The 57671-nt window shown below is 29.9% G+C and carries 49 protein-coding genes, 1 riboswitch and 1 other annotated feature (2 of these 51 running past the window's edge); of the genes, 42 read left to right on the top strand and 7 right to left on the bottom strand.

Going from position 1 to position 57671, the window contains the following annotated elements:
- The 7 genes from WJW32_RS08110 to WJW32_RS08080 form a co-directional block, all read left to right on the top strand.
- Positions 1-200, top strand: partial view of a restriction endonuclease gene (locus tag WJW32_RS08110; protein ID WP_340257170.1) — the final stretch only. 2959 nt of this gene lie to the left of the window's left edge; only the last 200 of its 3159 coding nucleotides appear in the window; its start codon lies beyond the left edge, outside the window; it ends in the stop codon at positions 198-200.
- Between the two features lie 15 nt (positions 201-215).
- On the top strand, positions 216-434 hold the full coding sequence (locus WJW32_RS08105) for a YdbC family protein (RefSeq protein WP_340257168.1): 219 nt from the start codon (positions 216-218) through the stop codon (positions 432-434).
- Positions 435-1026: 592 nt separating this feature from the next.
- Complete coding sequence (locus WJW32_RS08100) at positions 1027-5247, top strand: hypothetical protein (protein ID WP_340257166.1); 4221 nt, start codon at positions 1027-1029, stop codon at positions 5245-5247.
- Positions 5248-5710: 463 nt separating this feature from the next.
- On the top strand, positions 5711-6100 hold the full coding sequence (locus WJW32_RS08095) for a hypothetical protein (RefSeq protein WP_340257164.1): 390 nt from the start codon (positions 5711-5713) through the stop codon (positions 6098-6100).
- A 167-nt stretch (positions 6101-6267) separates the two neighbouring features.
- Entirely contained in the window at positions 6268-6726 is a 459-nt protein-coding gene (locus WJW32_RS08090) for a YbaK/EbsC family protein (protein ID WP_340257162.1), read from the top strand.
- A gap of 151 nt (positions 6727-6877) precedes the next feature.
- Complete coding sequence (locus tag WJW32_RS08085) at positions 6878-7960, top strand: RNA ligase RtcB family protein (RefSeq protein ID WP_340257160.1); 1083 nt, start codon at positions 6878-6880, stop codon at positions 7958-7960.
- Positions 7961-8176: 216 nt separating this feature from the next.
- A complete protein-coding gene (locus WJW32_RS08080) occupies positions 8177-9346 on the top strand; it encodes a MalY/PatB family protein (RefSeq protein WP_340257158.1) in 1170 nt (389 codons plus the stop codon).
- Between the two features lie 75 nt (positions 9347-9421).
- Here WJW32_RS08080 and WJW32_RS08075 read toward each other — a convergent pair whose 3' ends face one another.
- Positions 9422-9760 carry a DUF805 domain-containing protein gene (locus WJW32_RS08075; protein WP_340257156.1) on the bottom strand — a complete coding sequence of 113 codons (339 nt, stop codon included), beginning with the start codon at positions 9758-9760 and terminating at the stop codon, positions 9422-9424.
- The gene (locus WJW32_RS08070) at positions 9754-10536 is read right to left on the bottom strand and encodes a M48 family metallopeptidase (RefSeq protein WP_340257154.1); all 783 of its coding nucleotides are present in this window, start codon (positions 10534-10536) and stop codon (positions 9754-9756) included. Before WJW32_RS08070 ends, WJW32_RS08075 begins: the two co-directional genes overlap by 7 nt.
- Positions 10537-10691: 155 nt before the next feature.
- Here WJW32_RS08070 and WJW32_RS08065 point away from each other — a divergent pair, with 155 nt between their 5' ends.
- The 27 genes from WJW32_RS08065 to WJW32_RS07935 all read left to right on the top strand — a co-directional run bounded on the left by WJW32_RS08065 (position 10692) and on the right by WJW32_RS07935 (position 42734).
- Positions 10692-11180, top strand: coding sequence for a prolyl-tRNA synthetase associated domain-containing protein (locus tag WJW32_RS08065; protein WP_340257152.1), 489 nt, complete (start codon positions 10692-10694; stop codon positions 11178-11180).
- A gap of 493 nt (positions 11181-11673) precedes the next feature.
- Positions 11674-12702, top strand: coding sequence for a DUF6731 family protein (locus WJW32_RS08060; RefSeq protein WP_340257150.1), 1029 nt, complete (start codon positions 11674-11676; stop codon positions 12700-12702).
- Positions 12703-12720: 18 nt separating this feature from the next.
- Positions 12721-13293: a hypothetical protein gene (locus tag WJW32_RS08055; RefSeq protein ID WP_340257149.1), complete on the top strand. Its 573-nt coding sequence runs from the start codon at positions 12721-12723 to the stop codon at positions 13291-13293.
- Between the two features lie 590 nt (positions 13294-13883).
- Positions 13884-15164 carry a dihydroorotase gene (locus WJW32_RS08050; protein WP_340257147.1) on the top strand — a complete coding sequence of 427 codons (1281 nt, stop codon included), beginning with the start codon at positions 13884-13886 and terminating at the stop codon, positions 15162-15164.
- A complete protein-coding gene (gene pyrF / locus WJW32_RS08045) occupies positions 15165-16091 on the top strand; it encodes an orotidine-5'-phosphate decarboxylase (protein ID WP_340257145.1) in 927 nt (308 codons plus the stop codon).
- A gap of 16 nt (positions 16092-16107) precedes the next feature.
- Entirely contained in the window at positions 16108-17175 is a 1068-nt protein-coding gene (carA, locus tag WJW32_RS08040; RefSeq protein WP_340257143.1) for a glutamine-hydrolyzing carbamoyl-phosphate synthase small subunit, read from the top strand.
- A 79-nt stretch (positions 17176-17254) separates the two neighbouring features.
- On the top strand, positions 17255-20464 hold the full coding sequence (gene carB / locus WJW32_RS08035) for a carbamoyl-phosphate synthase large subunit (RefSeq protein ID WP_340257141.1): 3210 nt from the start codon (positions 17255-17257) through the stop codon (positions 20462-20464).
- A gap of 10 nt (positions 20465-20474) precedes the next feature.
- Positions 20475-21251: a dihydroorotate dehydrogenase electron transfer subunit gene (locus WJW32_RS08030; RefSeq protein ID WP_340257139.1), complete on the top strand. Its 777-nt coding sequence runs from the start codon at positions 20475-20477 to the stop codon at positions 21249-21251.
- Positions 21244-22152 carry a dihydroorotate dehydrogenase gene (locus WJW32_RS08025; RefSeq protein ID WP_340257137.1) on the top strand — a complete coding sequence of 303 codons (909 nt, stop codon included), beginning with the start codon at positions 21244-21246 and terminating at the stop codon, positions 22150-22152. Before WJW32_RS08030 ends, WJW32_RS08025 begins: the two co-directional genes overlap by 8 nt.
- Positions 22153-22170: 18 nt before the next feature.
- Complete coding sequence (gene pyrE, locus WJW32_RS08020) at positions 22171-22848, top strand: orotate phosphoribosyltransferase (RefSeq protein ID WP_340257135.1); 678 nt, start codon at positions 22171-22173, stop codon at positions 22846-22848.
- A gap of 78 nt (positions 22849-22926) precedes the next feature.
- Positions 22927-23141 (top strand) — a binding site (T-box leader).
- A gap of 225 nt (positions 23142-23366) precedes the next feature.
- Positions 23367-24590 carry an argininosuccinate synthase gene (locus WJW32_RS08015; protein WP_340257344.1) on the top strand — a complete coding sequence of 408 codons (1224 nt, stop codon included), beginning with the start codon at positions 23367-23369 and terminating at the stop codon, positions 24588-24590.
- Complete coding sequence (argH, locus tag WJW32_RS08010) at positions 24591-25910, top strand: argininosuccinate lyase (protein WP_340257133.1); 1320 nt, start codon at positions 24591-24593, stop codon at positions 25908-25910.
- A 267-nt stretch (positions 25911-26177) separates the two neighbouring features.
- Positions 26178-27500: an alanine/glycine:cation symporter family protein gene (locus tag WJW32_RS08005; protein WP_445330224.1), complete on the top strand. Its 1323-nt coding sequence runs from the start codon at positions 26178-26180 to the stop codon at positions 27498-27500.
- Positions 27501-27716: 216 nt separating this feature from the next.
- Positions 27717-29129, top strand: coding sequence for an RCC1-like domain-containing protein (locus WJW32_RS08000; protein ID WP_340257129.1), 1413 nt, complete (start codon positions 27717-27719; stop codon positions 29127-29129).
- Between the two features lie 226 nt (positions 29130-29355).
- Positions 29356-31392 carry a methyl-accepting chemotaxis protein gene (locus WJW32_RS07995; protein ID WP_340257127.1) on the top strand — a complete coding sequence of 679 codons (2037 nt, stop codon included), beginning with the start codon at positions 29356-29358 and terminating at the stop codon, positions 31390-31392.
- Between the two features lie 187 nt (positions 31393-31579).
- On the top strand, positions 31580-32407 hold the full coding sequence (locus WJW32_RS07990) for an Mrp/NBP35 family ATP-binding protein (protein WP_340257125.1): 828 nt from the start codon (positions 31580-31582) through the stop codon (positions 32405-32407).
- Positions 32408-32419: 12 nt separating this feature from the next.
- Positions 32420-32785 (top strand): NifB/NifX family molybdenum-iron cluster-binding protein, encoded by a 366-nt coding sequence (locus WJW32_RS07985; protein WP_340257123.1) that lies wholly within the window; start codon positions 32420-32422, stop codon positions 32783-32785.
- Between the two features lie 12 nt (positions 32786-32797).
- A complete protein-coding gene (locus WJW32_RS07980; RefSeq protein WP_340257121.1) occupies positions 32798-33628 on the top strand; it encodes a P-loop NTPase in 831 nt (276 codons plus the stop codon).
- The gene (locus tag WJW32_RS07975; protein ID WP_340257119.1) at positions 33619-34470 is read left to right on the top strand and encodes an ATP-binding protein; all 852 of its coding nucleotides are present in this window, start codon (positions 33619-33621) and stop codon (positions 34468-34470) included. Before WJW32_RS07980 ends, WJW32_RS07975 begins: the two co-directional genes overlap by 10 nt.
- Before the next feature lies 1 nt (position 34471).
- Positions 34472-34828, top strand: a complete 357-nt coding sequence (locus tag WJW32_RS07970) for a NifB/NifX family molybdenum-iron cluster-binding protein (protein WP_340257117.1) — start codon at positions 34472-34474, stop codon at positions 34826-34828.
- A gap of 86 nt (positions 34829-34914) precedes the next feature.
- Entirely contained in the window at positions 34915-35352 is a 438-nt protein-coding gene (locus WJW32_RS07965; protein ID WP_340257115.1) for a DUF134 domain-containing protein, read from the top strand.
- A gap of 67 nt (positions 35353-35419) precedes the next feature.
- A riboswitch (TPP riboswitch) is annotated at positions 35420-35523 on the top strand.
- A 109-nt stretch (positions 35524-35632) separates the two neighbouring features.
- A complete protein-coding gene (thiD, locus tag WJW32_RS07960) occupies positions 35633-36454 on the top strand; it encodes a bifunctional hydroxymethylpyrimidine kinase/phosphomethylpyrimidine kinase (protein ID WP_340257113.1) in 822 nt (273 codons plus the stop codon).
- Positions 36454-37236, top strand: coding sequence for a hydroxyethylthiazole kinase (gene thiM, locus WJW32_RS07955; RefSeq protein ID WP_340257111.1), 783 nt, complete (start codon positions 36454-36456; stop codon positions 37234-37236). Before thiD ends, thiM begins: the two co-directional genes overlap by 1 nt.
- A gap of 37 nt (positions 37237-37273) precedes the next feature.
- Positions 37274-37927, top strand: a complete 654-nt coding sequence (gene thiE, locus WJW32_RS07950; RefSeq protein WP_340257109.1) for a thiamine phosphate synthase — start codon at positions 37274-37276, stop codon at positions 37925-37927.
- Positions 37928-38110: 183 nt separating this feature from the next.
- On the top strand, positions 38111-38914 hold the full coding sequence (locus WJW32_RS07945) for a hypothetical protein (protein WP_340257107.1): 804 nt from the start codon (positions 38111-38113) through the stop codon (positions 38912-38914).
- Positions 38915-39318: 404 nt separating this feature from the next.
- On the top strand, positions 39319-40722 hold the full coding sequence (gene nhaC / locus WJW32_RS07940; protein WP_340257106.1) for a Na+/H+ antiporter NhaC: 1404 nt from the start codon (positions 39319-39321) through the stop codon (positions 40720-40722).
- A gap of 389 nt (positions 40723-41111) precedes the next feature.
- A complete protein-coding gene (locus WJW32_RS07935) occupies positions 41112-42734 on the top strand; it encodes a Na/Pi cotransporter family protein (RefSeq protein ID WP_340257104.1) in 1623 nt (540 codons plus the stop codon).
- 128 nt (positions 42735-42862) lie between these two features.
- Here the strand turns inward: WJW32_RS07935 and WJW32_RS07930 are convergent, their stop codons facing one another.
- Both WJW32_RS07930 and WJW32_RS07925 read right to left on the bottom strand, forming a co-directional pair.
- Positions 42863-43063 (bottom strand): cold-shock protein, encoded by a 201-nt coding sequence (locus WJW32_RS07930; RefSeq protein WP_099188797.1) that lies wholly within the window; start codon positions 43061-43063, stop codon positions 42863-42865.
- Between the two features lie 107 nt (positions 43064-43170).
- Positions 43171-43605 carry a DUF3783 domain-containing protein gene (locus WJW32_RS07925; protein ID WP_340257101.1) on the bottom strand — a complete coding sequence of 145 codons (435 nt, stop codon included), beginning with the start codon at positions 43603-43605 and terminating at the stop codon, positions 43171-43173.
- A 131-nt stretch (positions 43606-43736) separates the two neighbouring features.
- On the opposite strand from WJW32_RS07925, the gene WJW32_RS07920 reads away from it, so the two are divergent.
- The gene (locus WJW32_RS07920) at positions 43737-47000 is read left to right on the top strand and encodes a S8 family serine peptidase (RefSeq protein WP_340257099.1); all 3264 of its coding nucleotides are present in this window, start codon (positions 43737-43739) and stop codon (positions 46998-47000) included.
- A gap of 50 nt (positions 47001-47050) precedes the next feature.
- Here the strand turns inward: WJW32_RS07920 and WJW32_RS07915 are convergent, their stop codons facing one another.
- Positions 47051-48301 (bottom strand): peptidoglycan-binding domain-containing protein, encoded by a 1251-nt coding sequence (locus WJW32_RS07915; RefSeq protein WP_340257097.1) that lies wholly within the window; start codon positions 48299-48301, stop codon positions 47051-47053.
- Positions 48302-48303: 2 nt separating this feature from the next.
- Positions 48304-49602, bottom strand: coding sequence for a LysM peptidoglycan-binding domain-containing protein (locus WJW32_RS07910; RefSeq protein WP_340257096.1), 1299 nt, complete (start codon positions 49600-49602; stop codon positions 48304-48306).
- A 103-nt stretch (positions 49603-49705) separates the two neighbouring features.
- On the opposite strand from WJW32_RS07910, the gene WJW32_RS07905 reads away from it, so the two are divergent.
- Both WJW32_RS07905 and WJW32_RS07900 read left to right on the top strand, forming a co-directional pair.
- Entirely contained in the window at positions 49706-50419 is a 714-nt protein-coding gene (locus WJW32_RS07905) for a PrsW family intramembrane metalloprotease (RefSeq protein WP_340257094.1), read from the top strand.
- Positions 50420-50599: 180 nt separating this feature from the next.
- Positions 50600-52279, top strand: coding sequence for a putative bifunctional diguanylate cyclase/phosphodiesterase (locus WJW32_RS07900; protein WP_340257092.1), 1680 nt, complete (start codon positions 50600-50602; stop codon positions 52277-52279).
- Between the two features lie 12 nt (positions 52280-52291).
- Here the strand turns inward: WJW32_RS07900 and WJW32_RS07895 are convergent, their stop codons facing one another.
- A complete protein-coding gene (locus tag WJW32_RS07895) occupies positions 52292-52579 on the bottom strand; it encodes a hypothetical protein (protein ID WP_340257090.1) in 288 nt (95 codons plus the stop codon).
- 325 nt (positions 52580-52904) lie between these two features.
- Here WJW32_RS07895 and WJW32_RS07890 point away from each other — a divergent pair, with 325 nt between their 5' ends.
- From WJW32_RS07890 to WJW32_RS07870, 5 genes are all read left to right on the top strand, one after another.
- On the top strand, positions 52905-54887 hold the full coding sequence (locus WJW32_RS07890; protein ID WP_340257088.1) for a 5'-nucleotidase C-terminal domain-containing protein: 1983 nt from the start codon (positions 52905-52907) through the stop codon (positions 54885-54887).
- Positions 54888-55083: 196 nt separating this feature from the next.
- Positions 55084-55902 (top strand): hypothetical protein, encoded by an 819-nt coding sequence (locus WJW32_RS07885; protein WP_340257086.1) that lies wholly within the window; start codon positions 55084-55086, stop codon positions 55900-55902.
- Entirely contained in the window at positions 55895-56428 is a 534-nt protein-coding gene (gene lepB / locus WJW32_RS07880; protein ID WP_340257084.1) for a signal peptidase I, read from the top strand. The genes WJW32_RS07885 and lepB overlap by 8 nt, the downstream gene beginning before the upstream one ends.
- 29 nt (positions 56429-56457) lie before the next feature.
- Positions 56458-57201, top strand: a complete 744-nt coding sequence (locus WJW32_RS07875) for a sugar phosphate isomerase/epimerase family protein (RefSeq protein ID WP_340257082.1) — start codon at positions 56458-56460, stop codon at positions 57199-57201.
- Between the two features lie 74 nt (positions 57202-57275).
- On the top strand, positions 57276-57671 hold the beginning of the coding sequence (locus WJW32_RS07870; RefSeq protein WP_340257080.1) for a nucleoside kinase. The gene runs 1263 nt beyond the window's last position; only the first 396 of its 1659 coding nucleotides appear in the window; the start codon lies at positions 57276-57278; its stop codon lies beyond the right edge, outside the window.

Here is a 57671-nt window from a genome sequence, read left to right as displayed (position 1 = left end):
AGGCTGAATTATATTTTATTGTGGAAACAAAAATGGATAAAGAATGGGAAGATTTATCCGATGTTGAGCAGTTTAAAATTCATTGTGGAAGGGCACATTTTGAGACAATTGCTAAGAATTCAAAAGAAGATGTGAAATTTAATTGGGCGAATTCCTATGATGATTTTAAAGAAAAATTCGGATTAGAAACTCAATTTTAGATAGGGGTGTAGTCAATGGCGATTAAATATGAAATAAAAGAAACAATAGGGCAACTATCAGAATCCTCAAAAGGATGGATCAAGGAATTAAATCTAATCAGCTGGAACGATAGAGACCCCAAATATGATTTAAGAGATTGGGCTCCTGAACATGAAAAGATGGGAAAAGGGCTTACATTATCAACTGAAGAATTAAAGAAGCTAAGAGATATATTGAATAAAATGGAACTGTAAAACCAGAGCCGAAGCATCGAGCAATCGACTTCGGCTCTTTTTCTAAGAAGTACAATACAATTTTTACCTTTTATGAGGTAGGAAGGGGTATATCATGGCTACTAAAAAAACACAGTATTACATGTGGCAATATAATCAACATGACTTATATGAAAAAGATGAAAAGCTTATGTTGGATATTTGAATAGATGATGCAGAAACAACTAGCTAAACTCTAATGTATTATATCCTCAATGAAAAATTCAGACAAAAGGAATAGGATTATTTAGAGGAATTTGAAACGGATGAAGAGGGGAACATCCAAAAGGTTAAAAACAATAGACTAGCTATTATAACCATTGAAACAGGAAGAAATCGCAATGATAAGGATAATAAAATACTAAAGAAATTATTAGAAAAAGGATTTTACTTAAATACAGAACCAGAAGTATATATGGTGTTTTTAGATAATGTTCTTTCAGGTTCTCAAAATAAAGAAAATATAAATTTGAGATAGTTTATATTAAACTTCACATTAGGCTAATACTGGGAAGTTAAAATGAGAGTAAAAAGAAGAGATTGACTTTAGAATACTAAGTAGGGTGGTGGCAAAATGCTAGTAAAAGTAGCTGAGTTTATTGGCGGAAAGTTGCTTGATAAAGTTTTTAATACTACATTGGATGATGCAATAGATAAATTCACAAAAGAAAAAATTAAAAACGAATATGAAAAAGTTAAAAAAGGTATTTACAATACTCTTATTTCTGAAAATAAAGAAGAAGCATATTTTGAAAGCCTTCAAAGATTATTAGATGAATCTGGAATTATCAATGTGCTTTTTAATTTTAGCTATTTAATGACGAATTTATCAATGGAGGATAGAAGAAACTATATTGGAGAATATATAGAAGAATTTTATAGAGGAAAAGGTATAGAAAAAATTGATTTAAGTATTATAAAAGGAAAAATAAAGCAACAGTTTGAGTATTGTTTTAATGTACTGAATAAGCCGAGTGATGAATCAAGAAAGCTTATTAATCAAATGGTTGTTCAGATTGCTAATACAAATGAGTATCAAACGGAACTAGTGAGAACTTTGAAATGCGATATTAAGAATTTACATACAGAGGTACTTAATATTCAAAAATTATTTCCAGTCAGTGATGTAGACTTAGCTTATTTGAAATCCATGGTTAAGGCGTCCATTGATAATTTACAGGTACGATTTAATAGAGAATTCAATGTTGATGTTGAATTGTCAAGCTGGTTGAGCAAGTTTTTCATTGTTGAAGATGAGAAAAGAAATTTGTATTCATTCTTAAAAGAAGTACAAGATGCTATATCAAGAGTTAATGTTAATGGAAAAATAGAAATGATAAAAAAATGGAATTCTTTGATAGAAGATTTATTGGAAAATAGAGAATTTGATTCTTTTTTATTGGGAAAAGATATGCTAGAGTATATAGACCAAGTTGAGGACGAAAATAAGAACAAATATAGCGAGTCAGAGAAAGATTACTATAGAAGTAAGGAGTATTATTACTGGCGGCATTTATGTATGAAAAATGGCAACTTAGATGATTATAGAAAGGCTTTTTGTTCAGATACTTTAGTAATTACTGGTGAAGCAGGTATTGGTAAATCGCATTCAATAGCATATTTCGTTTATAATCATTTCTATTTAGAAAATAAAATTTGTATATTAGTATTGGGACAGCACTTAAATGAAAATCTAGATCCAGTTTTAATGTTGGAAAAATATTTACATATTCCATATACAATACAGCGTTTCCTAGAAGAATTAAATAAAGTTGGAGAAGAAAATGATTGTATTATTCCATTTATTATTGAGGGCATAAATGAAGGCTATCATTCAGAAATATGGAAAGAGTATTTTGAAGGCTTGATAGGAATTTTTGAGAACTATAATCGAATAAAGCTAGTCATTAGTATTAGGAAAACATATATTAGAAAGTGTTTACCAGAAAATTTCAAAGAACGAGATAAAACACTAGTTATAGAACATAGAGGATTTGCCGAGGATTCAACTCAAGCAGTTGCAGAGTTTTTTGATTACTATGGTATAGATAAACCTACTTTCCCTATCCTGTATTCAGATTTTTATAATCCGCTTTTTCTACATACTCTTTGTAAAACAGTAAAGGGTTCCGGAAATATAAGAATTGAAGAATATAGTTCATTTACTGATATTTTTAAGGGATATCTTGCAGTTATAGAAAAAAGCGTTTCGGAGCGCTGTAAGTATCAAATGGGGTTAAAACTTGTAAAAAAGAGTGTTGATAAAATTATTGAATATAGTCTTGAAAATAATGTTCGATACGGGATTACAATTGATAAGTTTTATGAAATAGTTAGTGAAGTAGTTCAGAAATTTGGTGTGTCATTAACAGAATTTGTTCAGGCTATGATAGAAAATGGTGTATTCTATACGGAATTATACGGTTATGACGAAGAGGAAGAATATATACAGTTTGCTTACGAGAGATACCATAATATTTTAGCGGCTCATTATTTGATTTCAAATATTAGTACAAAAGAAGAACTGAATGATTCTATCTCAAATGGTGAATTGTCTAAATACTTTGTGAATAGGCATAGTGGAATTGTAGAAGAACTATTTGTTCTAGTTCCTGAAAAATACGAACTAGAATTGTTAGAAATGCTTGACGAAGAGAACGTAGAAAATGTGTTGCATCCATTTCTTAATAGCTTGGTGTGGAGAAAAAAGACGGCTATTTATTTGGAAACAACTATTAGTATGATTAATAAGTATATAGTTGTGCGACCATGGTATTTAAAAAAATTAGTAGAAAAGCTACTAATCATTGCGCCAATAGAAGGACATCCATTAAATGCTTTATTTTTGCATAAATATCTCAGTAAGCATACAATAGAAGTAAGAGATAGCTTTTGGATTGAAAGTTTATATGATGATACAATTTATGGAAATGGCACACTTAATATATTGGTAAAATTATGTAGAATTCAATTAGAAGGTTATACAACAGATACCAAAGAACTCATTGCTCTTCTTTTAGGTTGGTCTTTGGCGAGTACAAATAATAATTATCGTGAGAATGCCATTCGGTCTTTGGTGGCACTAATGCAAGATGACCTAGAAGTTGCAACAGAAACTGTAAAGAGATTTGAACAAGTGGATGATGGATATATTAAAGAAGGTCTATATTGTAGCGTGTACGGTGCTGTATTATGTTCGCAAAAATTGACAGGTGCTAAGGAACTTGCAGAAGAAGTATTTGTTGATATTTTTGAACGAGATGTGGTTTATCCACATATTATTGTTAGGGCACACGCAAAAGGAATTATTGATTATTTAAAACGATTGAATGTTGAATTTAAATTTGATATAGGAAAGACAGTGCCACCATACAATAGTAAATGGTATGAAGAAATCCCATCACAGGAAGAAATAGATAAATATTTAGTAGATTATAAAGATAAAAATGTAAAACCGTATATGTATTCTGTTAACACAATAATTAGTTCTATGGCTACAAATACAGGGGAAAAATCTTTGATGTATGGTGATTTTGGTAGATATGTTTTTGAAGGCTGGGTTGATCCATGGGAGTATCATTTTATCGCTCAAGACTTAAGTAATATTGTTACAAAGCAGATTTTTGAAACATTTAGATATAGTTCTAATTTGCATGGTAAATTTGATGAAAAAGTCAAGTCATATGACCGACAGAAGCATAACAATGAAAGAATTGGAAAAAAATATCAACGAATATCAAGTTTTGAAATGTTAGCAAGACTTGCTGACAATTTCTTACCTGGAGAAGTAAAGAGAGAATATAGCGATGTCTATCAGGAATGGAATAGTAAAAGCTTAGAAGTAATATTCGATTTTGATGAATCTTCGGACGATTTAATAGATTTGTTGAATGAAGAATATGAAGAAGTAGAGGATGATGTTAAGGAAACGTTTGTTCCGTATGTATACAAAGGACCATGGCAATTTAATTATAGAGGCATAGATCCTACCGTATTAGCACAACAGCATTCAAAAGAAAAAAATCTATGGCAAGATGCATTTAGAATTCCAGATGTATCAAATGAAATTTGGGCGAGCAAAGAATCTGAAGAACCTAATATGGATAAAATAGTATTTGTTGAATATAGTGATGAGTCTTTTGTAGCTTTAGAAATGTATAATAGATGGAATAGTGACTGCTCAAGATACGATGAAGAACCTAAAGAGTACTTTGCTAAAGCGGTAGCAATTCTGGCTCCAAACAATATTCTAATATCAGCTGAAGAAAAATCAAAACTTAAAAAATATGCAGAGGGAAGAAATAATTATGAGATATATACCGTATTTGCAAGAGAATATTTTTGGTCAGAGGCATACAAAGATTTTGAAGCACAGATTGAAAGAGATTATGACGAAGAAGATGAAGATGGATATATCGAAACAGGAATTGACTATCATTGTCCAATTTCATATTCAGAAGAAATAGAAAATGTGGTTTCATCTTATGCTATGCCAAGTAAATATCTTGTTGAGAATCTTGATCTTAGACAATTGGATGATGGCAAATGGTATGATAAATCAGGTAAACTAGTTTGCTTAGATATACAATTTGATGGGTATCAAGGAGCATTAATTATAAGAAAGGATAGCCTATTGGAGTTGATTAATAATCATAAATTAACTGTTGCATGGGGAATTTATACTGAAAAGAAAGGGAATTCTCACTTTTACGCAACTAGAAAAATAGCTAAGTGGGATGGAAATGAAATTAGTGTAGAAGAATATGACACTGAACAATGGACATCTAAATTTTAGAAGATAGAAAAATTGAGTATAAAATGCTTTAATAATAATTACATAGATTTTATTTATTAGTATAATCTGAACTTCTGATTATTCATATTTTATGAAGCAAAAAAAGGCAATCTAATTAAAATTAGGTTGTCTTTTTTATGTGGGTATTGGGTCGGTCGGTTTACCTATGGCAACTTTGTATGATTTAAACCACTTATTATCTTTAAATAAAGTGAGTGTACGGTTATTAGTATTTACAATAATTTTATAATTTGAAACTCTATTGAAATACATATTATCACCTCGAATTTATTTTATTCAATTAATTAACAGGTATCGTATAATATAGTATATAAATATTTTGAGAAACTGTTTAAATAATACTAAAATTGAGACAAGATTTTATTGCATATTGGATATATTATATATATACTTGAAAAGCATATAAAATAAATGGAAATAAATAATTAGATGGAGGAAAATAATGATTACAGCTTATATAGTAGGAATTACAACATATTATGAAGGTGAAGATATTGAAATTAAGATTAATATATTTAAAGATGAGGAATCTTTACTTAAACAATCATATTTTAAACAATATAGAAAACCTGCGGTTGTAGAGCACGTAGCTCTATTAGATACTCTAAAGAGATTAGAGCCATATAAAGGGGAGGAAATAACAATTGTTATTAATAATCCATCTTTATATGAGCAAATTAGAGGAACTTCAACATTAAAAAATGAAGAAGCATTAAAAATGACAAAAGAAGTTAATAAAAAATTAAAAGAATTTGAAAATTCTATTACGATTAAAGATGTTAGTAATGATAAAGATGGATTAAAACAATGGAAAGAGATATTAGAAGGTTAAGAATAATGGTTGAATTTTAATTCGAATTTGATACAAGAAGACACTCATTGAAAAATGAGTGTTTTTTGAATTTGTTGTAAAATTATAAAAAAATTGTATGCTTATATTGTTATATATTATATAATGTGTTTTAATAAATTATTTTTAATATATAGGAGTTGAATGAAATGTCTTTAGAAAGTGTTAAAAAATTTTTAAAAGAAAATGATTTGAATTTTGATATATTTGAAATGAAAGAAAGTACTGCAACGGTAGAATTAGCAGCTAAAGCACATGGAGTATCACCTGAACTTATTGCAAAAACTATAGCTGTTAAGTTAAAGGATAGAAATATTCTTATAGTTGCTAAAGGTGATGCAAAGATAGATAATAGAAAATATAAGGATGAATTTAATACAAAGTGTAAGATGCTAAAGTATGATGAAGTTTTAGATATAACAGGACATCCAGTTGGTGGAGTATGTCCGTTTGGACTAAAAAATCCTTTAGAGATATATCTAGATATTTCTATTAAGGATTTTGATTATGTATATCCTGCTGCAGGATCAGTTAATTCATCTATAAAGATTAAGCCAAGTGAATTAGAGGAAATAACTAATGGGGTATGGGTTGATGTGTGTAAGTAAAAATTATCAAAATATGATAAAATGATGTATAAATATTTTGAAAGGATGTGATAGATATGATGTTATTAAAATATGAGGTGAGAGAATATATATAGGTTATAGTATTATTCTCTTGCTATAGGATACGATAATATGGAGGAGAGAATTAATAATGATAAAGATAGTAAAAAGTGAAAAATCATGGATAGAAAGTAATGCTGTGGATCAGCTTAAAAAAATAGCAACACTTAAAGGAATAATCAAAGCAGTAGGACTTCCAGACTTGCATATTGGAAAGACTCCTGTTGGAGCAAGTTATATGACTAAGGATATTATATATCCTCATATAATAGGAAATGATATAGGCTGTGGAATAGGTCTATTTTCTACTGGACTTAAGAAAACTAAGTTTAAAATAGATAAGTCTATGAAAAAATTAGAGAAATTAAGTAGCATTGAAAATATAGATGATTTTATTGGAGATACTGATTTTCCTTTTAAAGAAAAATTAGGAACAATAGGCTCGGGGAATCATTTTGCTGAGTTTGAAGAAGTTGATAAGGTATACGATGAAAAAGCCTTAAATGAAATAGGAGTAAATAAGAATGAAATATACTTATTAGTCCATAGTGGTTCAAGAAGATATGGGGAGTATATATTGAACAAATATATTAAGGAATATTCTTGTCAAAATGGAATAGAATTAGGTAGTGATGAGTTTAATGAATACATGAATGAACATAACAAAGCCGTTGAATTTGCAAAGTTAAATAGAGAAATAATAGCTCATAAAGTTTCGAGTTGTGTAAATGCAAAAGAGAATAAAAAGCTTTTAGACAGTATTCATAATAGTATAACTCAAAAAAAGGTAGATGATGGGGTATACTATATTCACAGAAAAGGAGCATCACCGTCTGATATAGGTTATATAGTAGTAGCTGGATCCAGAGGAAGCAATTCTTATATAGTAAAACCAATGGATAATCTTTTTGATTATTGTTTTTCGATATCTCATGGAGCAGGAAGAAAGTGGAGTAGGTTTGGATGCAAGGAAAAGCTTGAAAAAGTTTATTCTAAAAAATATGTCAGACAAAATAATATGAAATGTAATTTAATATACAGTGATAAAAGTGTAATATATGAAGAAGCACCTGAGGCTTATAAGAATATAGAGAGAGTAATACAAGATATGCTAGATGAAAATATGATTGAAGTTGTAGCTACTTTAAAGCCATTGATAACTTATAAAAGGTAATTTATAAAAAATAATTAGATATAACTCATTGGCGTTACCTATTTGGGCGTGACAATGATTTTTAAAAGCAAGGTATATTACCTTGCTTTTTTTACATCTAATTAATAAAGAAAAAGGTATAACTGTAATATCAAAGGAGTATGATTTATAATATTAATAGGAAAGATAATTTGTTTACTATAAAAAGTTTTTTGTATTGAATAAGGGGGATATTCGATGAAGTATGAGTTTGATAAGGTAATAGATAGAAAAGAACATAACTCTGCTAAATGGAGTGAGATGGATAAAAAATTTGGAACAAATAATCTTATTCCTATGTGGATAGCAGATATGGATTTTAAAACAGCTCCTGAAATTATAGAAGCTATGATGGAAAAGCTTGAACACGGTGTATTTGGTTATGTTAATAGAACAGACGAATATTACGAAATAGCTTGTAATTGGTTAAAGAAAAGACATGATTGGGAAGTTTCTACTGAAAATATAACTTATAGTCCAGGGGTTGTGCCAGCACTTAGTATTATAATACAGGAGTTTACAAAACCAGGAGATAAGATAATTATTCAATCACCTGTATATTATCCTTTTTACAATGTTGTAGAAGAAAACAATAGAGAGGTAGTTTTAAATCCTTTAAAGGAAACTGAAAGAGGATATTATGAAATGGATTATGAGGATTTAATATCTAAAATAGATAATGGTGTTAAATTTTTAATTCTTTGTAATCCACACAACCCAGTAGGAAGGGTTTGGAAAAAAGAAGAACTTGAGAAACTAGGAAAGATATGTTTTGAAAGAGGGGTTAAGGTTATATCTGATGAGATACATTCTGATTTGATATTTAAAAAAAGTAAGCATATACCTTTTGCAAGCTTGGGAAAAGAATTTGAGGAAAATACTATAACTTGCTTTGCACCTACTAAGACTTTTAATATAGCAGGACTTTACTCTTCTTTTATAGTATTTCCGAGCTCTAATGATAAGAATACATTTGAAGACGCTTTAGGCAGAATTGATTTAAAGAGAAACAATCCTTTTAGTCTAGTGGCGACTATGGCAGCTTATGAAAAAGGAGAGCCATGGCTTGAGGAATTGTTAGTTTATTTAGAAGAAAATATAGACTATATGATTGAATATATAAAAGAAAACATTCCTAAGATAAAAGTTAGAAAACCTGAAGGAACTTATCTTGCATGGCTTGATTTTAGAGATTATGGTTTTTCTAAAGACGAGTTAGGAAGAAAAATGATAGAGGAAGCAAAAATTGCTTTCGATGATGGACTTTGGTTTGGAGACGAGGGAGAAGGATTCCAAAGAATAAATGTAGCTTGTCCAAGAGTTATGATAGAAGAGGTTCTTAAAAGATTAGAAAGTGTATTTAAATAATTAAGTTTTTATCTTTAATCGAAAAAAGGAGATCATTGAAATATTTCAATGATCTCCTTTTTTTAATTTGTATTATTAAGCAACATCTAAAAGTGGATTTTCTCCGTATTCATTTGCTTCAAGGTCACCTTTTTTAAATAGTAAAACTAATCCTAAATATATATTGTATAATGGGATTAATGTTAACCAAAAATGAGTTCCGGGTCTTCCTAAATCGTGTAGTCTCTTAACTGTGCAAGCCACAGAAAATATAGTATAAGCTATAGCACATACAGTCAGAAGTATCCACATAAAAACATTATCAATATAAAAAGTTAGTCCTTCTATTATAGAAAATATAATACCAGTAAAAAATGGATATAAAAAATACTTAGCTCTGTTAAATCTTCCCTCAAATGAAAAATATTTTAGCATATTGATTCCTCCTCTTTTTGATTTATATTATTATGATTTTGGACAGCTCCTAGATCTATTGCATTTTTAACTCGTTTTGTTAGATTTGGATGAGTTGAATTTACTTCATGAAACCATGTGAAAAAACCTGATTCATAAACTATTTGATTGCAGTATTCATCAATGTTTATTTTTCTATAAAGTTTCTTACCGCAAGCCAATGCTAACAGACCATCTATTGCTCCAGTTGGAACCAATTTAGTTGCAAATGAATCACATGTGTATTCACATGCTCTAGAATATGCAGTATGCAAAAATGGTATAAAGGCTGAACCTAATATTAATGCATTTTTTGTCATGTGATTTCTTTTAATATGAGTTAATTCATGACATACTATAAATTTAACAGCATTCTCACCTTTTTCGTATGCCATTTCTAGTACATCTGAATAAATTACTACAAAATTTTTTCCTAAGAACTTGGTAGCAAAAGCATTCAGCATACCTCCAGATTGAACAATATAAACATCTGGTACTTTTTTTAGATCTAAAGTATTTGAAAAATCTTTAATATATTCATATACTTTTGGAAGCTGTTTATTAGATACTTTAATAGCATTTCCTTTTAGATTACCGATAAGTAGACCGTGTAAAAACAATGAAATTATAATTACGATTGATAAATATAGTAATCCAAATCCCAAGCTACTAATAATGAATATAGTACCAAATATTAAGCTTGCTATTAAAGCAATTATAAAATAAATATTTTCTTTTTTATTTACATATTCATTCATAATATTCCTCCTTTTGTTAAAATATAAAATTATCTGTAATATTATAACAGATAATAATAAAAAAACCAAATTAAATACAATTTTATTTATAATAATAGAAAATTANATGTATAATTACTTTATAATATTATAAAGATTATAGCTAGGAGAAGATTATGTTAAAAAATAAAAAAGTAGTATACGATATTTTAGATAAATTAAATATTGAGTATGAAAAATATACTCATATTCCTGTGTATACGATAGAGGAAGCTAACAATTTAAATTTAAATATAAAAGGTGCTAATTGTAAGAACTTGTTTGTTAGGGATAGAAAAGGAAGACAACATTATCTTATAATTATAGAAGAAAATAAGAAGGTAGATTTAAAAAAATTATCATGGAATATAAATAGTACAAATTTAAGCTTTGCATCTGAGGAAAGGCTTTTTAAATATTTAAAGTTAAAGCCTGGTTCGGTTAGTGCGTTTGGACTTATAAATGATGAGGACAAGCATGTTAAGGTATTGATAGATACGGATTTAAAGGGAGATTATATAAGTTTTCATCCCAATGTAAATACTGCAACTGTTACTATTTCTTATGGGGATTTTGAGAAGTTTTTAGAGTTTGTAGGGAATGATGTGGATTATATTGAGGTATAGTTTATTTCATTACAAAAAGTCGGATGGTTAAGCGAAAAATAGATAGCATTGAAATACCGCTACTTAGTCAATATTTTAATAAAACTAAAGATTACCCCTAGTAAATATTCTAAAACTTTTAAACTCCCTATGGTCAGACAAAAAAGTTTTTTAACGTATATTTACTAGGGGTAATCTAAGTTTCATAGTAAAATATTAACAAAAAAGTAGCTAACATTTAAATGCTATCCATTTTTTAGTTTGTATTATTAAGCGAAACTGGATTTATTAGATGACAAAACTTATAGAATACTAAATAAATTCTAAATTAATATGTAAAAGTGGGTATAAAAAATATTTTAACATGTTAATTCTTCTGAGTTTTGATATATACTATTGCTATTTTGTAAAGGTCTTAAATCTATTCTATTTTCTCTTGTTTTTGTATTATATATTCAAAAATTCCATTATATGATAAAATTATATATATAAATACATATTAGGGGAGGTAGTTATGGCTAAAACTGTAACTTTTTATAATGTAGGAATCTATTTAAATGATGAATTAACAGATATTTCTTTTTTAGAATTAATTGATAGTATAAATAATCATAACAAAGACAGATTAAAGATAGTTAGAAAAATAGATAATAAAATAGCAGGTGTGTTTGAATTAATAGCAGGTGGAGAAACAAGTAAAAGAATAATTCCTTTTGGTAAATTTAGAACAACTTTCAAACCATATATTGGAGAAATTACAAAAACAGACTTAGATCAAATCAATAAAAGTATTATAGAACTAGTAACTGTTTTGTATGATGACTCTTATAAAGTAGCCTGTGTTGATTTTAATTCACACGGTTTAAAAATTAGAGATATAGAGAAATATCTAAATACTTTTCTTCCAAGTAAAAAAAGTGAGAAGTGGGAAGTTAAATTTGAACCTATTATTGTGTGTAAAGATATTGATAAAGTGGCACAGTCAAGACAAATAAAAAATATTAGTATAAAATTAAATTTAAGAGATTCAAGTAAGAATTTTATCAATGAAAGCATAGATATAAATACAAATATTTTTAAAGCACTTGCTACAACTGCTGAAACTGAATTCGATGCTAATGTTTTAAAGTTAGAATTTGGAGTAGGAAATAAACAAAAGGCTACTATGCAATTAGATGCTGTTAAATATCTATTAGACTTACTAAACTTTAATACGGACTATGTTGCAAGTACAGAAATTACTTATAGAGATAATACGATGGATAAAATTGATAATATAAATTTAAAAAATAATAATATAGAATTAAAAGATACAATATTAAATAATATTAAAATAGAAAATCCATCTCCTAAAGCTATAAGTAGTGATATGGATAAAAAAATTGAGAAACATAAAGTTTCAATAATAAGAGCATATAGAAATTATATTAGTAATGCTAGAAATAAAAATCTACCAGAAGTTGTAATAGAACCTAATGAAAAACATAAAATACTAATACAGAAATACAGTGTTTTAAAAGGAGATGGTGAAAAAGTAGTATAAAAGAAAGGAGAATAATGTGTGAATAAAAAAAAAATTCCTAAATTTATACCCAAAATAGAACTAGTTTTTGTATTTTTAATTGTTTCTGTATTTATATTGTCAAAAGTATCACCTTCTTTTATGAATTTACTCAATATAACAGAAGTAAAATTAGCTAATTATTTTAGCAGTGATAGAATATCAATGATTTCAAATTCTGCTTTTATATTAATAGGAGTTTATGCAACTATTACTGCTGTTTTTGGATCAGGCAAATCGATGGCAACATCAAAATTATCAAAAAAAGATTTAAACGGAGATTTTATAACATGTATATCTTTTTCAATGATATCATCTTTAATATTAGGTTTTTATATAATATTTCTTGATGATAAATACATATACTTGTTATTTTGTTTGATTATTTGGACAATTTCGAGCTTAATACGTTTTTTGATAATTATATTGTTAATGTATAGTTATAATGTAAAAACTTTTAAAAAAATAGATAGACAAGAAAAAGAAAATTATGAAAATATGATGGATGTATTAACTGAAATTAGTATAGAATTGAAAAGAATAAAAAACATTATTAAAGATGAGGAAAAGTAGAGAATAAATATATACAAACTATTTATAATAAAAAATTAAAATTGTTATGCAAATGGAGTAGATGAAAATTATCTACTTCTAGTTTTGTGTGAATATTAAACATTATAGTTGAATATTGAATAATTAACAGTTATATAGACTGGAATCAGTATGTTTCAAATGTAAATATATTAGATTAATAGAAATAATGAGATTTTGTTTTATTTAAGCTATAACTCGTTGACGTTTGAGGTATGCGGTAGAATAAAGAAAATTTTTTTATTTGACACCTAAACAATATATGTGGTATCATTGTTAAAACAAAATAATACAAAAAAATCGACATACGCATGTCGACCTTTAAGTTGGTACGAGAGACCAGGAAGGGAGGAATTGTGATGGGAGCCATCAGTGCGTTTTTTTATTATACAAAAAAACATGAAAATAATAAGTGTGTAAATTTAAATGAATTGTTGAATGCATTATGCTCAATGATAGTTTTTACATTTCCTAAAATATATAAGCAACAAACAGCTATACCAACGCTCAAATTTTGACTTTTGGTAGGCTTGTTTGTTGCTTTTTTAATATCTAAAAAAGGAGTGAATTAAATGAAATTATTGATTAAAAATGCAAGACTGATAAATCCTAAGACAAACATTGATAAGATTACAGATATTCTTATTGAAGATAGTATAGTGAAAAAAATAAATGAGAATATAGATGAAAATGTTGATAGAAAAATAGATGCAAGCGGATACATAGTATCTCCTGGGTTTGTAGATGTACATGTTCACCTTAGAGAACCTGGATTTGAATACAAGGAAGATATAAAAACAGGTGCTTTAAGTGCTGCAAGAGGTGGATTTACTACTATATGTGCTATGCCAAATACTAATCCAGTTATAGATAGTGAAGAGGTAGTTAATTATATAAATAAGAAAGCTAAGGATGCAGTAGTAAATGTTGAGGTTATAGGAAGTATAACTAAGGGACAAAATGGAGAAGAGTTAAGTGATATAGAGAATATGAAAAAAGCTGGAATAATTGCTATAAGTGAAGATGGAAAGACTGTCAAAGATCCAGTGATTTTAACGAAAGCTATGAAGCTGTCTAAAAAGTACGATTTACCTGTTTTATCGCACTGTGAAGATGAAGATCTGGCTAAAGGTGGGGTTATGAACGAAGGTCCAAAATCTAAAACTTTAAACCTTAAAGGAATATCAAGTGAATCTGAAGAGATTATAGTTCAAAGAGATATAGAAATTGCAAAAGAAGTAGGAGCTAAAATTCATATATGTCATATAAGTACTAAGGGAAGTGTTGAATTAGTAAAAAAAGCCAAAAAAGATAATGTAGATGTAACTTGTGAGGTTTGTCCTCATCATTTCTCACTTACAGATGAAAGCGTTGAAAAGGATAATGCAAATATGAAGATGAGTCCACCTTTAAGATCAAAAGAAGATGTTGAGGAAATAAAGAAAGGTTTAAAGGATGGAACTATAGACATTATAGCAACAGACCATGCACCTCATCATGAAAGTGAAAAAAATTGTGGATTTGAAAAAGCTGCAAATGGAATAGTAGGGCTTGAAACTGCACTACCTCTTGGAATAACTAATTTAGTAAAAGAAGATGTTATAAGTATAAATGAACTTATAAAGAAGATGAGCTTAAATCCTGCAAAACTTATAAATATAGATAGAGGAAGTATAGAAGAAGGGAAAGTCGCTGATATAACTATATTTGATGAAAATGAGACTTACAAAATAGATTCTAGTAAATTTAAATCAAAGTCAAAAAATAGTCCGTTTGACAAAATGAAAGTTTTCGGAAAAATAAAGTATACGATAGTAAACGGAAAAGTTGTATATGAGGGGGATGAAGATTAGATGATAGATAAGTTAATAGAGAGAATAAAAGAGCTGAATAATCCAACTGTTGTAGGACTTGATCCTAGAGAAGAAATTATACCAGAATTTATAAAAAAAGAGTCTTATAGAAAGTATGGAAGGACATTAAAGGGACTTGCAAATGCTTATTTCAAATTCAACTGCATGATAATAGATGAAATATATGATTTAGTTCCAGCTGTAAAACCTCAAATATCTATGTATGAGGAACTAGGACCTGATGGAATAGACTGTTTTATAAAAACTATAAGATATGCAAAAGAAAAAAATCTTATAGTAGTAAGTGATATAAAAAGAGGAGATATAGCATCAACTGCAAAGAGTTACTCAAGAGGACATATAGGAAGAGTTAGTGTTGCTGGAAATGAGCATAAAGTATTTGATGCAGACTTTGTAACTATAAATGGATACATGGGATATGATGCGATAAGTCCTTATATTGAAAACTGTAAAGAATTAGATAAAGGAATGTTTGTTTTAGTAAAAACATCAAATCCTAACAGTGGTGATATACAAGATTTAAAAACTGAAGATGGAAGATATGTATATGAACATATGGGAGAGCTTGTATCAAAATGGGGAGAAGAACTGATAGGCAAGTATGGATTTAGCAAAATAGGAGCAGTAGTAGGAGCAACTTATAAAGAACAGGGAAAAATACTTAGAGAGCAAAATCCGAATACATTTTTTTTGGTCCCTGGATATGGAGCTCAAGGAGCAACAGCTGAGGATTTAAAGGGATGCTTTAACGAAGATGGGCTTGGAGCATTGATAAATTCATCAAGAGGTATAATAGCAGCTTATAAAAAAGATGAGTATAAAGATATATATAGCGAAGAAGAGTTTCACAAGGCTGCAAGAGAAGCAGTAATTAGAATGAGACAAGATCTTTTAAGAGTACTTTAATCGGGAGGGAAAGAATATGAAAGGTTATTTAATACTAGAAAACAATGTTGTGCTTGAAGGAAAGTTATTTGGATATACACAAGAAACTGTAGGAGAGGTAGTATTTAATACTGGAATGACTGGATACCAAGAGGTTCTAACTGATCCATCATATTACGGACAAATAGTAACAATGACGTATCCTTTAATTGGAAACTACGGAATAAATATAGATGACTATGAGTCAAAATCACCAAAGGTTAGAGGCTTTGTTGTTAGAGAAAAATGTGATATGCCATCGAATTTTAGATGTGAATTCAATCTTGATGATTATCTTAAGCAAAATAAGATTGTTGCAATAGAAGGAATAGATACAAGATATCTTACTAAAATGATTAGAAATCAAGGAACTTTAAGAGGTATTATAACTAATAGAAAATTAAACGAAGAGCAGTTACAAAATACTATAAATTCATTTTCAAATGTAGATGCAGTTGAGAAGGTAACTACTAAAGAAGTAGTTGATCATTGTGAAGGAGAGGGTCTTAATATAGCAGCTATAGACTTTGGAATAAAGGCTAATATAATAAGATCTTTCAAAAAAAGAGGTTGTAATATAACAGTATATCCAGCTTTTGTAGGAGCTAAAGAAATACTTGAAAAGAACTATGATGGAGTATTTTTATCTAACGGACCTGGGGATCCGAAGGATTTGGTAAGTGTCATTGAGGAAATAAAGAAGATGATAGGAAAAATTCCTATAACGGGAATATGCTTAGGACATCAACTTTTAGCACTAGCACTTGGAGGAGATACTCAAAAGCTTAAATTTGGACATAGGGGATGTAACCATCCGGTTAAGGATTTACAAACAGGAAAGGTAATAATTACATCTCAAAATCATGGATATGTAGTTGAAGAAGAAACTCTACCTGAGAATGTAAAAATAACTCATGTAAATATGAATGATGACACTGTTGAGGGAATGAGAGTTGATGATATGAATATATACAGCATACAGTTTCACCCTGAAGCTTGTCCGGGACCATATGATGCAGCACCTATATTTGATGAATTTGTAGAAGTTTATAAAAGAGCACTTTAGACTTATTTGTGAAAAATATTTAAATAAAGAGCGTATTCGATTAAAGATATTTTAATTAGTTATTATGGGAGGTAGAATTATGCCAAGAAGAGATGATATTAAGAAAGTATTAGTTATAGGATCGGGACCAATAGTAATAGGTCAAGCAGCGGAGTTTGATTATTCAGGAACACAGGCTTGTCAAACATTAAGAGAAGAGGGCATAGAGACAGTACTTATAAATTCTAACCCTGCAACTATAATGACGGATAAAGAAATAGCAGATAAAGTTTATATAGAGCCGTTAACTTTAGAATTTGTAGAAAAAGTTATAATAAAGGAAAAACCAGATAGTTTAATAGCAGGTATGGGAGGTCAAACAGGACTTAACTTAGCTGTTGAACTTCATGATAGTGGAATTTTAAAAAAGCATAATATAAAGGTTATAGGAACTTCTATAAAATCTATCAAAGATGGAGAAGACAGAGAATCTTTCAAAAAAATAATGGAAGATATAAACCAGCCCTTAGTTCAAAGTGAAATAGTAACTACTATGGAGGACGGAATAAAGTTTGCATCACAAATTGGATATCCAGTAGTTGTAAGACCTGCATATACATTAGGTGGTGCAGGTGGTGGAATAGCTGAGGATAAAGACGAATTAGAGGAAATTCTAGCAAGTGGACTTCAGTTAAGCCGTGTAGGACAGGTACTATTAGAGAAAAGTATAAAAGGTTGGAAAGAGATAGAGTATGAGGTAATGAGAGACAGTAATGGAAACTGTATAACAGTTTGTAATATGGAAAATATAGATCCTGTTGGAGTTCATACAGGAGATTCAATAGTTGTAGCACCATCTCAAACTCTTACAGATGTTGAGTATCAGATGCTTAGAAAGGCATCTATAGATATAATAAATGCTATAGGAATAGAGGGTGGATGTAACGTTCAGTTGGCTATTAATCCAGAAAGCTTTGATTATATAGTAATAGAGATAAATCCAAGAGTTAGCCGTTCGTCAGCATTAGCTTCAAAGGCTACAGGTTATCCTATAGCAAAGGTTGCAACTAAAATAGCAATAGGATATACACTTGATGAAATAGAAAATGCTGTAACTAAAAAGACTAAGGCGTGCTTTGAGCCAACACTTGATTATTGTGTAGTAAAAATTCCTAAATGGCCATTTGATAAATTTAGAAGAGCTAAGAGAACTCTTGGAACAAAGATGATGGCAACAGGAGAGGTTATGGCAATTGGAAACAATTTTGAATCGGCATTTTTAAAGGCTATAAGATCTCTTGAAATAGGTCAGTATAGCTTAGAACATAAGGCATCTTCAAATAGAAGTATTGAAGAATTAAAGAGACGAGTTCAAATACCTGATGATGAGAGAATATTTGATTTAGCTGAAATGATAAGAAGAAATTATAAGTTAGATATGATATGTAAGATAACTGGAATGGACAAATTCTTTGTAAACAAGATAAATAATATAGTGGATGAGGAAGAAAAGCTAAAGAAATCTAACCTAGAGGATATAACTAAGGATTGGATGAGAAAACTTAAAATGAAAGGTTTTTCGGATAAGGCAATAGCAGACTTTACAAACTCATCACCTAAGGATGTATGCAATCTTAGAAAATTATATAAAATAGAAGCTGTGTATAAGATGGTTGATACTTGTGCAGGTGAGTTTGATGCGGTGTCTCCATATTATTACTCAACTTATGATGAGCATGATGAGGTTGAAGTATCGGATAAGAAAAAAGTTATAGTTATAGGATCAGGACCTATAAGAATAGGACAGGGAATAGAGTTTGACTACTGTTCAGTTCATTCAATACTAGCTCTTAAAAAGCAAAATATAGAAACTATAATAGTTAATAATAATCCAGAGACTGTTAGTACGGACTTTGATACGGCAGATAAATTATATTTTGAGCCTCTTACAGAAGAAGATGTACTAAATATTATACAAAAAGAAAAACCTTATGGAGTAATACTACAATTCGGAGGTCAGACAGCTATAAAGCTTGCTAAGTTCCTAGATGATATGAATGTAAATATACTTGGAACTAAGCCTGAGCAAATAGACGAGGCAGAGGATAGAGAAAAATTCGATGAAATAATGGAAAAACTTCAAATAAATAGACCAAAGGGAAAGGCTGTATGGTCTGTAGATGAGGGAATAGAAGAGGCTTCAAATCTAGGATATCCACTGCTAGTTAGACCATCTTATGTACTAGGTGGACAAGGTATGGAGATAACTCACAATGAGAAAGAATTAAAGGGATATCTTGAAAATTCATTTGAGAGAGATCCTAAAAATCCAGTATTAATAGATATGTATTTGACTGGAAAAGAGATAGAAGTAGATGCAATATGTGATGGAAATGATATATTAATACCTGGAATAATGGAACATCTTGAAAGAGCTGGGGTTCACTCTGGTGATTCTATATCAATATATCCAAGTCAAAATATAAGTGATGATATTAAAAAACAAATAGCTGTAAAGACAAGAGAAATAGCAAAAGAGCTTAAGATAGTTGGAATGATAAACATACAGTATATAGAGTTCAAAGGGGAACTATATATCATAGAGGTAAATCCAAGATCATCAAGAACGGTACCGTATATTAGTAAGGTTGCAGGAGTTCCTATGATAGAACTTGCTACTAGAGCTATGCTTGGAGAAAAAATTCAAGATATGGGATTTGGAACAGGAATCTATAAGGAATCTAAAAAAATATCTGTAAAGGTTCCAGTATTCTCAACTCAAAAACTTCCAGAGGTTGAGGTAAGTCTTGGCCCTGAGATGAGATCAACTGGAGAAGTATTAGGAATAGGTGAAACCTTCGTAGAAGCTTTATACAAGGGACTTATAGCTGCTGGAATTAATATACCAAATCAAAAATCTACAATACTTGCAACTATAAAACCGAGCGATAAAAAAGAGTTTGTAGATATAGCTAAGCGTTTTGATAAAAAAGGGTGTAAATTTATAGCAACTAGCAAGACTGCTGATGAGCTTGAGAAAAATTCAATAGATGTTGAAAGAGCTAAGAAGATAGGAGAAGGAGAACCTAATATCTTAGATGTTATTAGAAGTGGAAACGTGGATATGTTGATAAATACTCCAACTAAAGCAAATGATTCAACTCGTGATGGATTTAGAATGAGAAGAGCCGCTATAGAGACTACGGTTCCAGTGTTTACATCACTTGATACTGTAAAGGGAATACTAGATATAATGGAATCTGATATAAAAGCAGAGAATATGGGTGTGTATAATATGGGAATAGAGTAGGAGGTATTGTATGTGCGTAACTAAGAAAAAGGTAATAGCTAAGATAATAAAAAATGAAATAATAGTGGATAATGTGTATAAGATGGTAGTTAAATCAGAAGATTTAATATATGATTTTAAGCCTGGTCAGTTTGTAAATTTATATAGTAAGGATAAATCTATGTTACTTCCAAGACCTATAAGTGTATGCGAAGTAGATGAAAAAAATAAAGAAATAACATTGATATTTATGGTAGTAGGAAAAGGTACTGAAGAGTTCTCAAAACTTAAAGAAAATGATGAAATTTACTTGATGGGATTTTTGGGAAATGGATTTGAATTAGACTGTGAAGGTGAGAATATAGTAGTTGGTGGGGGAGTAGGTACTCCTCCTCTCTTGGAACTTGTTAAAAGGTTAAAGGGAAACAATAAGATTTTCTTAGGTTTTAGAAAAGATATTTATTTAATAGATGAGTTTAAAAAGTACGGAGAAGTGTATATTGCTACTGAGGATGGAGAGCATGGAGAAAAGGGAAATGTTATAGATTTAATGAATAAATATATTAAAAAAGCCGATAGAATATATTCTTGTGGGCCAAAGGGAATGTTAAAGGCAGTTAAAGATTATGCAGCTAAGAATAATGTAGAGGCATATCTATCTCTTGAAGAAAGAATGGGATGCGGATTCGGAGCTTGTGTTGGATGTGCAGTTAAAATAAAAGAAGACAATGATAAGGGATATAAGAATAAAAAGGTTTGTGTAGATGGACCTGTATTTAAAGCTTGTGAGGTGATGTTTGATGAGTAATCTTGGATTTAATATAGCTGGTGTAGAATTTAAAAATCCAGTTATGACGGCATCTGGAACTTTCGGTTCTGTTGGAAAAGAGTTTGAATCATTCATAGATTTAAGTTCACTTGGAGCGATTGTTGTAAAGGGAATTAGCTTAGATCCTTGGGATGGAAATAATTCACCTCGTATAGCTGAGACTTATGGAGGAATGTTAAACAGTGTAGGTCTTCAAAATGATGGAGTAGATAATTTTATAAAAAATGATATGCAGTTTCTTAAAAATCAAAATACCAATATTATAGTAAATATTGCAGGAAAAACTGTAGATGAATACAAAGAAGTAGCAAGAAGATTAAATGATACAGATATTGATATGATAGAGCTTAATATAAGCTGTCCTAATGTAAAAGAGGGCGGGGTAGCTTTTGGAACGAATGCTTTAATGGCAGAGAGCATAACTAAAGAGGTAAAAAGTGTAACTAATAAGCCTTTAATAGTGAAATTATCTCCTAATGTAACTGATATAACTGAGATTGCAAGAGCTGTTGAGTGCGGTGGAGCTGATTGTGTATCTATGATAAATACCTTAATAGGTATGAAAATAGATATACATAAAAGAAAGCCAGTTTTATTCAATAAAATAGGTGGACTATCAGGTCCTGCTATAAAACCTGTCGCAATTAGAATGATTCATCAAGTATCTAAAACTATTGAGATACCTATAATTGGAATGGGTGGAATAATGACTGGTGAGGATGCTATAGAGTTTATAATGGCAGGAGCTACAGGAGTTGCTGTAGGTACTGCAAATCTTATAAATCCAACAGCTACAATGGATGTTTTAGATGGAATTAAAAAGTATATGAGCGATTATAATATAAGTGATTTATCTAGTATAAGAGGAATAATAGACTAAGAGAAGGTGGTAGATATTATGAAAAAGTATAAACAAGAATTTATAGAGTTTATGGTTGAGTGTAATGTTTTGACTTTTGGAGATTTTGTTACTAAAAGTGGAAGAAAGACGCCTTTTTTCGTGAATACTGGAAATTATCAAACTGGAGAACAGCTTAGTAAATTAGGTGACTTTTATGCAAAAGCTATAAAAGAAAACTTTGATGAGGATATAGATGTACTGTTTGGACCAGCTTATAAAGGAATACCTCTTTGTGTTACAACTTCAATATCTTTAAGTTCAAAATACGATATGAACGTTAGATATTGTTCTAATAGAAAAGAGATAAAAGATCATGGAGATAAAGGAATTCTTCTTGGAACAAAGTTAAAAGACAAGGATAAAATTCTTATAATAGAAGACGTTACAACTGCTGGAACAAGTATAAGAGAGACTATGCCTATACTTAAAAATGATAAGGATGTAGATGTTGTAGGTCTTATTATATCTGTTAACAGAATGGAAAGAGGAACAGGTGAAAAATCAGCACTTGATGATATAAAGGATACTTATGATATGAAGACTTGTGCAATAGTTGACATGAATGAAGTTGTAGAATATCTGCATAATAAAGAAATTAATGGGCAAGTTATTATAGACGATGATATGAAATCTAGAATTGAAGATTATTATAAGATTTATGGAACTGAAAAATAAGTTTTGATATAAAATTTAATTTTTATATTGACATACTAGATTAAAGATAATATAATCTAATTCAACAAAAGAAAACATATAAATCCTGAGAAGTGGAAAGTAGGTATAATGATTGTTTCAGCGAGCTGAAGTAGGTGTGAGTTCAGCAACATAGTTATATTGAACAAGAGCCATGGAGGAGATCTTCTGAAATAGTAGTATGAAGATACGGACCTATCGTTAAAGGATAATGAGTGGATATGAAACTATATCAACAAGAGTGGTAGCACGGGAATTTTACTCTCGTCTCTTAATTAAGAGACGAGAGTTTTTTGATTTAGAGTGTTATTGTTGTTATATTTGTAGTATCAACAAGAGTGGTAACACGGGAACTATATCTCGTCTCTTATTTTTAAGAGACGGGATTTTTTAATATAAAGAAATAAAAAAGCGCGCGCGAATTAAAACATGTCTAGCTAGATACCAAATTAGAATAATATATTAAAAATTTTGAGGAGGAATCTATTATGAAAGAAAATATGAAGGAAAAAGTTGTTTTAGCATACTCAGGAGGTTTAGATACTTCTATAATAATACCTTGGCTTAAGGAAAACTATAATGCAGAGATAATAGCAGTTTGTGTTGATGTAGGTCAAGATGAGGATATGAGCGAAGTTGAGGTAAAGGCTATAAAGTCAGGAGCAGCAAAAGCATATATTGAGGATTGTAAAGAAGAATTTGTGTCAGAGTATATATATAAGGGAATAAAGGCTGGAGCTATATATGAAAATAAATATCTTTTAGGAACAAGCTTTGCAAGACCTCTTATGGCTAAGAAGTTGGTTGAGGTTGCTCATAAAGAGGGGGCTAAGTATATCTGCCATGGTTGTACAGGAAAAGGAAATGATCAAGTAAGATTTGAGGTTGGAATTGCTGCGATTGATCCTAGTATTAAGATAATAGCGCCATGGAGAATATGGGATATAAAATCAAGAGAAGATGCTATAGATTATGCAAAGTCAAAAGGTGTTGAAGTTGCAGCAACAAAAGAAAAGATATACTCAAGAGATCAAAATATATTCCACATAAGTCATGAGGGTGGAGAGCTTGAAAATCCAGAGAATGAGCATAACCCACATAATATATACATGATGACAACACCACTTGACAAAGTTAAAGATGAAGCAAGTTATGTTGAAATATACTTTGAAGAGGGAATACCTAAGAAGATAAATGATGAAGAAATGTCTCCTGTTGAAATAATAACTTATTTAAACAAGATAGGTGGAGAAAATGGAATAGGAGTTATAGATTTACTAGAGAACAGATTAGTAGGTATGAAATCAAGAGGTGTATATGAAACACCAGGTGGAACAATACTATTTAATGCACACAAAGAACTTGAATATTTAACACTTGATAGAGATACACTACAATATAAGCAAATTATAGCTCATAAATATTCACAGCTTGTATATGATGGATTATGGTTCTCAACATTAAAAGAAAGCTTAGATGCATTCGTTGATTCAACACAAAAGACTGTTACTGGAAGTGTAAAATTAAAGCTTTATAAAGGAAATATTATGATAGCTGGTATGAAATCACCTTTTGCACTATATGATGAATCAATTTCATCATTTGGAGATAGTGATATGTATGACCATAAGGATGCAGAAGGATTTATAAACTTATTCAGCTTACCTTTTAAAATAAAGTCGAATATGAAAAAGAACATTAAAAGTGAGGTTGGTGGAATCTAAATGAAACTTTGGGGTGGACGTTTTAAAACTGAAGAAAGTAAACTTATGGAGGATTTCAACTCTTCATTAAAATTCGATAAGGTAATGTATTTCGAAGATATAAGTGGAAGTATAGCACACGTTAAGATGCTTCTTAAATCTGAAATATTAACACAAGATGAAGCTGATACTTTGATTGAAGGATTGAATGAAATATTAGAAGAAATAGAAAGTGGAACACTTAAAATAGAAGGCGACTATGAAGATATACACAGCTTTGTAGAGATAAACCTTGTGAAAAAAGTAGGAGATGTAGGTAAAAAGCTTCATACAGGTAGAAGTAGAAATGATCAAGTTGCTGTAGATATGAGAATGTATACAAAGAAAAAAGCTTTAGAAATAGTAGAGAGTATACAACATCTTCAAGATGTTATAAAAGATAAAGCTGATAAAAATAATTATATAATGCCGGGATATACTCATCTTCAAAGAGCTCAAATAGTAACATTTAAATATCACTTGATGGCTTATTATAATATGTTTAAAAGAGATAAAAAGAGAATGCTAAACTCTTTGAGCTTAATGAATGAAAGTCCACTTGGATGTGGTGCTCTTGCAGGTACTACTTATGATATAGATAGAAAATATACATCTGATTTGCTTGAGTTTGATAAGCCTGTTGATAATTTCTTAGATGGTGTAAGTGATAGAGATTATATAATAGAGATTATATCTAATATGAGTATAGCTATGATGCACCTTAGTAGACTTAGTGAAGAAATAATAATATTTAGTTCTAAGGAATTTGAATTTATTAAGATAAGTGATGCGTATTCAACTGGAAGTAGTATAATGCCTCAAAAGAAAAATCCAGATGCAGCAGAGCTTATAAGAGGAAAAACTGGAAGAGTATATGGAAGCTTAATGTCTATACTTACAACTATGAAGGGATTACCACTTGCATACAATAAAGATATGCAGGAAGATAAGGAAGTATTCTTTGATTCAATAAAGACTACTCTTAGCTGTTTAAATGTTATGGCTAATATGATACATACACTTACAGTCAATAAAGAAAATATGATGAAGGCTGTAAAACATGGATTTTTAAATGCAACGGAGGTTGCAGATTATCTAGTAAATCACGGTATGGCTTTTAGAGATTCTCATAAGGTAGTTGGAGAGATAGTTCTATATTGTGAAGATAAATCAATAGCTATAGAGGATATGAGTATTGATGAATTCAAGACGTTTAGTGATTTATTTGATGATACAATATATGAATTTATAGATTATGAGAATATACTTAAAAAAGGAATAAAAAAGGAAATTGCAAAATAAATATATAAATTTAGCCAAAAAACGAAGCTTATTGATAAGCTTCGTTTTTTAATACTTATGAAATTAACATAGGCAGAATACGTTGATAAAAAAATATCTTTTGGAATTTTCTAAATTTTTTGAAAATAAGCTTGCGTTCTATAAATTTTTCTAATATACTTATGTATAACTAAAGTGCACGTAGTTCTAATTTTAAAAGGAGGGATTTATGTGGAAGCCTTAAATAATTTTTTTACTCAACTAAGTGGTATTGTTTGGGGACCAATTATGCTTATCTTATTAGTGGGTACAGGTATTTTATTAACGTTTAGACTTGGATTTATTCAAATTACTCATCTTCCTTATGCTTTAAAACTAGCTTTTTCAAAACCTAAAGAGGAGGAAAATAAACCTAAAGAAGAAGGGGATATATCTCATTTTCAAGCTCTTATGACAGCTCTTGCTGCAACTATAGGTACTGGTAATATAGCGGGAGTTGCTACAGCTGTTTCAGCAGGTGGTCCTGGAGCTGTATTTTGGATGTGGGTTACAGCATTCTTTGGAATGGCTACAAAGTATGCAGAAGGTATGCTTGCTGTTAAGTACAGAATTATTGATGAAAATGGAGAAATGGCTGGAGGTCCTATGTACTATATTGAAAAAGGACTAAACGCTAAATGGTTAGGAGTTCTATTTGCATTCTTCGGTGGTGTTGCAGCTTTCGGTATAGGAAATATGGTACAAGCAAATTCTGTTGCTGAATCTATAAATGTTACTTTTGGAGTAAACCCAGTTATAACTGGTGTTGTTTTATCACTATTAACTGCTGTAGTTATACTTGGTGGAGTTAAGAGTATAGGTAAAGTTACTGGTCTTATAGTTCCTGTGATGGCAATATTTTATATAGCTGGTGCTGCATTAATATTAATTATAAATGTATCTGAAGTTCCTCATGCATTCTCTCTTATATTTAAATACGCATTTACTCCTGCAGCTGCAACTGGCGGATTTATGGGATCTGCTGTAAAATTAGCTATTCAAAAAGGTGTATCTCGTGGAGTATTTTCAAATGAATCAGGTCTTGGTTCTGCACCAATAGCTGCTGCTGCTGCTAAAAGTGATGTACCTGGACGTCAAGCACTAGTATCAATGACAGGTACATTTATAGATACTATAGTGGTTTGTACTATGACTGGACTTGTATTAATTTCAACAGGAGCTTGGACTAGTGGAGAAACTGGTGTTGCATTAACTACAAGAGCATTTAGTACTGGTCTTCCAGGAAATGCAGGAGGACTTATAGTTTCGATAGGAATTATATTCTTTGCTTACTCTACAATACTAGGTTGGAGTTATTATGGAGAAAAATGTATGCAGTACTTATTTGGTTCAAAAATTGTTAAACCTTATAGAATTGCTTGGATTATATTCGTTTTAGTTGGATCTGCTATTAAATTAGATCTTGTTTGGGCGATTTCAGATGTATTTAATGCACTTATGGCATTCCCTAACTTAATAGGACTTATAGGATTAAGTGGTGTGCTTGCAGCTGAAACGAAAGAATTTAATAAATTATTAGAAAAAGAAAAGAAACAAAGGCTACAATCATAGAAATAAAAAAATATAAAAAGCATTGAGGGAATATTTTAAATCCTTCAATGCTTTTTTCATTTGCACTAAATAAAGACCATGATGCAGAGTATATTTATAAATTTACTGCATATGTTTTTTTAGTTATGCAAAGTATTAATATTATTCTTCTTAACTATCTAAAGGGTTAGTGAATATACTAAAATAACAACAAAATAACTATTATCAGATTTATTCATGGAATTGGTTAATCTCAATACTTTAAATAATTTTGAGGTGGTGTTATATATGAGTAATCAGATTTGGGGTTGGCGCAATAACTACAATGGTGAATTACATGATAGCACTTTTAGAACTAATACGAATATACCAAAGGATTCTAGTGGCTTTTTAACTAATGTTATAGCTATCTCTGCTGGGAATCGTCATAGTTTAGCCCTTAAGGCTGATGGTACAGTTTGGGCTTGGGGCAGCAACTCTAATGGTCAATTGGGTGAAGATACTTTTGGAATTAATAAAAATATACCAATACAGGTTAGAGATTCTACTGATCCTACTGGTTTTCTGACAAATGTAATAGCTATTTGTGCTAGCTGGAGACATAGTTTAGCTCTTAAGATTGATGGAACAGTTTGGGCATGGGGAAATAACTACGATGGTCAATTAGGTGATGGCACTTCTGGAATTAATAAGAATACACCAGTACAGGTTAAGGATACTACTGATCCTACTGGTTTTCTTAGTAATGTAATAGCTATTTCTGCTGGTTGGTTTCATAGCTTAGCCATTAAGGCTGATGGTACAGTTTGGACTTGGGGTAATAATTCGAAAGGTCAATTAGGTGATGGTACTTCTGGAATTAACAAGAAAATACCAGTACAGGTCAAGGATAGTAATAATCCTACTGGTTTTTTTAATAATGCAATAGCTATTTTTGCTAGTTGGAGTCATAGTTTAGCCCTTAAGGCTGATGGTACAGTTTGGGCTTGGGGTAATAATTATGATGGACAATTGGGTGATGGTACTTCTGGAATTAATAAGAATATACCAGTACAGGTTAAGGATTCTACTGGTTTTATCAGTAATATTAGAGCTATTTCTGCTGGTTGGTTCCATAGTTTAGCTCTGAAAACTGATGGAAGAGTTTGGGCTTGGGGTGGAAACTCTAGTGGGCAATTGGGTGATGGTATTTTTGGAACTAATAAGAAAATACCAGTACAGGTTAAGGATACTACTAATTGTACTGGTTTTCTAAATAATGTAATATCTATTTCTGCAGGTTGGAGTCATAGTATAGCCCTTAAGACTGATGGTACGGTTTGGGCCTGGAGTAGGAATATTGAGGGACAATTGGGTGATGGTACTTCTGGAACTAACAAGAATATACCAGTACAGGTTAAGCATTCTACTAATTCTTTAGATTTTCTAACTAATGTAATAGCTATTTCTGCTGGTTGGAGTCATAGTTTGGCTCTTAAGACTGATGGAACCGTCTGGGCTTGGGGGAATAACTGCAATGGACAATTGGGTGATGGTACTTCTGGAACTAATAAAAATATTGCAGTACAGGTTAAAGATATTACTGATTCTTTTAACTTTATTACTAATGTTATGGATATTTCTGCTGGTGATCGTTATTTTAGACATTGATATTCTAACAACGCCAAGTGTTATCTTGGCGTTGTTAGAATTGTTATTTTATTAAGTTTAAATATAGTATTAATTTTAAAAAATTATATATTTACAATATATATGACTAAAATATTGAAAGTTACAGAATTCTGCAAAATATCAGACATTTTGCATTGAAAAATATTTTCTTTTTAAATATAATGAGAATTATACATTAAATAATTATAAAGAGGGAGGTATATAAATGATTGACAATATATTAACTAAATTCACATTTAAATGGAAAGTTATAAGTATTGTGTTAGTTTTATTTTTTATTTCTATTTCAATTCTTATGGTTACATCTATAAAAACAGTTAATGATAAGCTAGAAGATGAAATAACAAAGAGTGGTATGAATTTAGCTGAGCAGATAGAACATGAAATAGAGGGGATTAAAGAGATTGAAAAGGTATTAGAAAATACAATAGATAACAAAATTATAACTTCTTGTTCTATGATAAAGTATATAGATACTAATAATGTTTCTAATGAAAAGATAGTTCAACTAGTTTCTGATTTAGGTATATCGGAGATAAGTATTATAGGTCCAGATAGAATTATAGACTATTCTAATGTTCCTGCTAATATAGGTTGGGAATATCCTGTTGGACACGCTATGGACACTGTGTTTGATGGAAGCTCAGATTTTTATTTGGAGGAAGCAAGAGAGAATCCGCTAGATGGAAAACTTTATAAGTTTGGGGGCATTAGTTTAGGCAATGGGTATTTTGTACAGGCGGGTGTTTCTGTAGATATAATAGAAGAGTTCAAAAAAAATGTTAATATTCAAAATACACTTCTGGAATTAACTGAAGATGAAAATGTATTATATGCTGTACAAATTGATAAAACAGGTGTAGCAGTTGCTGGAACTAAAGAGTTAGTTGGTAAAGTATATGATGATGATGTAACAAAATCAGCAGCTATAAACGGAAAGGCGGCTTCAAATAAGTGGTTTGATAAAGACTTAAATATTTGGGCGTATGATGTACAGATTCCATTTTATGAAGATGGAAAACATGTTGGTTCTATTGATATAGGATTATCATTAGATTCTTTAACAAGTGCTAAAAATGATATTATCAGAACTTGTCTTATATTAGCAGTAGTTATAATTTTAGTAGTTGCTCTAATATTATATTTTGTAATTGGTTATTCTATCAAGCCATTAAAAATAACTTCTGGTCATATTCAAAAGATTGCAGAAGGAGATTTTACACAATCTATTGATTCGAATATATTAAAATATGATGATGAAATAGGATACATAGCTAACTCGGTTAAAATGATGCAGGAAGAATTAAAGAATCTTGTAGGTAATATTAAAAATAGCTCATATGAAATGGCGAACCATTCGGATAGTTTAGCTGAAATTACTAATCAATCTAATCAAGCTATGAGTGTTATTGCTCAGTCGGTTGAACAGATAGCATTAAGTTCATCAGAACAAGCAAAAGATGCTCAATCAGTTGCAACTAGTACAGAGGAATTGGGTGGGAAAATTAATATATGTACTGAGGTTATTAATGAAGCTGTATGTTTAACAAATGAAACGGATGAAATATGTAAAGAAGGTAGTATTATTATATCTGATTTATATGAAAAAACAGAAAACAGTAAAAAGAAGAATAGAGATGTTCAGAGTATTATTGAAGAAGTAAACATTGCAACTGGAAACGCAGAGAGTATTACAAATCTTATAACTCAGATTTCACAACAAACCAATTTATTAGCTCTTAATGCAAGTATAGAAGCAGCTCGAGCGGGAGAAGCAGGTAAAGGATTTACAGTAGTTGCAGAAGAAATTAGGAAATTAGCAGAAAATACAGGAAATGCAACAAAGGATATAAATGAAATAATAAACAACATACAAATGAAAGCAGTGAATGCTGTAAGTATAATGAATGAAGTAGATCATATGACAGAAAGTAATGATAAAGCTATTGATAATACAGGTAATGTATTTAAAAAAATTGAATATAAGTTACAGGAACTTGTATCAAAAATAATAGAAGTAAAACAGGTTAGTAATGATATTTCAAATAATAAAGAAATTATTATCGATTCTATACAAAATATCTCAGCAATAACAGAAGAAAATTCAGCAGGAACAGAAGAAGTTTCTGCTTCAACAGAAGAACAATTAGCTTCTATACAAGAGATAATGTCCTTAGCTCAGACATCAAATGAATTAGCTAGAGAACTTCAAAATAATGTAGAAAGATTTAAAGTTGAATAGTTAAATAAATATAAAAAGCTTGCGTTTTGAGACTTAAACAAGGTCTAAAATGCAGGTTTTTTTATTTATGTGAAATATAGATAAGAAATTTTCTGAATAAAAGTTATTGGCATTTGACAATAATATAAAATGAGGGTATACTGAAAGTGGCATATGCCAACAAAATAAAAACGAGGAGATGAAATACATGGGAGAATGCAATACTTGTCCAAGTGGTGAAACTTGCTCTAAAGATAAAGCTACATGTATGTTAGAATACAATTCATTAAGTAATGTAAAAAAAATTATAGGCGTTATGAGTGGAAAAGGTGGAGTAGGAAAATCTACAGTATCAGCACTTTTAGCTAAGCATTTGAGTGAGGAAGGATACAAGGTTGGTGTGCTTGATGCAGATATAACAGGTCCTAGTATTCCAAGACTTTTAGGCGTTAGTAAAGAAAAAGTTATGGTAACTGATAATGTAATGTATCCAGCTAAGACTAAAGATAATATAAGTGTAATGTCTCTTAATCTATTGATGGATGAGAGTCAACCTGTAATATGGAGAGGGCCTATGATTGCAGGAGTTGTAAAGCAGTTTTGGACAGATACATATTGGGCAGAACTAGATTATTTAATAATTGATATGCCACCAGGAACAGGAGATGTTGCGCTTACTGTTATGCAGACAATTCCTATTGACGGGGTTGTTATGGTTTCCATTCCTCAGGATATGGTTTCTATGATAGTGTCAAAGGCTGTAAGTATGGCAAAACAAATGAATATAAATATATATGGTGTAGTTGAAAATATGAGTTATATAAAATGTCCTGATTGCGATAAGAGAATAAAGTTATTTAGTGATGAGGAAACTGATAAGTTCTTAGAGGGTATGGATCTTGAACTTTTAGGAGAACTTCCTATGGTTAAAAGTGTAAGTGGACTTGAGAAAAATACTGATAAACGTCTAGATAAAGATGTTAAAGAGGTTATGGAAAATATAGCTAGTAAAATATTACAAAAGGCCACTAATTAAGGAGTGATTACTATGAATATAGCTGTATCATCTTTTGAAGAAAATAAAGACGCTTTATTAGATAAAAGATTTGGAAGATGCAATTACTTCCAAATATACAATGAAGCAAAAGAACAAATAAATGTTGTGAAAAATGAAGGGCAAATATCTGGATCAGGTGCAGGTGTATCAGCTGCACAACAGATTATAGATGAAAATATAGATGTTGTTATAACAGGAAATCTTGGTCCTAATGCATTTAAGATACTTCAAAAAGCAAACATAAAAGCTTATAAATGTGGTGAGGTTTCTGTTGAAGAAGCTTTAAGCATGTTAAACAAAGGAGAACTTGAACAAATTGAAGTAGCAGGTAAGGCTCATCATGGCATGAATGTGTAAGGAGGAGTTACTTTGAATATAGCTGTGCTTAGTGGAAAAGGTGGAACGGGAAAGACTACAGTTTCAACGAATATATCACTTGCATTAAATGCCAATTATATAGATTGTGATGTAGAAGAGCCCAATGGATTTTTATTTTTGCAACCTAATATAGAGAAAATAGATAGTGTTTCAGTAGAATATCCTGATATAAATTACGATAAGTGTATATCATGCGGAGAATGTGTAAAAAACTGTAATTTCAATGCTTTGGTAAATGTGAAGAATGAAATCATGGTGTTTGATAAGTTATGCCATTCATGTGGAGCATGTGAGATAGTATGTAAATCGGGGGCTATAAAATATAAGCTTAGAGAGATTGGAAAAATAGAATATGGTAAAAAATCAGATATAAAATGCACCAGAGGTATTTTAAATATAGGTGAGCCTATGGCAGTACCTATATTAAAAACGATTTTAAATAATATTGAAACTGATGTTAATATTATAGATTGTCCACCTGGAACATCTTGTAATGTAGTTAATTCATTAAAGTATGCAGATCTGGCAGTTTTAGTAACTGAGCCTACTGAATTTGGACTTCATGATCTTAAAATGGCCGTTGAGCTTGTCAGAATGTTTAATGTACCATTTGGAATAGTCATAAACAAAGACAATGAAGAAAATAATATAGTTAGAAAATATTGTGAATATGAAAATATAGATATAATAGGAAGCATACCTTATAGCAAGGATATTGCTAGGATATACTCAAAAGGAGACATTTTATACGATGATTTGAAGTACAAGAATATATTCGATGAAATATCCCAAAGTCTAAAGGGGGTGTTTTCATGGAATTAGTTGTACTAAGTGGTAAAGGTGGAACAGGAAAGACTACAATTGCAACTGCATTATGCGAATTAAATGAAAAAGTAGTTAGAGTAGATTGTGATGTGGATGCACCTAATTTATATCTTTATTACAATGGAGAAGATGTGGAAAAGAAAGATTTTTTTAAGGGAAAAAAAGCCACTATAGATAAATCTTCGTGTGTAGAGTGTTCAAAGTGTGAAGATATATGTAGGTTTGATGCGATAAAAAACTTCAATATAGACAAATTTTTATGTGAAGGATGTGGAGCTTGTACACATGTATGTGATTATAACTCTATAGAATTAGAGGATGAAAAAACTGCCCAAACATTTATAACAAAGCTAGATAATGGAATAATATCAAGAGCTAAGATGGAAATAGGAAGTGATGGGTCAGGACTACTTATTTCAGACATTAGGAAAAATGCCAAGAAATTTAATGAAAACAATGATTTGGTTATAATAGATGGGTCTCCAGGTATAGGATGTGCGGTAATATCTTCGATTACAGGAGCAGATCTGGCTCTAATTGTTACAGAACCTACAAAATCAGGACTAGAAGATTTGAAGAGAGTAGTATCTTTATGTGAACACTTTGGGATACTTACTATGGTATGTATAAACAAATACGATATAAATGAAGATATGAGTTTTAATATACAAGAATTTATAAAGACTAAGAATATACAATTGGTTGGAGAAATTCCATATGATGAAACTATAGTTAAATCTATAAATGAATTAAAACCAATAACATTGTATAAGGATAGTATAGCCAATGAAGCTATACAAACTATGTGGAGTAATATAAAAAAATTAGGAGGTATTTAAAATGAAGATAGCAGTTGCGAGTGACAATAAAATGGTTAGTGGACACTTTGGACACTGTGAGGGATTTAGTGTATATGAAGTAGCAGATAGTAAGATATTAAAAAATGAGTTTATACAAAATCCAGGACATAAACCAGGATATTTACCAGTATTTTTAAAGGAACACAATGTTGATGTTATAATAGCTGGGGGCATGGGAGGTACAGCTCAAGATTTATTCAGAGAAAATGATATAGAGGTTGTAGTTGGTGCAAGTGGTCTTGCAGATAAATCAGTAGAAAATTATATAAAGGGTAACTTAAAGTCAACTAATAGTGTATGTACAGAGCATGCACATGAAGGAAACTGTAACGGATAAAAATAAAAATCCCTGTATATACATTTTGAATAATTAAAAGGTAATGATATAATTAAAAATATTATACAGTACAGGGAGGTATAGATATGGCGAGACCTACAAAGGTTAGGACGGTAGAATTTTTTCCGGAAAATAATTATTTTGTTCCAGTTGGGAAACAAAAATGTGATATAGAGGAAGTTGAAATAAAGATAGAAGAGCTTGAAGCTATGAGACTTAAGGATATAGAGGGATTGAATCAAGAAGAATGTGCAAAAAAAATGCAAGTTTCTAGACAGACATTTCAAAATATAATAGACAGTGCCCGTAAAAAAGTAGCGGTATCATTGACAGAAGGAAAGGCTATAAGAATAAGCGGAGGACATTACACAACAAAGCATTGTAAGTTTAAATGTATGGATTGTGGGAATGAGTATAACATACAATATAGCCAAGATAAGGTTTCTTGTCCTTCTTGTGGACTAAACAAGGTTACTTGTAATAAAAAGGCTGGATTGTGTAAGCGATTATGTAAAGATAAATAATATATTTGCAAAATAATATATTTGATGTATAATTAAATCAGACTTTGGTAAATGTTTGAAAAATTAAATAGAAAGCTAGGGGTGCCTTTTGGCTGAGAGATAGAATTTATCTATTAACTCTTTAAACCTGATTTGGTTAGTACCAACGTAGGGAAGTTATAATTATATGGTTTTACTATATATATTAATTGTATTCGTTATGAATACAATTTTTTTTTTATAAAATTACTTATTTGTATAGATGAGTCCCCCTAGTTTTTTAATAAAAGGGGGACTTTTTTTGATTAATGTTAAAAATAATTATAGGATACCAGTACTTACAATAGCAGGATCTGATTCATCTGGAGGAGCTGGTATTCAAGCGGATTTAAAAACATTTAGTGCTCTTAAAACGTATGGAATGAGTGTTATAACTGCAATTACAGCTCAAAATACTAAAGGGGTATTCGCTGTAGAGGAGATTAGCAAAGAGATAATAAAAAAACAAATAGAAGCTATATTTGAAGATATTAATCCAAAGGCTTTGAAAATAGGAATGGTTTCAAGTCCTGAGATAATAAAAGAAATAGCAGACACATTAAGTAAATACGAAATTAATAATCTGGTAATAGATCCAGTTATGATTTCAAAGAGTGGATATTCTCTATTAAAACCAGAAGCTAAAAAAAATCTTATAAATTACTTAATACCAATGGCTTATATTATAACTCCCAACACAATGGAAGTTGAAGAGATAACGGGTGTACATATTCAAAACTTAGAAGATATGAAAAAGGCTGCTCAAAAGTTACTAGAGCTTGGACCTAAGTTTGTATTGGTTAAAGGTGGACACTTAGATGGTGATGCTGTTGATTTGTTGATGGGTGATGGTGTATGTGAATTATTTGAATCTAAAAGGCTTGATAGAAAGAATACTCATGGAACAGGATGTACACTATCATCAGCTATAGTTACTCAATTAGCTCATGGATATGATGTAAAGCAAGCTGTTAGAAATAGTAAAGAATATATAACAAAGGCTATAGAAAATAGTTTTGATATAGGGCATGGTATTGGGCCTGTTCATCATTTTTATGAATTTGATAAAGGAGGAAATCAATAGTGTATAAATTAATAAATAAAGTAAAAAAAATATCTCCATTAGTAGTCCATTACACTAATGAAGTTACTATAAATGATTGTGCAAATATAACTTTGGCAATAGGTGCAAGTCCTTTAATGAGTTATTCGCATGAAGAGTTAAAAGATGTAATAAACATTGCAAGTTCGGTTGTTATAAACATAGGAACTATGAATACTGCTCACGTAGATTTATTTGTAAAAGCAGCTAAATATGCAAATAAAGTTGGAAAAAAGCTTGTACTAGATCCAGTTGGAGTATTTGCATCAAAGCAAAGACAGGAACTTGTGAAAATTCTTTTAGGAGAGGTTAAGTTTGACGTTATCAAAGGTAATATGGCTGAGATTAAGTTTATAGGTGGTCAAGCTGTTAATGGTCAAGGCGTTGATTCTTATGAAGAATGTAATGATATAAATCAACTAAAACTAATTAGTAAAACGTTAAAGACAACATTGTCAATAACAGGAAAAACGGATGTTATAGTAGACTCTGATAAGGTTGTGAAAATATATAATGGAACACCTAAGTTAAAGAGTGTAACAGGAACAGGATGTATGATAAACAGTTTGATAGGAAGTTTTTTAGGGGTTAGTGATAATAGTATGGATGCTGCTATTATGGGAACATTATGTATGTCATTAGCAGGTGAGCTAGCAGATAAAGATGAGGTTGCAATTGGATCATTTAAAGTAAATCTATTTGATAATATATATAAACTAACTGAAGATAAAATACGAGATTTTGGAAAGGTTGAGACTATATGAAAATATCAGAGTATCTATTAAAAGAGGGGATAGAAATATGAAGGATTATGGTCTTTATATAGTAACTGATAGCAATATATTAGATGGAAGAGATTTTTATGAATGTATAGAAGATGCATTGAGAGGCGGAGTTAAGACGATTCAGCTTAGAGAAAAGTATGCAACTGGAGCTGAGTTTTTACAAAAAGCAATTAAGTTGAGAAAGCTGACTAAAAAGTATAATGCTATGTTTATTGTAAATGATAGAGTTGATATTGCTATGATATCAAATGCCGATGGAATTCATGTAGGTCAAAGTGATATACCTGTTTCTTATGTGAAATCTATAGTGGGTAATGATATGGTAGTAGGAGTATCAGTATCCAATGTTGAAGAAGCTAAGACAGCCAAATTAAACGGAGCAGATTATATTGGAGTTGGAGCAATGTTTAATACAACTACCAAGTCTGATGCTAAAAGTGTTAGTATAGAAGAACTTAAAAATATAAGAAAAAAAGTTGGTATTCCGATTGTGGTTATTGGAGGCATTCAATTAGATAACATAGCTTCTCTAATTGCTTGTGATGTTCAAGGATATGCAGTTATATCTGCTATACTAGGAAAAGATAATATACACGATGAATGCATAAAGTGGATACATAAAATAAAAACTCCATCAACAGGGGGGAGGTCGTTGATGGAGTTAATCTAGGAATTAATGAAAATGCATTAATACCACAGTAGATTAGTTATATTATTTACATTTAAAAACCTTTTATACAGATTTTATTAAAAAATGTATAAAAGGTTTAAATTATTGTAACAAAACTGTGACAAAACTTCTTTAGAATAAAGCTAAGAAATCAAATCTATGAATTTGAAAGGAGAAATGAAAATGAAAACAAGTTCAAGAACAAGAAAATTACTTAGTGGAGTTTTAATAGGAGGAACATTATTATCATCTGTTGCTGGAGTGGCTTTTGCAAATGAGCTGAATAGTTTAAATACTACAAGTAAAGCACCTTTTAATAATCAAATGAATAAAGGCATGGGTTTTAGAGATTGTAACTTTAAACAAAATAGAAATAGCGTCAATAAAGATATGGATACTTTGGTTGAAAAAGGAATTATGACTCAAGAAGAAGCAGATAAATTAAATGATTTTCGTGAACAAAAAAGAGAGCAAATGCAAGAAGCTACTAAGGATATGACAAGACAAGAAAAATTTGAATATATGAAGGAAAATAAAATTAAAGATAGAGGAATTTCACAATTAGTTAAAGAGGGAGTTTTAACTCAAGAAAGAGCTGATGAAATACAAGATAAGATGCATCAAATGAAGGTGGATTTAAATAAAGAAAAGCATGAAGATAGAGTAAATAAACTAGTAGAAGATGGTATAATAACTCAAGATGAAGCTGATAAATGGATAAAGTTTAGTGCTGAAAAAGCAGAAGAAAGACAATTAGAAATGGGAAAAATTAAAGATATGACACCAGAAGAAAGAAAAGCATATTTTACAGAAAATCATAAACAAAGGGGAGAAGGCTTAACAGATATTGTAGAGGCTGGAATAATATCTCAAGATACAGCAGATAGAATAAAGGAAACTCATAGAAATAATCAAAGTGGAAATAAACAAGGCAATGGACAAAGACAAGGGCAAAGAAAAGGAAACGGAATGAAGCAAAACTTTTAATTAATAAAAAAAGACTTTCATATTAAAATGGTACCTATAGATAAGACACTTAAAAAAAGTCCTTATTCTATAGGTATTTTTTTATTTCAAACTATGATTTATTTTAAAATAAAGAAAATTAAAAGTAAAAACTAAACTCAGGTACTGAAGTAAAAATTTTAAGAAGTCAGAAAAGATGTCGGATATTGACAAAAATTTATTAAACATGTATAATGGATGAAAAGATTGTATAAAAAACTTATAATAAGAGGGTGTTTAATTAAAAAATATTATAAAAATGAATTTGAGTAATTAATAAAATAATATGAATCAAATTAAAAGTCTCATTTATTTTATGATATGTGAATGAGCAAAAAAAGAAAACTTAATAGACAGAATATTACGTGAAAAATTAGGGGGTTTTTATGAGTGAAAAAAAACGTATAACGTTAGGAGTATCACTTATACCGATAATTTCATTGGTATTATTTTTAGCAGTAGCAGTATTTAAATTTGAGGCATCTCCACACATACCGTTAATAGCGGCATCTGCTGTTGCTGGTATTGTTGCAACTTATATAGGTTATACTTGGAAAGAAATAGAAAATGGAATGTTAAAAAGTATAAATATGGGAATGCAAGCCATATTAATACTTATGATAATAGGAACTATTATAGGTACTTGGATATTAAGTGGTGTTGTTCCAACAATGATATATTATGGACTTCAGATATTATCACCATCTGTATTCTTAGTTGCAACTGCTATAATATGTGCAGTGGTAGCACTTTCAACTGGATCTTCTTGGACTACTGTTGGTACTGTAGGTATAGCACTTGTTGGTGTTGGTAAAGGACTTGGAATGCCAGAGCCTATGATTGCAGGAGCTATAATATCTGGTGCTTACTTTGGAGATAAAATGTCTCCTTTATCAGATACAACTAATTTAGCACCTGCAATGTCTGGAGCTACGTTATTTGATCACGTAAGACATATGATATATACAACAGGGCCTTCGTTTTTAATGGCACTTGTACTTTATGGAATACTTGGTATTAAGTATTCTGGAGGCGATGTTGATTCTGAGAGTATTAATTTAATACTTAATACTTTAAACAATCAGTTTAATATAAACTTTATGTTATTAGTACCACCGCTTTTAGTTATAGCCCTTGTTGTATTCAAGGTTCCAGCGATACCTGGACTTATATGTGGAACTATAATAGGAGGTATATTTGCGGTTGCATTTCAAGGGGCAGGTCTTGAATCTATTTTAGTAGCGGCTCAAAGTGGATTTGTATCCAATACTGGAGTTGATGTTGTAGATCAGCTATTGAGTAGAGGTGGACTTGATAGTATGATGGGAACAGTATCATTAATATTATGTGCACTTAGTTTTGGTGGTATATTAGAAAGTACAGGTATGCTTGAATGTATGGCAGCTAGTATATTAAAACTAGCAAAAGGTACAGGTTCATTAATACTTGTTACTGTATTATCTTGTATATTCACTAACTTAGTTACTGGAGATCAATATTTATCTATAGTTGTTCCTGGTAGAATGTATAAGGATGCATATAGAAAAAGAGGATTACATCCTAAAAATCTATCTAGAACGCTTGAGGATTCAGGAACTCTAACATCTGCATTGATTCCATGGAATACATGTGGAGCTTACATGTCAACAACACTTGGAGTTCATCCGTTTGCTTATATGCAATTTGCATTTTTAAATTTAATTAATCCTATAGTGGCTATAGTATATGGATACTTAGGAATTACAATAGAATATGTAGATGAGGAATTCTTCGAAGAAGAAATAGCATAGATAAAACCAAACTTAATTCAAATGGAGTTTTTACTCCGGCTGAATTTTTAGCTGAGCCAATCCAGAAACTGTAGAGTTCTTATCTTTCGGATAAAACACCTATAAACGATTTTGTTTATAGGTGTTTTTATTTGTGTTATATAAGTAGCATATTTTATAATAAAATTCAAATACTATTAAAATGATAAAAATATATATTTTATATATTTTTAACCTATTATTAACTATTATAGACTTTTATTTAATATATTCATAATTTTTTTAACTCTTTCTTAACTTATATTTAACTCAAACTTAACAATACTAATATTTTATTTTGGTAAGATTAAGAAGGTCGTAATTTTATAAAATTATTAAAAATTCTGATTACACAATTGAGGAGGAAGAATATGGCTGTAGAAATAGCATTCGGGATAATTGGAGGTCTTGGATTATTTTTATATGGAATGAATCTAATGGCTGCAGGACTTCAAAAAGCAGCAGGAGAAAAATTAAAAAAGATAATAGAAATGTTAACCAAGAATAGATTTATGGCTGTTTTAGTTGGAACATTTGTTACTGCTGTTATACAAAGTAGTAGTGCGACGACTGTTATGGTAGTTGGATTTGTTAATGCTGGAATAATGCAATTAACTCAAGCTATAGGAGTTATAATGGGAGCCAATATCGGTACTACAGTTACAGCTCAGCTTGTATCTTTTGAATTAACAGAGATAGCACCAGTTGCTGTTGGAATTGGGATGATAATATATTTATTTTCATCTAATGAACGAAATAAGAAATTTGCAGAGATATTAATAGGTTTTGGTATATTATTTATAGGTATGGATTTTATGAAGGAAGCTGTTAAGCCTTTAAGAGAGGTTGAGGCGTTTACTGATGCATTAGTAAACTTTGGGCACAACCCTTTTCTTGGAATATTAATGGGATTTGGACTTACTGTAATAGTTCAGAGTAGTAGTGCTTCTATGGGTATACTTTTAGCTCTTGCATCTGAAGGTTTAATGCCATTATCATCAGCACTTCCTATCTTATATGGAGAGAACATAGGAACTTGTGTTACTGCTCTTTTATCGAGTATAGGAGCTAGTAAGAATGCAAAAAGAGCAGCTATCATGCATTTAACATTCAATGTAATAGGTACTACTATATTTGCTTTTATTTTAAGTACTCCTATAACTGCACTTGTAACAAAATTAGATCCTACTGATGTTACAAGACAAATAGCTAATGCTCATACTCTATTCAATATTATAAATGTTATAATACAATTCCCGTTCGCAATGTTCATAGTAAAAATTGCTATGACTATAATACCGGAAAAAGAAGATGAAAGAGAATATAAGATTACTAAATATATAGATGATAGAATTCTTGAAACTCCATCAATAGCTCTTTCGAATTCTGTAAGAGAGACTTTGAGAATGGGTAAGAAGGCTAGAAAATCATTGGAATGCTCTATGAATGCATTCTTAAGTAAATCTAGAAAAGATGCAGATGCAACATTTGAAAAAGAAAGAAAAATAAATGAGTTACAAAAAATTCTTACAGAATACTTAATGAAACTATCGAATAAAGATGTATCTGTAAAACATAGAGAAATAATAGATGCGTTGTTCCACACTATAGGAGACATAGAAAGAGTTGGAGATCATGCTGACAATATAGCTGAGCTTGCAGTAGAAGTTATAGAAAAAGACATATCTTTTTCTGATAGTGCTATAGAAGATTTGAAGATTATGTTTGAAAAGGTTATGTTGGCATATAAGACATCACTTGATTCTATGAAAAATGCAGACATTAGTTTGGCTTTAAGTGTATTAAAGATAGAAGAAGAAATAGATGAGATGGAAAAAGCATATAGAAAGAATCATATATATAGATTAAATAACAATAAATGCAATATAGAATCAGGAATAGTTTTCTTGGAATTAATAAGTAATATGGAGAGAATAGGAGATCATGCTTCTAACATAGCTAAATATGTTATTGATGCAAACCCGAATAGTTAAATGAAAAAGCCAGCTTAGAATTTTCTAAGTTGGCTTTTTTATTAAAAAAAACTACAAAAAAAAGAAAAAACCTAGAATAATCTAGGTTTTCCTTGAAATAAATATATATTAAAATATATAATTATTTATTATACTCTACTTACGTTAGCAGCTTGAGGTCCTTTAGGTCCATCAGTTACTTCGAATTCAACTTTTTGTCCTTCTTCTAAAGTTTTGAATCCATCAGTTTGGATTGCTGAGAAATGTACGAATACGTCTTCTCCACCATCTACTGTTATGAAACCAAATCCTTTTTCGCTATTGAACCATTTAACTATTCCTGTTTTCATTTAAAAATCCTCCAAAAAAATTATTCTGTAACTCCGTTACTCATATTCTGTAACTATATTACTTATATAGAGTAACACGTATACTTAGTATTGTCAAACTTTATATTTCATATACTTGTATTTATTTTTTTATTTTTCATAATAGTATGTTCCTGATAGACATCTTTTATTAAATCCTTTAGAAACCATGATTTATTAGTTTTCGTTAGTAATGCTACTAGAGGTTTGGGGAAATTGTTTTCTTTTATAAAATTAAAGAAATTCATAATTTCTTTATGAGAAAAACCACTTAAAAGTATAAAAGGTATATTTGGAAAATCTTCATTTGAAGTATTGCTTTCAGTTATGTTGTTTGAATTAATTATATCATACACTTTTTGACTCAAATTCGATTTGTTTAAAAATACAAAATTATTTTCACCTATATTTTTGAATAAACTTTCAAACTTAATCATATCTTGATTAGAATAGCCAAATATTAAAATTTTATGTGGATTGTTAGGTTTTTCATTATTTTTATCATCTATTTTATTAAAACTCATTTTTTAACACTCCTTTATACATATCTTATTTATATTTATATCCTAAAAAAAGATATTTAAAAGCTTGTTTTTGATTTTTAAACATACAATTATAATATAGGCTTTAATTCTCATGATAAGGAGGGAATAGATTGGATTTTGAGGTTATAGTTAAATATCATGGTGATTTATTAAAAATAGAAGAAGAATTAGATGCAGATGTTGAGCTTTTGAATGAAAGGTTTGCAATAATTACTTTAAAAGAAGAGGATATACTTAAATTACTAGATTATGAAGAGATAGAATATATAGAGAGACCTTTTGTTTTAGGACCGAGCTTGACAAGTTCTGAAGCAAGTGGAATAGATTCTTTCAAAAGTATGACAGGTCTTACTGGCGATGGGGTTATAATAGGAATTATAGATTCTGGAATAGATTATAGACATCCGTATTTTATTAATGAAGATTCTACATCAAAGATAATAAGCATATGGGATCAAACAGGAGATGGTAATCCCCCTAATGGATTTAAAGAGGGATATGTTTATACTAATGAAGATATTAATAAAGCACTTGAGGGAGGCGAAAGTATTCCTTTTATGGATCAGGTAGGTCATGGAACACATGTAGCAGGAATAGCATCTTCTATAGCTCCAGATTCCGATATAATAGCTGTTAAGGTGGGTAGTAAAGGAATAGAGTCGTTTGCTAGAACGACAGAGTTTATGAGGGCTGTAAAGTATATAATAGATGAAGCGGAAAAATTGAGTAGACCTGTGGTTATAAATATAAGTTATGGAACTAATGAAGGACCTCATGATGGAACTTCTTTATTTGAAGAGTATCTAGATGATATGTCACAAAGATGGAAAACATCTATTGTTGTTGCAGCTGGAAATGAAGGTGATAAGGGACATCATAAGTATGTAAAGCTTGAAGAAGATGTATCAAAGCCAATTGAATTTTCTGTAGGACCTGGGGAAAGGGAACTTGATATTGCTATATGGAAAAAGTTTGCGGATGATTTCACCTTTAAAGTCGTAAATCCATCTGGGGAATCGAGTCCAAATATTGGAGATAACTCGGGAGAAATAAACGCTATGTTAGGAAATACTAAGATGAGATCTTTTTTTGTTTCACCAACTCCGTATACATTAAGAGAACAGGCTAGGATTAATTTAAAAGGGAATCCATATATTCAAGAGGGGATATGGAAGATAATAATCGATGCTAGTGAAGTTGTAGAAGGGGATGTGGATTTATACTTGCCTATATCAGAAAAATTAAGTGAAAATACCAAGTTTTTAGACCCAAGCTTAGAGCTCACAATAACAACTCCAGCGACAGCGCAAAGAGTTATATCTGTTGGAAGCTATGATTATAAGACAGATACAACTTCATCTTTCTCGGGAAGAGGTGATGTATCGAGGAATGCAGTTAAACCCGATATAGTAGCTCCTGGAGAGGATATAGTATCTAGTTTTCCAGGAGGAGGATTAGCTTCTCTTTCAGGAACTAGTATGGCAGCTCCCCAAGTAGCTGGAAGCATAGCACTTTTAATGGAGTGGGGCATAGTTGATGGAAATGATCCTTTTTTATATGCTGATAGAATTAAAGCTTTAATATTAAAGAATGCTACAAGAGATAAGAGTTTTTTAGAATATCCAGATGAAATTTGGGGGTATGGTGAATTGAATTTAAGAAATATTACTACACAAAGTCGTAGAAACTTATATAGTGAGGAGAATACTGATTTGAAGGAATATGTAGTAGAATATCAAGGAGATATAACAGCGGAACTAAATAAAATGGGAATAAATAAGATTCAAAAGCTAAATGATAGATATGCAGTAATATATGTTCCTGATTATTTTAATGCAGAAATATTGGTAGAAACAATAGATAATATAGTTGCTATAAGAAGACCTATGAGAATGGTACCTCTTATAGATACTAGTGTAGAAGAAATTGGAGCTAAATTTTTTCATAACCATCCATATATTCCTCAAACAGGAAGAGGTGTTTTGGTAGCTATAATTGATTCAGGGATAGATTATTCTCATCCTGACTTTATATATGAAGATGATACTTCTAAGATAGTAAGCATATGGGATCAAAATTTAGAAGGAAATCCACCAGAAGGATTTGTATTTGGAAAAGAATACACAAGAGAAGATATAAATGAAGCAATTCAATCTGGAGAAAAATTAGAAACTGAAGATGAAACTGGCCATGGAACATTAGTAGCAGGAATAATAGGGGGAAGAGGAAGCGCAGACGAAAAATATGTAGGGGTTGCTCCTGATAGTGAATTTGTAGTTGTAAAATTAGAAGATCATGGTGGTTATTATAATTCTTCAGATTTAATGCTTGGAATAAAATATGCATATGAAAAGTCATTAGAACGGGGGATGCCTTTAGTTATAAATGTATCTGTAGGATCGAATGAAGGAAGTCATGATGGTAAAACTATGATAGAAAATTATATATATGAATTAAGTAGAAATAGAGGAATAGTAGCTGTTGCAGCTGCAGGAAATGAAGCAGATACTAAAACTCATTATAGTGGTAAGTTTAATAATACTGGAGAAATTCAAGAAGTAGAGCTTAAAGTTGGAGAAAATCAAGATGATTTAGAAGTTTACTTTTGGGGTAGAAAGCCTGATAGAGTATCTGTAGGGTTGGTTTCTCCAACTGGGGATGCTATTGATAAAATACCAGCTAAATTAAGCGAAACAGAACTTGTAAAATTTACAATGGAAGGTGCAGAAACTAATATTACTTATAAATTTCCAGATGAGCTTACTGGAGATGAGTTTATAGGTATTTCTTTTAAAAATATAAAACCAGGGAACTGGATTATAAAATTATATGGAGATTATATTGTAGATGGAAGATACGACATGTACTTACCTAATAAAGAATTACTTGCAAAAGGAACTGAATTCTTAAAGGCAGACCCTTATGGAACTATAGTTACTCCAGGTACAGCAGAAGCTGGAATAACTGTGGGAGCTTATAATCATAAAGATAATAGTCTATATAGAGCTTCTTCAAGAGGTCCAACTAGAGATGATAGAATAAAACCAGATTTAGTAGCTCCAGGAGTTAATATAATCTCTACTACTCCAGGTGGGGGATATGGAACTATTACAGGAACAAGTGCTTCAGGTGCTCATGCAGCAGGTGCTGTAGCATTGCTGTTACAGTGGGGAATTGTAGAAGGAAATGATACAAGATTGTATACTCCAAAGGTTAAAACTTATCTAATAAGAGGAGCTAATATGAGAGAAGGGGATGAATATCCTAATATATCTTGGGGATATGGTTCACTTAATTTACGACGTGCTTTTGAAAAAATAAGATCTGCATTTAACTGGAGATATTCATCACAAGTTAAAAAAGATAATATATAAAGAAAAAGAGCGAAGTTCTATACTTCGCTCTTTTTGTTAACAAAAGATTTTTATTTTAATTCTGCAATTTTAGTTACAGCTACATAAATATCAGAAATTGTAAACCAAGTGCGGAAATCTACTGTTCCTGTAACTGGCAATCTAAATACTTCTTGGAATACTCTTACAGCTTTAGAAGTTGAGTCTCCGTATACACCATCTACCTTTACTTTAGGTATAGCAGGATAGTTTTTAGATATTCTATTTAGTTGCATTTGTATTGTTCTAACCTCATTTCCACTTGAGCCAATTCCTAGAGTATAACCAGGATATGATGTAGGAACTCCAGTTACTACTTGAGCTCTATCGAATCCTATATCATTTCCGTAAAAATATTTTAATATCTGATCATAAGACTTACCAAGGTCTCCTTGATATTTACTACCCCACTGAGTCATCCATGTAGGGCATTGAACTTGAACACCATCACAGTATTGAGCAAGAAGTGGCTGTCTTCTATCTGAAGGTCTTTTAAAATATAGATTGAATATATCGTCTACAACTAAACTTATATTTTCAAATATATTTCTTCCGTATATCCATTTATGATCGTATGCTGTTGAGGATGATATAGTGAAATTTTTCCCTTTTCCTCTATACCATTCTGTAAAAACTCTATTTAGAGTAAATGATACTATAGCACATACATTTGCATATATTGTACTTATTGGCCATGTAGAGTATATTTCAGACGATGCTACATTTTTTATATAGTCCTTATATCTAACCCAATAGTTAGGAGCAGAATTATCATCTGGAGAACCATCATGCACTATAATATATTCAGGAACTTGTGGGTAGTCTAAAACTACAAATCCTGAAGGGGGAGGTATAACCTTATTTGGAGTTTCTGGAATCTTTGCAGGATAGTCTCCCCATAATGTATTTGGACCTATAACTATAACTTCTGATTCTTGTCTTATAAATCTAGTATTTTCTATTTTATCAAGTTGTATTGTTTGAATAGAAAGCTGCGTTGGCAGTATTTGAACACCATTTACTATCACATCTATATATCCATCCTTTATAACCTCTACTAAGTAGTTGCTATAAGGCTGTATGTCTGATGGTTCTTGTGAATATTTAATGTCAGGTGCTGGTAAATTTATAATTGATGTTTGACCAGATATATTAGTTGGGACATTCTCTGCTAAAGTCTGTTGAGTTTCAGTTCCTGTAGAGTAAATATTAATTCTACAATCTGGTATTGGAGTTTTAGTTTTTTTATCTATAACTTGAACCAATAAGCTACCGTCAGCCATTATTACATCACCTTCCTAACCTCAAATAAGTCATCTAGAATATACCAAGTAGGAGCTATTTCTGTGTTTAACACCCAATAACCAATGCCTTCAAGGTTCATATCTCGTGCAAGTTCATGCTTGTATAATTGGCTTAGTGCATCTTCAAAATGAACTTCATGAAGATCGTTATTACTATCTGTATATCTAAAATATGGCGTTTTAGATTTGTTATTCCACATTATTTGAGAACTATTGTCTATTGCTAATTTATATGCGTTTTCAAGTGTTACTGTTTTTGCAGACTCTTGTTTGTATTTATAAACAAGCCAATCGTATCCGTATAAATTTACTCCCATATATATTACATCTTTAGACATTTTGGTTATAGCGTAATCCAGTACTTTCTTTACATTAGGAAGAGGGGCTATAGGTTGAGGATCTCCACCTACCCATCCCCATTCATAAGTCATAATATATGCTATATCTAAGTATTTACCTAGTTCTTCATAGTCAAAGAATCCAACCCAAGGTCTGTCAGACCAATCTTGCCATTTAGGGGCTATAGCCATGCCCAAAACTTTATTATTTTGATGAAGTTTATCTGATAGTTTTTTTACAAAACTATTAAATAAATTTCTATCTTCTGAATATAGGTTTTCAAAGTCTAATATTACTCCGCCATAGTTGTTATCTACAGTTAAATTAACTATATTGTCTATTAATGTATCCATATTATTCGTTAAAACTTCTCTTGCTAAATCTTTATTAAAATTTACTCCGTCGAAATTGGTTATAACTGGAAGTGGACTTATATTATTATCTAAAATAAATTGAGATAAACCATCTGGAATATCACTTAATAGATTTCCATTATTATCAGTTCGTACATCAAATATAGCCATATAAGTTAATTCATGTGATATTTGTGTTATATAGTCATAATATTTTTCGTAATCTTTTCCAGGTTGAAAAAATGGTAGTGTAGAAATAGATTGTCTTGAGTTGGAATTAGTTATTTTAATGGTTTGACCAGGATAAACTACATATGGAGATTTTAAATTGTTAATATTTATTATATCTTTGTAATTTACATTAAATTTTTTAGCTATCTTGTATAAAAAATCACCAACTTCTACTTTATATCCAAAATATTTTTTATTAGGTTTATTGGAAGTTGAAGGTATTAAAAGATTCATTCCGACTGCTAATTTATCATAATATGGAAGATTATTGGCTTTTACGATATCATCTATAGAAACTTTGAATTTATTTGAGATATCGTAGAGGCTGTCTCCTTTATTGACTCTATAAATTTCCATTTTACCCCTCCTAAATTAAATTATTATATAATATGAAAAAAATCATATTTTGTTAAGGAGTTTTGGAAATAATAAAATAAAATAAAATGTTTGGAGGAAAATCATGAATATTAAACTTTTGATTATAGCAATAGCGCCATCTTTTGCGCTTTTAATAGGAATTTATCTTACGGATAGATATGATAAAGAACCGCCAGAACTTTTGATTAAGGTATTTATATTGGGATGTTTATCAGTAATTCCAACTATTATAGTTGAAAGAGTATTAGACAAGTTTAATATTTTTTCAGGTATAATGTGGCCTTTTTACACAGCTTTTATAGTGGCTGGTTGCACGGAAGAGTATTTTAAGAGATTGGTAGTTTTAAAGAGTGCATTTAAAAGTCATCATTTTAATGAAAAGCTAGATGGAATAGTGTATTGTACATTTGCATCACTAGGATTTGCAACTGTAGAGAATATAATGTATGTTGTATTTAAGTTTAGCTCAAATCCTACTGTAGGAATAGGAAGAGGATTGTTCTCTGTTCCATCACATATGTTGTATGGAGTAACTATGGGGTATTATTTATCTCTTGCAAAATACTGTGTTATGGAGGAAGGTGTTTGTAAGAAATATCTGAGAAAATCTTTGACTATGCCTATAATACTTCATGGTATATTTGATTTTATACTTATGTCTAATATGCCTATATTGATGGCTTTATTTTTACCGTATGTAATATATCTTTGGAAGGTAAATTTGAATAAATTGAATAAGTATACACAAGATTCAAAAGATAGATTTGGGTTTATAAATAAAATAGATAAGGAATAAAAGTTAAAAAATTAATATATCTATTCAATATATGATATTATAGTAAATATATATTATTTAATTTATGATTTTTTTATAGTAAAGTGGATTTAAGATGATATAATATATTTTAAGTAAAAAATTCATATATTGCTTCAATCAAACATAAAAAATCTAATTAAACATATTTTGGGGGATTTTATGAAAGAGAAATTCTATAAAAATTGGATTATATTGCTGATTGGTGTTTTCTTTACATATATATTGTTTTTTAATAATATATCTTTTGAAGGGGATGCTCAATTTATTATATTCGATTTTATTATTAAAACACTAGGATATATCATATCTTTACTTTGTCTTGTAATGTCAGTCAAGTTGAGAACGAAATATCTGAGTCTTGGATGGATATTTTTCTCTATATATCTATTTGGAGATATTATAAACATAGTGGAATACAATATAGTAAATAACTGGGTAATTGATGTTTTGTTTAATACTTCGTTGCTATTTGGAATGATATTTATCGCTTATGGATTTGTAAAAGCTATAATAGAAAGGGAAAATTTATTAAAAGAAATAACTTATACTGCATTTAATGATTCGTTAACAGAACTTCCAAATAGAAGAGATATTGAAAAGAACATCCAAAAGGCTTTATCAAATGATAAAAGATTTGCTATATTATTTGTAGATTTAGATAAATTTAAATTTATAAATGATTCTTTGGGACATAGTCATGGGGATGACATATTAAAAAAAGTAGCTAGAAGAATTAAAGAAAATATTAGAGAAGAAGATTATCTGGCAAGATCTGGTGGAGATGAATTTCTTATAATACTTAATGATATTGAAAATGAAAATGAAATAGCTCAAATCTCTAAAAATATCGTACGTAGATTTAGAAAACCATTCGAATTAGAAGATACCACTGTACATATAACATGTAGTATAGGCATTTGCTTATATCCTAAAGATGGAGACAATATGGAAACGCTTATGAAAAATGCTGATATAGCTATGCATAAAACTAAGGAAAAGCAGGGTAATGATTATCAGTTTTATAATGATAATATGCATAGTCATATAAAAAATAAATTCGATATTGCAGAAAGTCTTATAATCGGGATACAGAAGGATGAGTTTGTACTACATTATCAACCTAAAGTAGATATAATAACAAATCAAATAATTGGAGTTGAGGCCCTTGTAAGATGGAATCATACTAAAAAGGGGATGATATATCCTAATGACTTTATATCAATAGCAGAAGAAACTGGGTTTATAAAAACATTGGATAAACATATATTAAAGCTTGCATGCCTTCAAATAAGAAAGTGGATATATAAGGGGAAAAATCCTATAAATATTTCTGTGAATATATCTCCAAAGCTACTACATGAGGAAAGTTTTATTCCGTATTTAGAAGATGTATTTGAGTCAACAAAAATAGATCCTAAGTATATAAGTATTGAAATAATAGAAACTGCTGCCATGGAAGATAAAGAATATGTTTACAATGTTTTAAATAAATTAAGAAGTAAGGGTATAAAAATACTTCTGGATGATTTTGGAAAAGGGTACTCATCGTTAAGCTATTTGAAAGATTTACCTATAGATAAGGTTAAAATAGATAAATTATTTGTAGATGAAATTTGTTTTAATAACGTAAATAGAACTATAATGAAGGCTATTATAGATATGTCAAAAGCTTTAAATCTTAAGGTGTTAGCTGAAGGAGTGGAAACTGTAGATCAATTGAACTTATTGGAAGAATTAGATTGTCAGTCTTATCAGGGATATTTATACAGTAAACCTGTACCTGTTGAAAAATTAGAAAAAATGATATATGAGGATGAAAAAAAAGGTGCTATTGTATAATAGCACCTTTTTTTATTTTGTAAGTACAGATATTATTTCATCTATAGATGATTCTGTTTTTAGTTTATATGTATTTGCTTTTACAGAATTTTCAAGATTTAATTCTTTTAGTTTTACTAAAAAATCTTGTGGGTTTTCAATTAGACCTAAATTTTTTAGGTTATTGGCTACTTGTGAACCTGATTCACCGGATTTGACTTGGAAATATACGATATCTTGTATAGAAACTTTAGAATTATATTCATTTGAATTATCATCAGATGGAGTATTGATATCTTCAATAGTAGTATTTATGTTCATTACTGACTCCTTATCTTGATCAAACCATCCATAAAATTGATATCCAATAGTAGCGATTATAATTAATAAAACAAAAAATCCTAGCATTAAGTCGCTTATTTCATAAAAAATATCCTTAAATTTTTCTATTGTAATTACCTCCTTTGCTATTACTTATATCCTAATTATATTTTAATGTATATATATATATAGTCAACATAAAATTTTATTGAAATAAATATGGGAAAATGTTATCCTATATGGTAAAGATAGGATTATATTTATAAAAAAATTATAAACATAAATATATAAGTATATAATCTTAAATAATAAAGGGGGAGAAAATATGAAAAAGAGAATATCATTATTAATTATAATGAGTATGATTTTAACTTTATTTATACCATCTGTAGTTAGTGCAAATGAAGATGAAACTACTATAACAATATTAGGAACAAGTGATATGCATGGAAGAATATTTCCGTGGGATTATGCATTAGATACAGAGGATTCTGATGCGGGATATTTAAAGGTTGCAACTGCTGTAAAAGAAATTAAAAGCAATAATAAAAATGTAATATTAGTTGATGCAGGAGATACTACTCAAGATAATTCAATAGAACTTTTCCAGGGAAAAGATAAAAATCCTATAATTGAAGTTATGAATGATATAGGATATGATACATGGACTCTTGGAAATCATGAATTTAACTTTGGTCTTGATGCATTAGATAAAGCAGTTAAAACTTCAAATGCGACAGTTTTAGCTGGAAACTTATATAAAGAAGATGGTAAAAGAGCTTATGATGCTTATAAAATAGTAGAAAAAGATGGAGTTAAGGTAGCTATAATAGGAATGGTTACTCCTAATATACCTAGATGGGAATCATCAACTCCAGATCATTTTAAAGGATTAGAATTTAGAAATCCAGTTGAAGAAACTACAAAGGTTATAAATGAACTTAAGGGTAAGGCTGACGTATTTGTTGGAGTATTTCATATGGGACTTGAAAATGAATATGCAGATTTTGATGGAACAAGAAGTATAATAGAAAAAAACCCAGAGCTTGATGCTGTTGTGATGGGACATGCTCATAGTGATATTGCAGGTGAAAAAGTAGGAGACACTGTAGTTGTTGAGCCTAAGAGTTATGGTAATAGAATATCTAAAATAGATTTAAAATTAAAAAAAGAAAATGGAAAATGGAATGTGGTTGAAAAAAATAGTGAAAACTTAGATACTACAGCTTATAAAGCAGATAAAGAGCTTGAAAAAAAATACAATTACGTTCATGAAACTTCTAGAAATGATGCAAATATGGTAATAGGAAATGTTACTGATGATTTTATAGAAAATACTCAAGTATTACCAGGTATACCTAAAGCTCAAGTAGAAGATACTGCATTAATAGACTTTATAAATGAAGTTCAAATGTATTATTCTGGAGCGGATATATCATCAGCAGCAGCTTTTAAGAATGATATGAATCTTTTAAAGGGAGACTTTAAGAAAAAAGATGTTGCCAATATATACAAGTATTCAAATACTTTAATTAGTGTCAAGGTTACAGGAAAGCAATTAAAAGACTATATGGAGTGGTCTGTAAGATATTACAATACATATAAAGATGGAGATGTTACAGTTAGCTTTAATCCTGAAATAAGAGGATATAACTATGATATGTTCTCGGGTGTTGACTACGATATAGATATATCAAAGCCAGAAGGACAAAGAATAGTTAATCTTAAGTTTAAGGATCAACCTGTTACTGATGATATGACATTTACTATTGCAGTTAACAACTATAGATTTGGAAATATGGTTAAAGATGGATACTTTAAAGAAGAAGACAAGGTTTTTGATTCTTCATTAAAATATGCAGATGGAAGTATACGAAATCTTATTGTCAAATATGTTACTGAAAACAAAGAAATAACTCCAAAAGTTGATGATAACTGGAAAATAGTTGGAATGGATTTAGATAATCCTTTAAAAGATGAAGTTTACAACTTAGTTAAAGAAGGAAAGATAAGCATTCCAACATCAGAAGATAAGAGAACTCCAAATGTTAAATCTTTAAACGTGTATGAGCTTCAAAAGCAAGGATTACTTAATGCAAATACTAAAAAAGAAGAAGTTAAGAAAGAAGAAGTTAAGAAAGAAGAAGTTATTGTTAAAGAGCAAATCTATACTGTTAAAAATGGAGATGTTCTTTGGAAGATAGCTAAAAAATTCAATATAGATTGGAAAAAACTAGCTGAGTATAATAATTTAAACAACCCAAATTTAATATATCCAAGTCAAGTAATTAAAGTACCAGCTATGTAATAAGAAAAAGACCCTTATAGGGTCTTTTTTAGGATTAAGGAAAAAGTGTACATTAAAAATCTTCAAATTAAAACTATTAAATTTTTGACAAACAAAATTAATATAAGAATTTTGTTTGTCAAAAATTTAATAGTTTTAATAAGCTAAATAAAAGGCATATTATATATAATATTAACTTTTTCTTTAGGAGGATTATATGGGAAGTATAGATAAAAAATATGAATTTGTAATAACAAAATTTTTGGCAAGGTATAATTATGATGCGGTTTTAGATATATTAGAAGAGCTTGGAATAAACAATGGAGATCTTCATATATTAGTTAGTTACTGTAAATCGTCTGTTAATTTTGATTTTAGGACTGCTGTAAAAAAACTTGATATGTTAACTCCTAAAATTAAAAACAGAAAAGATATAAAATTGCTTAAAAATAATTCAATAGATTTATTGGATGGAGAACCTGCTGCTATATTCTCTGAATTTATAGAAAATATAAAAATAAAGTTGATAAATGAAGAATATATAGATTTTTTAGGAAGAATATATAGATTAAAGGAAGCATTGTTTAAGTATGTATTTGTTCAAAGCCAATCAAATAAAACAAAGGTATCGATGATAGGGTATATGGTATCTAAAAAAAACATATTGAATATACTTAAAAAGAAGTATAATATATATACTAGCAACTTGACTTATGGAATTACTAGGTATATAAATAAAAATATGAGAAAGACCAAAAAAATAGCTAAAGTATTAGAAATACTCAATAGTGAAAAATTAGAAAACTTGATAAGACTTAGAAATGAATGTCCTGTTGGACATGGTTTTAAAGGAGTTAGTAAAGAAGATATAGAACATATATATGGTAAGCCATTTGAAGTTGTGGATGATTTTATAACCGCATGTGAAAAATTAGATGTTGATATAAAATTTGATAAATATGATGATATAAATAATATAATAATAGAACTTCTGAGTAAATATATAAGGGATAAAGGAGACGTTTACTATGAATGAAAAAGTAAAAAGTGAAATTTTAGAGTGGGTAAAGACTATTGGAATAGCCTGTATATTGGCTTTTTTTATAACTTTATTTATAAGACCAACTCTCGTTAAGGGATATTCTATGTATCCGACACTTGAAGAAAATGATTACCTTATAATAAATAAAATACCATATACTATGCATGAGCCTAAAAGAGGAGATATAGTTATATTTAAATCACATCTTGTACAAGAAAATGGAAAGGAAAAGGATCTTGTTAAAAGGGCTATAGGTCTTCCTGGAGATAAAATTAAGGTTATGAATGGTAAAGTGTATGTCAATGATGTAGAACTTAAAGAAGACTATATAAATGGAGATTACACGGATGGCATGATAGATTCAGTAGTTCCTGAAGGTCATATATTTGCTATGGGAGATAATAGACCGAATAGTTTAGACAGTAGAGATCCTAGAGTTGGTTTTGTAGATGAAGATGAAATAATAGGGAGAGCTTTTATAAGACTTTATCCGTTTAATAAAATAGGTTTATTTAAATAATTATGGATATGAGAATCGGATTCTCTTCCATGGCATATGAAATAAAGGAAAAAATAAAAATATGCCAAAAGTTAAGATTTAATCATATAGAAGTTGGAATAGACAATCTTGAGGATTGGAATTATTTATATCAGAATAAGGATGAATTAATAAAAAATGATATATCAATAGGCATTCATATGCCTATGGAGCTTAACACTTGTGATCCCATAAAAATGGCGAATGAGTTTTGGCTTGATTATTTTCATGAAAACTACAAAAAAGGGAAAATATTAAATGTAAGATATTATAATTTACATTTAGGATATGGTCTTAAAAATAAGGTTAAAAATAATAGGATTGGGTATCTAAATAACACCATAAACTTTCTTTTAAAACTTTTAAATAACATAGATGATGTAGGTATATATATTGAAAATACATATTCTAAAAATGGAGATTTGATTAATCTCGGAAACAAAGCATCCGATTTTGAATATTTGTTTAAAAATGTGACACAATATAATTTGGGATTTTGTTATGATACAGGGCATAATCTTATAAATAAAGACGATTATTTAAATAGATTATCTGATAATATAAGGTTGGTTCATTTGAGTGATAATGACGGAAGTGAAGACTTGCATTTGGGTTTTAGTGAAAATGGATTGTTAACTAAAAAAGACATAGAAGAAATACTAGAAATTAAAAACAATAAGTACTTAGTTTTTGAAATGAACACTAAATATTTAAATGAAAGTTTCGATTTATACAAAAAAATATCTAAAAAGTAGAAGAAGGGAGCAATTGCTCCCTTTTTGCACATATATTATTATACGAATTCTAAAAAAGTAAGGGAGATGATAATGTGAATAAAGTTAAAATTAATATAATGGATGATATTAGAGAGTATGAGATTGGGACTACACTGCTTGAAATAAGTAAAGATTATGAGAATAAATACGATGCTACTATAGTACTTGGAGTTGTAGATAACAATCTTAGAGAATTAACTTATAAAGTTGATAAGGCTTGTAATGTTGAATTTGTAGATTTAACAAAGCAGGATGGAATTAGAACTTATATGAGAAGTTTATCTTTTGTGTTTATAAGGGCTTGTGAGGAGATGTTATCAGGATGTAGAGTATCTGTTGAACATTCCCTGGGAAAAGGGCTTTATTGTGAAATAAATTATGATAGAGATATAAATGAGGAAGATATAAATAAGGTAAAAACTAGAATGAGACAAATAATAGATGAGGAT

The sequence above is a fragment of the Tepidibacter sp. Z1-5 genome (genome assembly GCF_037844525.1).
GTDB lineage: Bacteria > Bacillota > Clostridia > Peptostreptococcales > Peptostreptococcaceae > Tepidibacter_A.
Note: the sequence above shows the minus strand (reverse complement) of the source record. Positions and strands in the feature narration are given on the sequence as shown.

Bases quoted from the DNA above. Each gene is read 5' to 3' on its own strand.
- WJW32_RS08105 (WP_340257168.1), top strand. From the start codon at position 216: ATGGCGATTAAATATGAAATAAAAGAAACAATAGGGCAACTATCAGAA.
- WJW32_RS08100 (WP_340257166.1), top strand. From the start codon at position 1,027: ATGCTAGTAAAAGTAGCTGAGTTTATTGGCGGAAAGTTGCTTGATAAA.
- WJW32_RS08095 (WP_340257164.1), top strand. From the start codon at position 5,711: ATGATTACAGCTTATATAGTAGGAATTACAACATATTATGAAGGTGAA.
- WJW32_RS08090 (WP_340257162.1), top strand. From the start codon at position 6,268: ATGTCTTTAGAAAGTGTTAAAAAATTTTTAAAAGAAAATGATTTGAAT.
- WJW32_RS08085 (WP_340257160.1), top strand. From the start codon at position 6,878: ATGATAAAGATAGTAAAAAGTGAAAAATCATGGATAGAAAGTAATGCT.
- WJW32_RS08080 (WP_340257158.1), top strand. From the start codon at position 8,177: ATGAAGTATGAGTTTGATAAGGTAATAGATAGAAAAGAACATAACTCT.
- WJW32_RS08075 (WP_340257156.1), bottom strand. From the start codon at position 9,760: ATGCTAAAATATTTTTCATTTGAGGGAAGATTTAACAGAGCTAAGTAT.
- WJW32_RS08070 (WP_340257154.1), bottom strand. From the start codon at position 10,536: ATGAATGAATATGTAAATAAAAAAGAAAATATTTATTTTATAATTGCT.
- WJW32_RS08065 (WP_340257152.1), top strand. From the start codon at position 10,692: ATGTTAAAAAATAAAAAAGTAGTATACGATATTTTAGATAAATTAAAT.
- WJW32_RS08060 (WP_340257150.1), top strand. From the start codon at position 11,674: ATGGCTAAAACTGTAACTTTTTATAATGTAGGAATCTATTTAAATGAT.
- WJW32_RS08050 (WP_340257147.1), top strand. From the start codon at position 13,884: ATGAAATTATTGATTAAAAATGCAAGACTGATAAATCCTAAGACAAAC.
- pyrF (WP_340257145.1), top strand. From the start codon at position 15,165: ATGATAGATAAGTTAATAGAGAGAATAAAAGAGCTGAATAATCCAACT.
- carA (WP_340257143.1), top strand. From the start codon at position 16,108: ATGAAAGGTTATTTAATACTAGAAAACAATGTTGTGCTTGAAGGAAAG.
- carB (WP_340257141.1), top strand. From the start codon at position 17,255: ATGCCAAGAAGAGATGATATTAAGAAAGTATTAGTTATAGGATCGGGA.
- WJW32_RS08030 (WP_340257139.1), top strand. From the start codon at position 20,475: ATGTGCGTAACTAAGAAAAAGGTAATAGCTAAGATAATAAAAAATGAA.
- WJW32_RS08025 (WP_340257137.1), top strand. From the start codon at position 21,244: ATGAGTAATCTTGGATTTAATATAGCTGGTGTAGAATTTAAAAATCCA.
- pyrE (WP_340257135.1), top strand. From the start codon at position 22,171: ATGAAAAAGTATAAACAAGAATTTATAGAGTTTATGGTTGAGTGTAAT.
- WJW32_RS08015 (WP_340257344.1), top strand. From the start codon at position 23,367: ATGAAGGAAAAAGTTGTTTTAGCATACTCAGGAGGTTTAGATACTTCT.
- argH (WP_340257133.1), top strand. From the start codon at position 24,591: ATGAAACTTTGGGGTGGACGTTTTAAAACTGAAGAAAGTAAACTTATG.
- WJW32_RS08005 (WP_445330224.1), top strand. From the start codon at position 26,178: ATGCTTATCTTATTAGTGGGTACAGGTATTTTATTAACGTTTAGACTT.
- WJW32_RS08000 (WP_340257129.1), top strand. From the start codon at position 27,717: ATGGAATTGGTTAATCTCAATACTTTAAATAATTTTGAGGTGGTGTTA.
- WJW32_RS07995 (WP_340257127.1), top strand. From the start codon at position 29,356: ATGATTGACAATATATTAACTAAATTCACATTTAAATGGAAAGTTATA.
- WJW32_RS07990 (WP_340257125.1), top strand. From the start codon at position 31,580: ATGGGAGAATGCAATACTTGTCCAAGTGGTGAAACTTGCTCTAAAGAT.
- WJW32_RS07985 (WP_340257123.1), top strand. From the start codon at position 32,420: ATGAATATAGCTGTATCATCTTTTGAAGAAAATAAAGACGCTTTATTA.
- WJW32_RS07975 (WP_340257119.1), top strand. From the start codon at position 33,619: ATGGAATTAGTTGTACTAAGTGGTAAAGGTGGAACAGGAAAGACTACA.
- WJW32_RS07970 (WP_340257117.1), top strand. From the start codon at position 34,472: ATGAAGATAGCAGTTGCGAGTGACAATAAAATGGTTAGTGGACACTTT.
- WJW32_RS07965 (WP_340257115.1), top strand. From the start codon at position 34,915: ATGGCGAGACCTACAAAGGTTAGGACGGTAGAATTTTTTCCGGAAAAT.
- thiE (WP_340257109.1), top strand. From the start codon at position 37,274: ATGAAGGATTATGGTCTTTATATAGTAACTGATAGCAATATATTAGAT.
- WJW32_RS07945 (WP_340257107.1), top strand. From the start codon at position 38,111: ATGAAAACAAGTTCAAGAACAAGAAAATTACTTAGTGGAGTTTTAATA.
- nhaC (WP_340257106.1), top strand. From the start codon at position 39,319: ATGAGTGAAAAAAAACGTATAACGTTAGGAGTATCACTTATACCGATA.
- WJW32_RS07935 (WP_340257104.1), top strand. From the start codon at position 41,112: ATGGCTGTAGAAATAGCATTCGGGATAATTGGAGGTCTTGGATTATTT.
- WJW32_RS07930 (WP_099188797.1), bottom strand. From the start codon at position 43,063: ATGAAAACAGGAATAGTTAAATGGTTCAATAGCGAAAAAGGATTTGGT.
- WJW32_RS07925 (WP_340257101.1), bottom strand. From the start codon at position 43,605: ATGAGTTTTAATAAAATAGATGATAAAAATAATGAAAAACCTAACAAT.
- WJW32_RS07915 (WP_340257097.1), bottom strand. From the start codon at position 48,301: ATGGCTGACGGTAGCTTATTGGTTCAAGTTATAGATAAAAAAACTAAA.
- WJW32_RS07910 (WP_340257096.1), bottom strand. From the start codon at position 49,602: ATGGAAATTTATAGAGTCAATAAAGGAGACAGCCTCTACGATATCTCA.
- WJW32_RS07905 (WP_340257094.1), top strand. From the start codon at position 49,706: ATGAATATTAAACTTTTGATTATAGCAATAGCGCCATCTTTTGCGCTT.
- WJW32_RS07900 (WP_340257092.1), top strand. From the start codon at position 50,600: ATGAAAGAGAAATTCTATAAAAATTGGATTATATTGCTGATTGGTGTT.
- WJW32_RS07895 (WP_340257090.1), bottom strand. From the start codon at position 52,579: ATGAACATAAATACTACTATTGAAGATATCAATACTCCATCTGATGAT.
- WJW32_RS07890 (WP_340257088.1), top strand. From the start codon at position 52,905: ATGAAAAAGAGAATATCATTATTAATTATAATGAGTATGATTTTAACT.
- WJW32_RS07885 (WP_340257086.1), top strand. From the start codon at position 55,084: ATGGGAAGTATAGATAAAAAATATGAATTTGTAATAACAAAATTTTTG.
- lepB (WP_340257084.1), top strand. From the start codon at position 55,895: ATGAATGAAAAAGTAAAAAGTGAAATTTTAGAGTGGGTAAAGACTATT.
- WJW32_RS07875 (WP_340257082.1), top strand. From the start codon at position 56,458: ATGGCATATGAAATAAAGGAAAAAATAAAAATATGCCAAAAGTTAAGA.